This window comes from Nocardioides sp. NPDC000445, from assembly GCF_040300245.1.
In the GTDB taxonomy this organism is placed as follows: Bacteria; Actinomycetota; Actinomycetes; order Propionibacteriales; family Nocardioidaceae; genus Nocardioides.
Genome location: NZ_JBEPDH010000016.1, coordinates 109,203 through 166,873, shown reverse-complemented (window position 1 = coordinate 166,873; position 57,671 = coordinate 109,203). Strand labels below are relative to the sequence as shown.

Here is a 57,671-nt window from a genome sequence, read left to right as displayed (position 1 = left end):
CAGCGACGTCGACCAGGTCAGCCAGTTCATCGTCTTCGGCGGTCTGCTCTTCATCGTCAGCATCGGTCAGATGCTGATCGCCACCGTCGTGATGGTGATCTACTCCTGGCAGCTCGCGATCCTGGTGTGGCTCTGCTTCGGCCCGCTCTTCCTGAGCCTGCGGTTCTTCCAGCGCAAGCTGTCCGCGGCCTACACGCTCTCCCGCCGCCAGGTCGCCAAGATGCTCTCCGCGGTCTCCGAGCCGGTCGTCGGCGCGGCCGTGGTGAAGGCGTACGCCGTCGAGGACCGCACCCAGGAGCGCATCGACCGCGAGATCGATGCCACCAGCGCCGCCCAGATCAAGGCGCAGGCCTACACCTCGATCTTCTTCAGCCTCGGTGGCCTCTCCGGCGGCCTCGCCAACGCCGGTGTGATCGTCGGCGGCGTGCTGCTGGCGCTCGCCTACCAGGGCACCGGCGGCGCGCTGACCGTCGGCGAGATCCTGGCCTTCGCGTTCCTGGTGACGCTGTTCGTGGGCCCGGTGCAGATGGGCACCCAGATCCTCACCGACGCGCAGAACGCGATCGCCTCCTGGCGGCGCACGATCGGCATCCTGGACACGCCCGCCGACCTCGTCGACCCGGGCCCGGCCGGGACCGTCCTACCCCGCGGCCCGCTCTCGATCGAGTTCGACGCGGTCACCTTCGCCTACCCCGGCGGACGTCCGGTGCTGCACGACATCTCCTTCGAGATCGCGCCCGGCAGCCGGGTCGCCGTGGTCGGCGAGACCGGGTCGGGGAAGTCGACGATCGCGAAGCTGCTCACCCGGGTTATGGACGTGACCGACGGCCGGGTCCGGCTCGACGGTGTCGACGTACGCGAGATCGGCAACGCCTCGCTGCGCACCAGCGTCGTGCTCGTCCCGCAGGAGGGCTTCCTCTTCGACTCCACCCTGGCCGAGAACGTCCGCTATGGGCGGCTCGACGCGACCGACGAGGAGATCGAGGAGGCCGCCCGGATCCTCGGCCTGGGGGACTGGCTGGCCGGTCTCCCCGCCGGCGTTCGCACCCGTGTCGGGCAGCGCGGCGAGTCGCTCTCGGCCGGCGAGCGCCAGCTCGTGGCACTCCTACGCGCCCAGCTGGCCGATCCCGACCTGCTCGTCCTCGACGAGGCCACCTCCGCGGTCGACCCGCGGCTGGAGATGCGGATCAACCGGGCCCTGGAGCGCCTGATGAGCGGCCGTACGTCGGTCACCATCGCCCACCGGCTCTCCACCGCCGAGGCGGCCGACGAGGTGATCGTCGTCGATGCCGGACACCTCGCCCAGCGCGGCCCGCACAGCGACCTGGTGGCGCAGGCCGGCTCGACGTACGCACGCCTGCACGCCTCCTGGGTCGCCCAGCAGGGCAGCTGATCAGGCCGCCAGCACGGTGAACGGGGCCCAGGGGAGGTTGCGGACGACCGTGAAGGCGACGGTCAGTGCCAGCCAGGTGTAGACCGCGGTGCGCGACCGGGCCCAGCCGGGCGCGGGAGGGCCGCCGACGCGGCCACGGAGCCAGAAGAACCAGAGCAGCGCGAGCAGCGGCAGCCCGAGCAGGAACATCAGCGCGTTGTGTCCGATCGCACCGGAGACGTCACCCGACAGCAGTGACATCGTGCCGCGCGTCATCCCGCAGCCGGGGCAGTCGATGCCGGTGAGGGCGTGGATCGGGCACGGGGGAACATAGGCGACGAGCCCGGGAGAGGTGGCGAAGACGGCCGCGAGGCCCGCCCCGCCGGCCACGAGGGCCAGTGGGACGAGCCCCGCGCGCACCCGTGAGGGTGTGGTCACATGGTCCCCGACTGGGCGGCCATGCCGACGCCGAGGACGACCGAGGCGATGATGTAGAGGACGATCACGACGACGCCGGTGATGGCACCGATGATGCCCCACTTCTTGGCGCCCTCGGCGTCACCCTGGACGGCCTTGACGATCGAGACGATGCCGAAGGGCAGGCAGCAGAAGAGCGTGACCAGGATGCCGATCACGAGGGCGCTGGTGTCGGTCTGCTTCGCCGGTGCCGGCTGCGGGGTGGGGTTAGCCATGGTGCGGTGTTCTCCAGTTTGAATAGTCGACTCGTTGAGTCGGCTGACAGGGCCGTACCGAGACCGGCCCAGATGACCGGGAGAGTCTGGCAGCCCGGCGCTCCAAGCGCCCCCGATGACGGCCGCGACATGCCGGTTGTGTCCGTACTGTTGCCCAGCGGGATACTGGAGGCGTGACTGGACCCACGAGCGAGGGACTGGACCCCGCCATCGCCGACCGCCTCAAGCGCAACCCCGACGGGCTGGTGCCCGCGGTGGCACAGCAGCATGACACCGGTGAGGTGCTGATGCTCGGCTACATGGACGACGAGGCCCTGGCGCGCACGCTCGCGACCGGCCGGGCGACCTACTGGTCCCGCAGCCGGCAGGAGTACTGGGTCAAGGGGGAGACCTCCGGCCACCGGCAGTACGTCAAGGAGGTCCGCCTGGACTGTGACGGCGACACGATCCTGCTCAAGGTCGACCAGGAGGGCCCCGCCTGCCACACCGGCGACCACACCTGCTTCGACGCCGGCCTGATCTCATGAGGGGCGCCTTCGGCCCCACCGTCACCGCCGGGCTCGCCGGCGCGGCGCTCGCCGCGTGGGCGGGCTCCAACGAGTGGGTGAAGGTGACCGCCCCGGCCCAGATGCCGGCCGACCTCAACGACTCCCCGGCCACCACCGGCCTGGCCCTGGTCGCCCTCGCCGCCTGGGGCGTGGTCCTGGTCACCCGGGGTCTCGTACGCCGCCTGGTGGCCGCCCTCGCCGGCCTGGCCGGGATCGGCGTGATCGCCACCTTCTTCGGCCATGCCGGGATCGACGCGCTCGGCCGGGCGATCGACTCCGAGGTGGTCTGGGGCGAGACCGAGCACACCACCACCCCCTGGCCCTACCTCGCGCTCCTCGGCGCGGTCGTGACCGTCGCGGCGGCCGTCGCGGCCGTACGCCTGGCTCCTTCGTGGCCCGAGATGGGCCGCAGGTATGACGCCCCGGCCGCCGCCGAACCGGAGCAGAAGCCGTTGGAGGAGCAGTCCACGATCGATGTCTGGAAGTCGTTGGACGAGGGTCGGGACCCGACAACCGGGGATCAATGAATACACTGCAGCCAAGCCCACCTGGATCGCTTCGGGCTTCGCTTCAGCAAGAGAACTCGTAGAGGAGTCATCGCATGTCCGCCAGCCACGGCAACACCCCGGCAGCCTGGATCGCAGTCGCGGTCGGCCTCCTCGGCTTCCTCATCGGAAGCGTCGCCATGATGCTCGACCCGATCAGCTGGCTCGTCTTCTGGGTCGGCGTCGCCGTCACCGTCGTGGGCGGCCTGCTCTTCATCGTGCTCTCCAAGCTCGGCTTCAACGTCGAGTCACACTGAGCCTGTGAGACAGCGAGGCCCCCGGCGGATCCGCCGGGGGCCTCGCTGATTCCAAAGAGCCGAGCTCACATGGGGTGAGCTCAGTACGTGGTGGTGGTGCTGAAGTCGAGAGCACCGGACAGGTTCAGGATGAGCCCGATGACGAACAGGACGATGGCGACGATGCCGAGGATGAAGCCGGCGGTGGCCATGCCACGCCCGCCCTGCGCGCCGCCGGAGGCGTCGATCTCGTTCTGGGCCATCTTGCCGAGGATGATCGCCGGGATACCGGTGAAGATTCCGCAGCAGATGCAGCCGAGGATGCCGAGGACAAGTGCCCAGATCGCCTTCTTGTTGTTGCCCGCAGGCTGACCGGGCTGCCCGGGTGCCGGCGAACCGTACGGGGGCGGCGGCGGAGGAGTTCCGTAGCTCATGTGTGTCTGACCTCCAAAGTCAGGCGAGTTGGGTAGAGATGGAAGAAACTTAACGTTTCCCGCCCGCACTGTGGCGCCAAATCGGGCGTGTCACGGTTCGGGTGAGAGGCTTTGCACGTGGGTCATACCCGGAAACGAGAGGTTTAAACATGTCGGTGCTCGAAAAGATCATCGACGGCGTACGTCTGGACCTGGTGCAGCGCCAGGCGACGGTGTCCGAGGCGGATCTGCGGGCCCGGCTGGCCGACGTCGACGCGCCCCGCGACCCGATGCCGCACTTCCGTGCGGCGGGCAGCAGCGTGATCGCCGAGGTGAAGCGGAAGAGCCCCTCCAAGGGCGCCCTGGCCGACATCCCGGACCCGGCCGAGCTGGCCCGGAAGTACGCCGCCGGCGGTGCCGCCGCGATCTCGGTGCTGACCGAGGAACGCCGCTTCGGCGGGTCCCTCGCCGACCTGCGCGCGGTCCGCGCGGCCGTCGACACCCCGATCCTGCGCAAGGACTTCATCGTCGAGCCCTACCAGCTGCTGGAGGCCCGGGCAGCCGGAGCCGACCTCGCGCTGCTGATCGTGGCCGCGCTGGACGACGACACGCTGCGCAGCCTCTACGACCAGGCGCGTGAGCTCGGGCTGACCGTGCTGGTCGAGACCCACGACGAGGCCGAGGTCGCCCGGGCGGTAGACCTCGGCGCCGAGCTGATCGGCGTCAACGCCCGCAACCTGAAGACCCTGGAGATCGACCAGGACGTCTTCGGCCGGCTCGCGCCGCTCATCCCCGAGGACCGGGTGAAGGTCGCCGAGTCGGGCATCTTCACCGCCACCGACGTCAAGCGCCACGTCTCCGAAGGGGCCCGTGCGGTCCTGGTCGGCGAGGCGCTGGTCAAGCATGGCGACCCGCAAGGCACGGTCGCCGAGTTCACCGGAATCCAAGGCTAGGACCAGCCATGACAACTCACATCCACGAAACGACGAGCTACGACGCCGACGAGTTCGGCTGGTTCGGTGGCGAGGCCGAGGGATTCGGCGGCCGCTTCATGCCCGAGGCGCTGATGAAGGCGCTCATCGAGCTCGACGACGCCTGGCAGAAGGCGAAGGCCGACCCGGCGTTCGTGGCCGAGTTCGACGCGATCCTGCGCGACTACGCCAATCTGCCGAGCCCGCTCTACCACGCGACCCGGCTCTCCGAGCAGCTCGGCGTACGCGTCCTCCTCAAGCGTGAGGACCTCAACCACACCGGCGCCCACAAGATCCGCAACGTGCTCGGCCAGGCGCTGCTGACCAAGCGGATGGGCAAGACCCGGGTCATCGCCGAGACCGGCGCCGGCCAGCACGGGGTGGCCTCCGCGACCGCCGCCGCCTACTTCGGTCTCGACTGCACCGTCTACATGGGCAAGGTCGACACCGACCGCCAGGCGCTCAACGTGGCCCGGATGCGGCTGCTCGGGGCGGAGGTCGTCCCGGTGCCCTCCGGCAGCGGCACCCTCAAGGACGCGATCAACGAGGCGCTGCGCGACTGGGTCGCCAGCGTCGACCACACCGCCTACCTGTTCGGCACCGCCGCCGGGCCGCACCCGTTCCCGACGCTGGTCAGGGACATCGTGCGCGGCATCGGCGACGAGGCCCGGGCCCAGTCCCTCGAGCAGTTCGGTGGCCTCCCGAACGCCGTCCTCGCCGCGGTCGGCGGTGGCTCCAACGCGATCGGCCTCTTCACCGCGTTCCTGGACGACGAGGACGTCGAGATCCACGGCTTCGAGGCCGGGGGAGACGGGTTCGAGACCGGCCGCCACGCCGCCACCATCCAGGCCAACGACCCCGGCGTGCTCCACGGCGCCCGCACCTACGTGCTCCAGGACGAGGACGGCCAGACCATCGAGTCCCACTCGATCTCCGCCGGTCTCGACTACCCCGGCGTCGGGCCGCAGCACGCCTGGCTGGCCAAGTCCGGCCGGGCGAGCTACACGAGCATCACCGACAAGGAGGCGATGGACGCCTTCGCGCTGCTCTCGCGCTCCGAGGGCATCATCCCCGCGATCGAGTCGGCTCACGCGATCGCGGGCGCCATCAAGATCGCCCCGGAGATCAAGGAGCGCCACGGCGAGGGCGCCACGATCCTGATCAACCTGTCCGGTCGCGGCGACAAGGACATGGGCACGGCCATCGAGTACTTCGGTTTGGGAGACACGCAGTGAGTACGTCCGTAGCGTTCGCAAAGGCGAAGGCCGAAGACCGCGCCGCCCTGGTCGGCTACCTCCCCGCGGGCTTCCCCACGGTGGAAGGCTCGATCGAGGCGCTGACCACGATGGTCGAGGCCGGCTGCGACATCATCGAGATCGGCCTGCCCTACTCCGACCCGGTCATGGACGGCCCCACCATCCAGGACGCCGTGCAGCAGGCGCTCGACGGCGGCGTACGTGTCGACGACGTGTTCCGCGTCGTCGAGGCCGTGGCCGCGACCGGGGTGCCGACCCTGGTGATGACCAGTTGGAACCCGATCGAGCGTCGTGGCGTGGACCGCTTCGCCCAGCAGCTGCAGGACGCTGGCGGCGCGGGCCTGATCACGCCTGACATCACCCCCGACTTCGCGCCGGAGTGGGTCGAGGCCGCCGACGCCCGTGACCTCGACAAGGTCTTCCTGGTCGCGCCGAGCAGCACCGACGAGCGGATCGCGATGACCACGGCCCAGTGCCGAGGCTTCGTCTACGCCACCGCGGTCATGGGCGTCACCGGCGCCCGCGCCAAGACCTCCGACCTGGCCGCCCCGCTGGTCGCCCGGACCAAGAAGACCACTGACCTGCCGGTCGGCGTCGGTCTCGGGGTCAGCAACGGTGCCCAGGCGGCCGATATGGCTGCGTACGCCGACGGGGTCATCGTCGGCTCCGCCTTCGTGCGTACGCTGCTGGACAACCGCTCCGACGAGCAGGCGGCGCTCAAGGCGCTGGCGAGCCTGACCGAGGACCTGGCCGCGGGAGTCCGCGCACGTTGAGGTTCCTCGCTCTTCCCGTCCTGCTCGTCCTCATCGGCGTGCTCACCGGTTGCGGCGCTCCCGGCACCGGCCAGGCGCCGGCCTCGGCGATGACCGGGCAGGAGCACACGCCCTACCAGCTCTCCGACACCGCGCTGACCGACACCGAGGGCGAGCCGTTCTCGCTGGCCACCGATGCCGACAAGCCGCTGACGCTGGTCTTCTACGGCTACACCAGCTGCCCCGACGAGTGCCCGCTGGTGATGTCGAGCCTGACCGCGGCACTGACCCGCCTCGACGACGCGGACCGGGAGAAGGTCGAGGTGGTGTTCGTGACCACCGACCCCGCACGCGACTCCGAGCAGGTCCTGCGCAAGTACCTGGACCGCTACGACGAGGAATTCATCGGCCTCACCGGCGACCTGAAGGACATCGTCACCCTGGCCGAGTCGATGCGGCTCTACATAGGGGAGGCCGACCGGCTACCCAGTGGGGGCTACGATCTCGGGGTCCACGACACCCACGTCTCGGCCGTCTCCCAGGGACGGGCCAGCGTGGTGTGGTCGATGAACACCTCTCCCAAGCAGTTCGCCGACGACATCCACCGCCTTCTCACTCAGAAGTAGCCAAGAAGGGCCCCGCATGATCCTCCCGATGTCCATCCCCAGCCCGGCCGAAGGTGTGCTCTGGCTCGGGCCGGTCCCGTTGCGCGGCTACGCCTTCGCGATCATCCTCGGCATCATCGTCGCCGTCTGGGTCTCCGAGCGGCGCTGGCAGGCCCGCGGCGGCCGGGCCGGCGACATCCAGGACATCGCGCTGTGGGCGGTTCCGTTCGGTCTGGTCGGCGGCCGGATCTACCACGTCATGACGGACTGGCAGCTCTACTTCGGTGACGGGGCCAACCCGATCGAGGCGCTCTACATCTGGCGCGGCGGGCTCGGGGTGTGGGGCGCGATCGCGCTCGGCGCCGTGGGCGCGATCATCGGCGCCAAGCAGAAGGGCATCAAGATCGTCCCGCTGCTGGACACGATCGCCCCGACCTGCCTGCTGGCGATGGGCATCGGCCGCTGGGGCAACTGGTTCAACCAGGAGCTCTACGGCAGGCCCACCGACCTGCCCTGGGGCCTGGAGATCGACCCGTCGCGCTACCCCGACGGACCCAGCCAGTTCCCGGTCGGCACCACGTTCCACCCGACGTTCCTCTACGAGTTCTGCTGGGACATCCTCGCCTTCTTCGTGATCGTCTACCTGCAGAAGAAGCTGCGTCTGGGCGGCGGCCGAGTGGTCGCCCTCTACGTGATGGCCTACTGCCTCGGCCGCGGCATGATCGAGACCCTGCGCATCGACAACGTGCAGCTGGTCAACGTGCTCGGCCTGCGCTGGAGCGAGTGGATGTCGATCATCCTGTTCGTGCTCGCGGCCGCGTGGTGGGCGTACGCGACCTTCACCGGCCGGGGTACCCTCGAGGAGGAGGTCTACAGCGATCCTGCCAAGGCCCCGGCGAACGACGTCGACGACGACACCGAGAACGAACCCGCGAGCGAGACTGACGGCAACGCCGCCGACAACGGGACCGACGACGAGGAATCCTCGACAAAGGCCTGATCAGACGCAGATATTAGGCGCAACGCAGCGCCTCGCGGGAGGGTGTCCGCCGATGGACCCTCGTTCGCAACCTACGCGTGACACAGTGGTAACCTAGCCGCACTCGCGCGGGCCAACGCTGTCCCCTGCAGATTGCCAGTTTCATCCCCGCAAGGGCGCGCGCACCTGTCGCAGACATCCCCCGCTCCGGACTCGACTCGAAGCAGAGTCAGAGAACCGGGGCTATTGGGCTGCGTCGGTCGGTGCGTGCCTGAGCCCGGACAGACGGGAGATCCCGGTGCCGTACGAGCACTCGTATCCATCCCCCCAGGGCCTCTACGACCCTCGGTTCGAGAAGGACGCCTGCGGCGTCGCCATGGTTGCGACGCTGACCGGCGTGGCCAGCCACGACATCGTGAAGCAGGGCATCCGTGCCCTGGTGAATCTCGACCACCGCGGCGCCGCCGGCGCCGAGACCAACTCTGGCGACGGCGCCGGGATCCTGCTGCAGGTCCCCGACGCCTTCCTGCGTGAGGTCGTCGACTTCGACCTTCCGGCCGAGCGTGCCTACGCCGTCGGCACCGCCTTCATCCCCGGTGACGCCGACCAGGTCGAGCGCACGGTGAAGATGGTCGAGGAGATCGCGACCGAGGAGGGCCTCGAGGTCCTCGGGTGGCGTGACGTACCGGTCAACCCCGACTCCCTCGGCGCCACCGCCAAGGCGGTCATGCCGACCTTCCGCCAGCTCTTCGTGGCCGGTGCCAAGCAGCGCGTCACGGGGCTGGCCCTGGAGCGGCTCTCCTTCTGCCTGCGCAAGCGCGCGGAGAAGGAGACCGACGTCTACTTCCCGTCGCTGTCGAGCCGCACCATCGTCTACAAGGGCATGCTCACCACGCCCCAGCTGGCCGAGGTGTTCCCCGACCTGGTCGACGAGCGGGTCGCCTCCGCGATCGCCGTCGTCCACAGCCGGTTCTCGACCAACACCTTCCCGAGCTGGCCGCTGAGCCACCCGTTCCGGTTCATCGCCCACAACGGCGAGATCAACACCGTCATGGGCAACCGCAACTGGATGAAGGCGCGCGAGTCGCTGCTCGAGTCCGAGCTGATCCCCGGCGACCTCGAGCGGCTCTTCCCGATCTGCACCGAGGGCGCCTCCGACTCGGCCTCCTTCGACGAGGTCCTCGAGCTGCTCCACCTGGCCGGCCGCAGCCTGCCGCACGCCATGCTGATGATGATCCCGGAGGCGTGGGAGAAGCACGAGGAGATGGACCCCGCCCGCAAGGCGTTCTACGAGTTCCACTCCTCGCTGATGGAGCCCTGGGACGGCCCCGCGTCGGTGGTCTTCACCGACGGAACCCAGATCGGCGCGGTCCTCGACCGCAACGGCCTGCGTCCCTCCCGCTACTGGGTCACCGAGGACGGACTCGTCGTTCTCGGCTCCGAGGCCGGTGTGCTCGACGACATCGACCCCGCCACCGTCGTCCGCAAGGGCCGCGTCCAGCCGGGCAAGATGTTCCTCGTCGACACCGCGGAGCACCGCATCATCGAGGACGACGAGATCAAGTCCGAGCTCGCCGCCGAGCACCCCTACGACGAGTGGCTCCACGCCGGTCTCGTACGCCTCGACGACATCCCCGAGCGTGAGCACATCGTCCACACCCACGCGAGCGTCACCCGCCGTCAGCAGGTCTTCGGCTACACCGAGGAGGAGCTTCGGATCCTGCTCGCGCCGATGGCCAACACCGGCGCCGAGCCGATCGGCTCGATGGGCACCGACAGCCCGATCGCGGCGCTGAGCGACAAGCCGCGGATGCTGTTCGACTACTTCGCCCAGCTCTTCGCGCAGGTCACCAACCCGCCGCTGGACGCGATCCGCGAGGAGCTCGTCACCAGCCTCAACGGCACCATCGGCGCCGAGTCCAACCTGCTCAACCCGGGCCCGGCCTCGTGTCGCCAGATCGTGCTGCCGTTCCCGGTCATCTCCAACGACGACCTGGCCAAGATCCGTCACATCAACCGTGACGGCGACATGCCGGGCTTCGCGGTCCACATCGTCCGCGGCCTCTACGAGGTCGACGGCGGCGCGGAGGCGCTCCGCACCCGCCTGGACGAGATCGCGGCCGAGGTGTCCCAGGCGATCGAGGACGGCGCGCGGATCATCGTCCTCTCCGACCGCCACTCCACCCAGGAGATGGCGCCGATCCCGTCGCTGCTCCTGACCGGTGCCGTCCACCACCACCTGGTCCGCGAGCGCACCCGCTCGCAGGTCGGCCTGCTGATCGAGGCCGGAGACGTACGCGAGGTCCACCACGTGGCCCTGCTGATCGGCTACGGCGCCGCCGCGGTCAACCCCTACCTCGCGGTCGAGTCCGTCGAGGACCTCGCCTACGAGGGCTACTACGTGAAGGCCGACGCCGAGAAGGCGATGGCCAACACGATCAAGGCGCTCGGCAAGGGTGTCCTCAAGGTGATGTCGAAGATCGGCGTCTCCACCGTCGCCTCCTACACCGGCGCGCAGATCTTCGAGGCCGTCGGCCTGTCGAAGGAGGTCGTGGACCGTTACTTCACCGGCACCACCTCCAAGCTCGGCGGCATCGGCCTCGACGTGATCGCCGAGGAGGTCGCGAAGCGGCACGCCACCGCCTACCCGCGCGACGGCGTCGCCAATGCCCACCGCGCGCTGCCCATCGGCGGCGAGTACCAGTGGCGCCGCGAGGGCGAGCCGCACCTGTTCGACCCGGAGACCGTCTTCCGGCTCCAGCACGCCACCCGCAGCGGCCGCTACGACGTCTTCAAGCAGTACACCGACCGCGTCAACGAGCAGTCCGAGCGGCTGATGACGCTGCGCGGGCTCTTCAAGCTCAAGAGCGCCGAGGAGCTGGGTCGCCAGAAGATCTCGATCGACGAGGTCGAGCCCGTCGAGGCGATCGTCAAGCGCTTCTCGACCGGCGCGATGTCGTACGGATCGATCTCCCAGGAGGCTCACGAGACGCTCGCCGTCGCGATGAACATCCTCGGCGGCAAGTCCAACACCGGTGAGGGCGGCGAGGACCCGGATCGTCTCTACGACCCCAAGCGCCGCTCGTCGATCAAGCAGGTCGCCTCGGGACGCTTCGGCGTCACCAGCGAATACCTGACCAACGCCGACGACATCCAGATCAAGATGGCCCAGGGCGCCAAGCCCGGTGAGGGCGGCCAGCTGCCCGGCCACAAGGTCTACCCGTGGGTGGCCAAGACGCGTCACTCGACGCCGGGCGTGGGCCTCATCTCCCCGCCGCCGCACCACGACATCTACTCCATCGAGGACCTGGCTCAGCTGATCCACGACCTCAAGAACGCCAACCCGAGCGCTCGCGTCCACGTGAAGCTCGTGGCCGAGGTCGGTGTCGGCACCGTCGCCGCGGGTGTCTCCAAGGCCCACGCGGACGTCGTGCTGATCTCCGGTCACGACGGCGGCACCGGCGCGTCCCCGCTGACGAGCCTCAAGCACGCCGGCGGTCCCTGGGAGCTCGGCCTCGCCGAGGCGCAGCAGACGCTGCTCCTCAACGGCCTGCGCGACCGGATCGTGGTGCAGACCGACGGTCAGCTCAAGACCGGCCGCGACGTGGTCATCGCCGCGTTGCTCGGTGCCGAGGAGTTCGGCTTCGCCACCGCGCCGCTGGTCGTCTCCGGCTGCGTGATGATGCGGGTCTGCCACCTCGACACCTGCCCGGTCGGCGTCGCCACCCAGAACCCGGTCCTGCGGGAGCGGTTCACCGGCAAGGCGGAGTACGTCGTCAACTTCATGCGCTACATCGCCGAGGAGGTCCGTGAGCTCCTCGCCGAGCTCGGCTTCCGGAGCATCGACGAGGCCGTCGGACACGCCGAGGCGCTCGACGCCCGCGACGCGATCGACCACTGGAAGGCCTCCGGGCTCGACCTGTCGCCGATCTTCACCCGCGTGGAGTCGCCGCAGCAGTTCTCCGACCAGGCCCTCTACAACACCAAGGGCCAGGACCACGGCCTGGAGAAGTCGCTCGACGTCAACGAGCTGCTGCCTCTCGCGGCACCGGCGCTCGAGCGCGGCGAGCCCGTACGCGCCCAGCTGCCGATCCGCAACGTCAACCGCACCGTCGGCACGATCCTCGGTCACGAGATCACCAAGCGCTACCGCGGTGAGGGCCTGCCCGAGGGCACGATCGACATCACCTTCACCGGCTCGGCGGGCCAGTCCTTCGGCGCGTTCATCCCCAAGGGACTGACGCTGCGCCTGGAGGGCGACGCCAACGACTACGTCGGCAAGGGCCTCTCCGGCGGCCGGGTGGTCATCCGCCCGGAGCGTACGGCCGGGTTCCGCGCCGAGGAGCACATCATCGCCGGCAACACGCTGGCCTACGGCGCCACCAGCGGGCGGATCCACATCCGTGGAGGCGTGGGGGAGCGGGCCGCGGTCCGCAACTCGGGCGCCAGCATCGTGACCGAGGGTGTCGGCGACCACGGCTGCGAGTACATGACCGGTGGTCGTGTCGTCGTGCTCGGCCCGACCGGGCGCAACTTCGCGGCCGGCATGTCCGGCGGCATCGCCTGGGTCCTCGACTTCCAGCAGCAGCGGCTCAACGGCGAGCTGGTCGAGGCCACCGGCGTGGAGGAGAAGTACGCCGCCGAGCTCGAGCAGCTGGTCCGCGACCACCTCGAGGAGACCGGCTCGGCCGTCGCCGAGGCGCTCCTGGCCGACTGGCCGAACTCATCGACCCGCTTCACGCAGGTCATGCCCAGTGACTACAAGCGCGTGCTCGAAGCCCAGGAGGAGGCCCTCGAGGAGGGTCTCGACGAGGACGAGGCCGCAGCTCGGATTATGGAGGTCCTCCATGGCTGACCCGAAGGGTTTTCTGAAGAACGGTCGTGAGGTCGCGACCCGGCGTCCTGTCGAGGAGCGGGTCAAGGACTGGCACGAGGTCTACCCGGGCAAGATCGGCAAGACCCTGCTGCCGATCATCAACACCCAGGCCTCGCGCTGCATGGACTGCGGCATCCCGTTCTGCCACCAGGGCTGCCCGCTCGGCAACATCATCCCCGAGTGGAACGACCTGGTCTGGCGCAACGACTGGGAGGGCGCCTCGGAGCGTCTGCACGCGACCAACAACTTCCCCGAGTTCACCGGTCGTCTGTGCCCGGCTCCGTGCGAGGCCGCCTGCGTGCTGGGCATCAACCAGCCCGCGGTGACCATCAAGAACATCGAGGTCGCGATCATCGACAAGGCCTGGGACGCGGGCCACGTCAAGCCGCAGCCGCCCGAGTGGCTCTCCGGCAAGGCGGTCGCCGTCATCGGCTCCGGTCCCGCGGGCCTGGCCGCCGCCCAGCAGCTCACCCGCTCGGGCCACACCGTGGCCGTCTACGAGCGCGCGGACAAGATCGGTGGGCTGCTGCGCTACGGCATCCCCGAGTTCAAGATGGAGAAGTCGCAGGTCGACCAGCGCCTGGCGCAGATGCGTCGCGAGGGCACGGTCTTCCGTCCGGGCGTCGACGTCGGCACCGACATCACCGGTGCGCAGCTCCGGGACCGCTACGACGCCATCGTGCTGGCCAACGGCTCGACCGTCGGTCGCGACCTGCCGGTCCCCGGGCGCGAGCTCGACGGGATCCACCAGGCGATGGAGTACCTGCCCCAGTCCAACCGGGCCTCGCTCGGTGAGGCAGTCCCCGACCAGATCCTGGCCGAGGGCAAGCACGTGGTCATCATCGGTGGCGGTGACACCGGCGCCGACTGCCTCGGCACCGCGATCCGCCAGGGCGCGGAGTCGATCACCCAGCTGGAGATCATGCCGCGTCCGCCGGAGGAGCGCCCCGAGGGCCAGCCGTGGCCGACCTACCCGATGACCTACCGGGTCGCGTCCGCGCACGAGGAGGGCGGCGAGCGGGTCTACGCCGTCTCCACCAAGGAGTTCCTCGGCACCGAGGACGGCCGCGTACGCGCTCTGAAGCTCGTCGAGGTCGAGTTCATCGACGGCAAGCTCACCGAGAAGGAGGGGACCGAGAAGGAGATCCCCGCCGACCTCGTGCTGCTGGCCATGGGCTTCACCGGCCCGGAGAAGGACGGCCTCCTCACCCAGCTGGGTGTGGAGTACGACGCTCGCGGCAACGTCGCCCGCGACGACTCCTTCGCCACCTCGGTCCCCGGCGTATACGTCGCCGGCGACGCGGGTCGCGGACAGTCGCTGATCGTGTGGGCGATCGCCGAGGGCCGTGCCGCCGCGGCCGCTGTCGACACCTTCCTCACCGGCTCGACCAACCTGCCCGCGCCGATCCGCCCGACGGACCGGCAGCTGATGGTCTGAGACCCCAGGCTGAGGCACAACGGCGTGCCGACCACTGGCCCGGCACCTCCATCTCGGAGGTGTCGGGCCAGTCGGGTCTCAGCCATCGGATCGGAGGATCCGACAGCGTTCGTACACACTTGTGGCGCCGAGTTTGTGGCACACCTCCATTGCCCGCGCCTGCGTGGAGGGGCTAGCCGATGGCGACCTCACGCCGGGCCCAGCGTGGAGCGACCACGTCTGACCCGGGCCACGGCGTAAACCTTGGATGAACGGCCTGATCAGGACGAGGTCCGGGTGCTGGTTTGAACGTTCCAGAGGGGTAGTCTGGGCTCCCGTGAGAAGAGCGAAGATCGTCTGCACCCTGGGACCCGCCGTCGGGACGGAGCGTCGCATCCGCGAGCTCGTCTACGCAGGCATGGACGTCGCCCGGATGAACATGAGCCACGGGTCCCACGACGACCACTCCGGCAACTACGCGCTGGTGCGGGAGGCGGCCGCCGCGAGCGGACACAGCGTCGGCATCTTCGCCGACCTGCAGGGGCCCAAGATCCGGCTGGAGCGGTTCAAGGAGGGCTCCGCGACCCTGCGCCGCGGCCAGGCTTGGACGATCACCACGCGCGACGTGCAGGGTGACGACGAGATCTGCGGGACGACGTACAAGGGCCTTCCCGGTGACGTGAAGGTCGGCGACCCGATCCTGATCGACGACGGCAAGCTGCGCCTGCGGGTCACCGCGGTCGACGACACCGAGGTCCACACCGAGGTGCTGGTCGGCGGGCCGGTCTCGAACAACAAGGGCATCAACCTGCCCGGCGTCGCCGTCTCCGTGCCGGCCCTGTCCGAGAAGGACGAGGAGGACCTCCGGTTCGCGCTCAAGCTCGGCGTCGACATGGTCGCGCTCAGCTTCGTCCGCAACGCCAGGGACTACGAGGACGTCCGCAAGATCATGGACGAGGAGGGGCGCGTCGTCCCGGTCATCGCCAAGATCGAGAAGCCGCAGGCGATCGACAACCTCGACGAGGTCATCGCCGCGTTCGACATGTTCATGGTGGCCCGTGGCGACCTCGGCGTGGAGTGCCCGCTCGAGGAGGTCCCGTTCCTGCAGAAGCGGATCATCGAGCTCGCCCGCCTCAACGCCAAGCCGGTCATCGTCGCCACCCAGATGCTCGACTCGATGATCTCCAACCCGGCGCCCACCCGCGCCGAGGCCAACGACGTCGCCAACGCCGTCCTCGACGGTGCCGACGCGGTGATGCTCTCCGCCGAGACGAGCGTGGGGGACTATCCGATCCACACCGTCGAGACGATGGCCCGCATCATCGCCGCCACCGAGCGCCACGCGCTCTCCTCGGAAGGCAGCCGCGCCGCCGAGCTCAGCCCCATCGACTGGGACCCGCACACCCGCTCCGGTGTCATCGCCAAGGCCGCGGCCGAGGTCGCCGACCGGGTCGGCGCGAAGTACCTGGTCGCCTTCACCACCTCCGGTGACTCCGCCCGCCGCCTCTCCCGGCTGCGCGGCGCGATCCCGTTGCTCGCCTTCACCCCCTCCGATGCCGTACGCAGCCAGCTCGCGCTCAGCTGGGGCACCGAGACCTTCCGCACCGACGAGGTCGAGCACACCGACGAGATGGTCCGCCAGGTCGACGAGAACCTGCTCAAGCTCGGCCGTGTCGAGGAGGGCGAGCTCGTCGTCATCATCGCCGGCTCGCCTCCCGGCATCCCCGGCTCCACCAACGCGCTGCGCATCCACCGCATCGGCGACGCGATCAACGAGGTCGCGCCCGCCTACGAGCGCAAGGGCTAGGTCTTCGGGCCGATGAGGCGGTCGAGCTCGGCGACCGCCTCGCGGCGCGAGACGCTGATCGTCTTCCAGTTGGACTGACGCCATGGGATCCCGACCAGGTCGAGCGCCCAGGTGCAGAGGTCGCGGATGTCGTCGGACACGTTGGTGAACTGCCATCGTGGATAGGCGTACGTCCGCGGGCCGCTCTCGAAACGGCGCACGATAGTGTTCGTACTGCGGGAGCCGTCGCTGTGGAACAGACCCCGCAAGAAGGCGGCTGGGCGGCGCTCGACGATCTCCCGCTGCCAAGGCTCGAGGACGATCCGCCTGGTGTGCTTGCGCCCGGGGCCGTGCTGTGGAAACAAGCACGGCCAGTGCCGCCAGCTCAGCTGGATGTCCACGCAGCCGGTCCGGGGCACGTGAAAGACCCGGCCACCGGGTCTTACTCGATGAAACAGGTCGACGACGTCGTCGATGATCCCCGGATAGGCCAGATCGCAGCTGATGCGCAAGAAGTAGTAGCGCGCGGCCGTCGCGATGTAGCCGTCGCCGAGATAGAAGCCGAGAAGTGCGGAGTACGCCTCCTCGTCGAGCGGCAGCTCGTCACACCGCGGGCAGTTGGCGGGTCTGTCGGACGGCTTGCGGTCCCGCCAGTCCCGGAGGGTCGACCGGGCGACTCCCGTGGCGCGCGCGACCGCCGACAGCGACTCGCCCTGATGGAGGAGCGCGAGCGCCTTGGCGCGGACGGGAGCGGCGTACATGCTCGTATTCTGCGTTCGACCACCGACAGTTCGGCGAGACGTAACGAGCGGATTCTGTGCCCCGAGTCGGATTCGAACCGACACTATACGGTGTTTGAGACCGCCCTCTCTGCCGTTGGAGTACCGGGGCATTTCGGCCCACGTTCGGGCCTGGCACGGACCAAACTTACCGGACCGTGGGCGGAATCACTGCACCGGGACGTGCCCCTGATGGCCTAGTCTGTGCTCGTGACGCAGAGCAACCCCAGCAGCACCCCGGAGAGCCAGACGCGGCGTACGGTCGTCATCGCGGAGGACGAGGTCCTGATCAGGATGGACCTCAAGGAGATGCTCACCGAGGAGGGTTACGACGTCGTCGGTGAGGCGGGCGACGGCAAGGCCGCGATCGAGCTCGCCACCGAGCACAGACCCGACCTGGTGATCCTCGACGTCAAGATGCCGGTGCTCGACGGGATCGCGGCGGCGGAGGCGATCGCGCGCGACCGGATCGCGCCGGTCGTCATGCTGACCGCGTTCTCCCAGCGCGACCTGGTGGAGCGGGCCCGCGACGCGGGCGCGATGGCGTACCTCGTCAAGCCGTTCAACATCTCCGACCTGGTGCCGGCGATCGAGCTGGCGGTGAGCCGTTTCCAGGAGCTCGCCCAGCTCGAGCGGGAGGTCGCCGGTCTGACCGACCGGCTGGAGACCCGCAAGGCGGTCGACCGGGCGAAGGGGATCCTGCAGGAGGGTCTGACGCTGAGCGAGCCCGACGCTTTCCGGTGGATCCAGAAGACCGCGATGGACCTGCGGCTGTCGATGCGCCAGGTCGCAGAGGGCGTCATCGAGCACGGCGTGAGCGGGCCACGTACCTGAATCCGTGTAAACGGCACGTCACAGATCGGTTGCGGTCTCAGATGAGGGTCAACCTGTGGCTTGTTCGTGGGTGATCTCGGCCTAGACTGCCCGCGCGGATCCGGCCGACCAGCGTATTCAGCTGGTGTCAGGGTCCGTCTTTAGGACACACAGGCAGGAGTACCCACGTGCGCAAGCGGCTCTACAGAGTCTTCGTCGCGCTCATCGGTGCGCTGATGGTGCTGTTGGTTGGGAGCCCGGGTGCCGCACAGGCAACCGAGACCCCACCGCCGGACGCCACCGCGATCCAGGTGACGCTTCAGGACGAGGCCAACAAGGATGCCCAAGGCAATCCGAAACCGATCCCGGGAGTGACCCTCGAGGTCAGCAAGGACGGCGAGAAGGCCGGTGAGGGCGTCACCGACGACAAGGGTGTGGCGATCATCGTCGTCGAGGAGCTCGGGAAGTACACCGTGACCCTCGACGAGAAGACCCTCCCGGAAGGCACGGTCCTCGACGAGGACACCAAGGGCGAGGCGACCGTCCAGGTACGTTTCCAGGGGCCCAACAACCGTGCGATCTTCCCGATCGGGGTCACCGCCGGTGAGGAGTCGAACTTCGGCAAGGACCTCGCCCAGAACCTGCGCGCGGGCATCGTGTTCGCCCTGGTCCTGTGCCTGGCCGCCCTCGGGTTCTCGCTGATCTTCGGCACGACCGGCCTGTCCAACTTCGCCCACGGTGAGATGCTCACCTTCGGTGCGCTGATGGCCTGGACCTTCGACCAGGTCTTCAAGACCGGCGCCCTGGCCTCGGTCTCGGTGCTGCTCGCCGGCATCATCGCGGTCCTCCTCGGTGGCCTGGGCGGCTTCGCACAGGAGAAGATCCTGTGGGGCCCGCTGCGCCGACGCGGCACCGGCCTGATCGCGATGATGATCGTCTCGATCGGCCTGGCGATCTTCCTGCGCTACCTGTTCCAGTACTTCTACGGCTCCTCGACCCGGTCGCTGTCGCAGTACAACGGCCAGCAGCGTGAGCAGCACTGGTACTACCTCGGTCTCTCGCTCGCCGACCGCGAGGTCGTCATCGTGCTCGTCGCGATCATCACGATCACCGCGGTCTGCCTGTGGCTGGCCAAGAGCCGGATGGGCAAGGCGATGCGCGCGGTCTCGGACAACCCGGCTCTGGCCGCGTCCTCCGGCCTGCGGGTCGACGGCGTCATCACCAACGCGTGGGTGATCGGTGGCGCGCTGACCGCGCTGTCCGGTGTGCTCTACGCGATGCAGCTGCAGGTGAACAGCTTCATGGGCATGCGGATCCTGCTGGTCATCCTCGCCGCGGTCACCCTCGGTGGTCTCGGCACGATCTGGGGCGCTCTCGTCGGCTCGCTGGTGATCGGGCTCGTCTACGAGCTCGGACCGCTGTTCGGCGTACCCGCCTCGATCAAGGAGATCGGCCCGCTGCTGATCATGATCGTGATCCTGCTGGTGCGGCCCCAGGGCATCCTGGGTCGTAAAGAGCGGCTCGGGTAGGAGAGACAATGGACATTCTCGACATTCTCCGGGCAGCGTTGCAGCAGGCACTCGGCCCGCAGGCAATCGTCTTCGCCCTGGCCGCCATCGGCCTCAACATCCACTTCGGCTACACCGGGCTGCTCAACTTCGGCCAGGCCGGGTTCGTCGCGGTGGGTGCCTATGGTCTGGCCGTCTCCGTGGTCACCTACGGGGCGCCGTTCTGGCTCGGAATCGTCATGGCGATCGTGGCCCCGCTGCTGCTCGCCGTGGTCCTGGGTGTGCCGACGCTGCGTCTGCGCGCCGACTATCTGGCGATCGTGACCATCGCCGCAGCCGAAGTGCTGCGGTTCGTCTTCGGCTCGGTGGAGATGAAGGACACCTTCGGTGGCTCCAACGGGCTCAACGGATACGCCAGGCCGTTCCAGGAGGCCAACCCCTACACCAGCGGCCTCGACCTGGGGTTCATCTCCTTCGGGCGCAACGACCTGTGGTCGCTGACCGTCGGCTGGATCCTGGTCGCGCTGTGCTGCCTGTTGGTGTGGGCGCTGATGCGCAGCCCGTGGGGCCGTGTGCTCCGTTCGATCCGTGAGGACGAGGACGCGGTCCGCTCGCTCGGCAAGAACGTCTTCGCGTACAAGATGCAGGCCCTCGCCCTCGGTGGTGTCATCGGTGGTCTGGGCGGCATGTTCCTGGCCCTCAAGCAGGCCTCGGTCGTGCCGAGCGACTACTCCACGCTGCTGACCTTCTACGCCTTCGCCGCGCTGCTCCTCGGTGGCGCGGGCCGCGTGATGGGCCCGGTCATCGGCTCCGTCCTGTTCTGGTTCCTGATTGCGGGGCTAGGCTCGTTCTTCAGCCAGTCGGCGGGTAAGGGCGGATGGATCCCGACGGTGATCATGACCGACACCCAGGCCAGTGTGATCCGCTACATCATGCTGGGGCTGGCCATCATGCTGCTGATGATCTTCCGTCCCCAGGGGATCATCGGCGACCGTAGGGAGATCGCGATCGATGGACGCTGACATGACTGACCAGACGAGCACCGAGACGAGCGACGTGGCGAGCAAGACCGGGCCCGCGGGCCTGGTCGGGGCGAGCACGGAGCCGGGCAGCAAGAAGTCCGACCCGATCATCGTCGCCGACAACATCACGCGTACGTTCGGAGGACTCACCGCCGTCGACGTCGACCACGTCGAGATCCAGCGCGGTGCGATCACCGCGCTGATCGGCCCCAACGGAGCCGGGAAGACGACGTTCTTCAACCTGCTGACCGGCTTCGACCAGCCCAACACCGGCTCGTGGAGCCTGGAGGGCAAGTCGCTCAAGGGCGTGGCTCCCTACAAGGTCGCCCGCCTCGGGATGGTGCGCACCTTCCAGCTCACCAAGGTGCTGGCCAAGCTCACCGTGATCGAGAACATGCGCCTGGGCGCCACGGGACAGAAGGGTGAGCGGTTCTGGGCCGCGCCGTTCAAGTTCCTGTGGGGCAAGCAGGAGGACGCGGTCACCGCGAAGGCCGACGACCTGCTGGCCCGGTTCCTGCTGGACAAGAAGCGCGAGGACTTCGCCGGATCGCTCTCCGGCGGTCAGCGCAAGCTGCTCGAGATGGCCCGCGCGCTCATGGTCGACCCCGAGGTCGTCATGCTCGACGAGCCGATGGCGGGTGTGAACCCGGCCCTGAAGCAGTCGCTGCTCGGCCACGTGAAGTCGCTGCGCGACGAGGGCCGCACGGTCCTCTTCGTGGAGCACGACATGGACATGGTCCGCGACATCTCCGACTGGGTCATCGTGATGGCCCAGGGCAAGATCGTCGCTGAGGGCACTCCTGAGTCGGTCATGGCCGACCAGCGTGTCATCGACGCCTATCTCGGGGCCCACCACGACACCGACCTGAGCGAGCTCGACGAAGAGGTCCTCGAGGCCGAGGTCGAGGCGGAGCTCGAGGGCGACATCGCCCAAGAGGAGGACTCGAAGTGACTTCCACCGAAGCGGAGGAGTTCCGCGAGAAGCATCTGAGCGAGGCCGAGGGTGCGGTGCTCCGCGCCGACGGGCTCATCGCCGGCTACCTTCCCGGGGTCAACATCCTCAACGACACCGATCTCTACTGCCAGCCCGGTGAGCTGGTCGGCATCATCGGCCCCAACGGCGCCGGCAAGTCGACTCTGCTCAAGGCGCTGTTCGGCCTGGTGAAGATCCACGAGGGCACGGTCAAGCTGAACGGTGAGGACATCACCGGAAAGCGTGCTGACGAGCTGGTCTCGCGGGGTATCGGGTTCGTCCCGCAGAACAACAACGTCTTCCCGAGCCTGACCATCGAGGAGAACCTCGAGATGGGCTGCTACCAGGCCCCGAAGAAGTTCGCGGAGCGGTTCGAGTTCGTCACCGGGATCTTCCCGGCCCTCGGTGAGCGCCGCAAGCAGCGTGCCGGTGGCCTCTCCGGCGGTGAGCGTCAGATGGTCGCGATGGGCCGGGCGCTGATGATGGAGCCGTCGGTCCTGCTGCTCGACGAGCCCTCCGCGGGGCTCTCGCCGGTCATGCAGGACGAGGTCTTCGTGCAGACCCGCAAGATCAACCAGGCGGGTGTCTCGGTCGTGATGGTCGAGCAGAACGCCCGCCGCTGCCTGCAGATCTGCGACCGCGGCTACGTGCTCGACCAGGGCCGCAACGCCTACACGGGGGCGGGGCGCGAGCTCGCCGACGACCCCAAGGTGATCGAGCTCTACCTCGGCACTCTTGGTGCCAAGGAGGACTGAGGGCGTACGTCCTGAAACGGCCGGGCCCCGGAGCAGCATGCTCCGGGGCCCGGCCGTTTCGCGCTCAGGCGACGGTGTGCGAGCGTCGCTGGGAGCGCCGGGCGGCGAGCAGCTCGCCGACGGCGCTGGACTGCTTCGGGCCGCGCTGCAGGCGGGCGTGGTGGGGCAGGGCCCGGCCCAGGACGGTGAGCCGGGAGCGTACGACCGCGGTCGGGGCCACCCGCATCACGGCCTGGGCGCCGAGGCCGATCCGGGCGAGGAACCGGTTGCCGTCACGGCCACCTGCGGACGCCGCGGCCGCGATCGTCCTGATCCCGCGTTCCTCGGCGAAGGAGACGGCTGACTCCATCAGCATCCGGCCCACGCCACGGCGGCGGAAGCTGGGGACGACGTGGGGCGCGAAGATCTGCACCGTCGGCTCCAGGTTGAGCGGGCCGAAGGTGGTCGCACGCACGTAGACCGCCCCGACGGGCTCGCTGCCGCACTCGGCGACCAGGAGGCGCTGGTCGGGGGAGGCTTCGGCGTCACGGATGATCTTCTCCAGGTCGCTCAGCTGCTCCTGGGCGTCCGCCATCCGCAGCGAGTCCTGCCAGATGCCGAGAAGGAAGAGCGCGTCGTCGGCTCGTGCCTCTCGCATCGTCACCGGCACCCTCATCGAGTTCGTCCTCCGAGAGTGCCGTGCGTACAGATGATCACAATTCCTCCACGATCGTGGCTGTTCCTGGGCGGAATCGGGTTTCCCGAGTGATTATGGGTCACCACGGCGCCGATAGTACGGAGCCGATGATGGCGGCAACCCAGGCAATGATGCCATGGGGGAGATGTAACGGATTGGTGAAAAGACAGGTCCCTCGGGTGATTCGCCCTCCATGCGTCTCTAATGTGTCTCCGCAAGGTCCGGCGTGAGCCGGGCCAGCCCATACGAAAGAGGGACTAAGCAGTGAACTCATCATCCTCTACCTGGATGAAGCTGACCGCAGGCGCCGGCGCCTTGGCGCTCAGCTTCACCCTCGCCGCCTGCGGCGGCGAGACCGCTTCCGAGGAGCCGGAGAAGAAGGCCGCCGCCAAGGGCGACGGCACTCTCACCATCGGGCAGCTTCTCCCGCAGACCGGTAGCCTCGCGTTCCTCGGCCCGCCCGAGTTCGCCGGTTCCGACCTGGCGATCCAGGACATCAACGCCGCCGGTGGTGTGCTCGGCAAGGACGTCGTCCCTGTCGTAGCGGACTCCGGTGACACCACCTCCGCGATCGCCCCCACCGAGGCAGACAAGCTCATCGACGCCAAGTCCGACGTCATCGTCGGCACCGCGTCCTCGGGCGTGTCGATGACCGTGATCGACAAGATCATGTCGTCGGGCACCGTGATGTTCTCCCCGGCGAACACCTCGACCGAGTTCGACGAGGGCGACTTCGCCAAGCCGGACCTCTACTTCCGCACGGCTCCGTCCGACATCCTGCAGGGCGCCGTCATGGCCAACCTGCTGCTCGAGGACAAGCGCACCAACGTGGCGATCCTGGCCCGCCAGGACGCGTACGGCGAGACGCTTGCCGAGGAGATCAAGGCCAACCTCGAGGGTGCCGGCTCCAAGGTCGCCACCACGGCGTTCTACTCCGAGGACGCCACCTCGTTCGACGCCCAGATCAACGAGGTCGCCGGCTCGGGTGCCGACGCGGTCGTCGTGGTCGCCTTCGAGGAGACCAAGAAGCTCATCCCGCAGCTCATCGCCGCGGGTGCCGGTCCGGCCAAGCTGCCGACGTACTTCGTCGACGGCAACCTGTCGGACTACTCCAAGGACTTCACCAAGGGTGAGCTCAAGGGTGTCAAGGGCACCCTCCCGGGCGCCGAGACCACCGGTGACTTCAAGGAGCAGCTGCTGAAGGTCGACCCGAAGCTGGCCGACTACTCCTACGCCGCCGAGTCCTACGACGCCACCATCGTCTCCGCGCTGGCGGCTGTGAAGGCTGACAGCGACGCCGGCGAGGCCATCGCCGAGGAGATCGTCGACATCACCACCGGTGGTGAGAAGTGCGAGACGTACGCCGACTGCGTCAAGCTCATCGAGGACGGCAAGGACATCGACTACGACGGCAAGTCCGGTCCGATCGAGCTCGGCGAGACCGGTAGCCCGACGGCCGCGTCCATCGGTATCTACCAGTACAACGACAAGGCGACCTACGCCCCCGTCAAGTACATCGCTGGCGAGGTCTGAGCCTGTGACCCTGCGACGAAGTCGCAGGGTCACAACGCGAAGAGATCGAGCGAGCGCAGCGGGTGAGCTTGCGAACCCGCGAAGCGGGTCGAGATCCAGTCGCTGAGCGAAACTGATTGACGAAGGGCCCCGGAGCGACATGCTCCGGGGCCCTTCGGCGTTCGTTCCTACATCGAGATCCGGTCGGCGTCGATGAGCGAGCAGGTGATCCGCGAGGTGCAGACCCGCTTGCCGCGCTCGTCGGTGATCACGACCTCGTAGGCCGCCGAGCTGCGGCCGAGGTGTATGGCGGTCGCGGTGCCGGTGACGATGCCGGAGGTCGCCGACCGGTGGTGGGTGGCGTTGATGTCGACGCCGACGGCGATCTTGCCCAGGGACGCGGCGTGCATGCCGGAGCCGGTGGACCCGAGCGTCTCGGCGAGCGCGACCGAGGCGCCACCGTGCAGCAGCCCGTACGGCTGGGTGTTGCCCTCGACCGGCATGGTGCCGACGACCTTCTCGGCCGAGATCTCCAGGATCTTGACGCCCATCTTGTCGTTGAGGCCGCCCATGCCGTGGGGGAGCGAGGCGAAGAACGTCTCGCCCGCGGTCTTGTCGGTCGGCGAGACGGTCTGGTCGGTGGTCGATGCATCGGTCATGGATGCATCGTCGCATGTGCCGCACGGGGTCGGGGAGCGGGGGACGCGCGGGTCTCGACCCGCGGTCGCGCCGTTGTCGGTGGTCGTGGATAGAGTCGGACCGTGGCTGACGTGACGCGTGACCGACTGCTCCTTCTCGATGGGCACTCGCTGGCCTACCGGGCCTTCTTCGCCCTGCCGGTGGAGAACTTCTCGACCGTCACGGGGCAGAACACCAATGCCGTCTACGGCTTCACCTCGATGCTGGTCAACGTGCTGCGCGACGAGACCCCGACCCATGTCGCGGTCGCCTTCGACCTGTCGCGCCAGACGTTCCGGCTGGAGGAATACTCCGAGTACAAGGCGAAGCGCAACAAGACCCCCGACGAGTTCAAGTCCCAGCTGCCGCTGATCCAGCGACTGCTCGACGCGCTGCACATCCGCCACCTCTCCCTCGCGGGCTACGAGGCCGACGACATCATCGCGACCCTGGTGACCCAGGGGCTGGAGGCGGGGATGGAGGTGCTCATCCTGACCGGCGACCGCGACTCGCTGCAGCTGGTCACCGAGTCCTCGACCGTGCTCTACCCGATGCGTGGTGTCTCCGACCTGGCGCGGATGACGCCGGAGGCCGTCGAGGCGAAGTACGGGGTCCCGCCGCACCGCTATCCCGAGATCGCCGCGCTGGTGGGGGAGGACTCCGACAACCTGCCCGGCATCCCCGGCGTCGGTCCGAAGACCGCGGCGAAGTGGATCAACACCTACGACGGCCTCGACAACCTGATCACCCACGCCGACCAGATCAAGGGCAAGGCCGGCGACAACCTGCGCGCCCACCTCGGCGACGTGATGCGCAACCGGCGCCTCAACGCGCTGGTGCGAGACCTGTCCCTGGAGGTCGGCCCGGCGGACCTCGGGCGGGTCGAGTGGGACCGGGCAGCGGCGCTGGAGCTCCTCGACGAGCTCGAGTTCCGCGGCGAGATCCGCACTCGGATCACCGACGTGCTCGCCCCGGAGGACGACGTCCCGGTCGACGAGAGCGGGTTCGCGCTCGAGGGCGAGACGCTGGCTCCCGGCGCCGTCGCGACATTCCTCGAGGAGCTCGGGGCCACTCCGGTCGGCGTGCATGTGCGCGGCACCTGGGGTTCCGGCACCGGCCGCGTGGACGGGTTCGGCTTCGCGACGCAGGAGCGGGCTGCGTACGTGGGGGTGGAGGAGCTCACCCCTGAGGACGAGGCCGCGCTGGCGGGCTGGCTCGCGGACGCCTCGAAGCCGAAGATCATGCACGACACCAAGGGGCCCGAGCTGGCGATCGACGCCCACGGCTGGTCCTTGGGCGGGCTGGTCACCGACACCGCGCTGTCGGCCTACATCGTCGCGCCCGACCAGCGCTCCTACGATCTTGCCGATCTGACGCTGCGCTACCTCAAGCGTGAGCTCAAGCAGGAGGACGACGGCGGCCAGGAGTCGCTCTTCGGCGACGACGAGGTCGGCGGCGACGGCGTGGCCAGGACCTCGATGCTCTACGCCCGGGCAGTGATCGACCTCGCCGTCGAGCTCGACTCGGCGGTCGAGGCCGCCGGTGGGCACCGGCTCCTGTCCGAGGTGGAGCTTCCGCTGCTGCACCTGCTGGCGCGGATGGAGAAGACCGGCATCGCGGTCGACACCGAGCACCTCGACGCCCTGGAGCGACACTTCGCCGGCCAGATGAAGCAGGCGGCCGACGAGGCCTACGGCGTGATCGGGAAGGAGATCAACCTCGGTTCGCCCAAGCAGCTGCAGGTGGTCCTCTTCGACGAGCTCGACATGCCGAAGACGAAGCGCACCAAGACCGGCTGGACCACCGACGCCGACGCGCTGCAGCAGCTCTACGTGAAGACCGAGCACCCCTTCCTCCTCGCGCTGCTGCGCCACCGCGACGTCACCCGGCTGCGGGTCACCATCGAGGGCCTGCTGAAGACCGTGCAGGACGATGGCCGCATCCACACCACCTTCAACCAGACCATCGCGGCCACCGGGCGACTCTCCTCGACCGAGCCCAACCTGCAGAACATCCCGGTGCGCACCGAGGAGGGTCGCGGGATCCGCAAGGGCTTCGTCGTGGGAGACGGCTTCGAGTCGTTGATGACCGCCGACTACAGCCAGATCGAGATGCGGATCATGGCGCATCTGTCCGAGGACGAGCTGCTCATCGAGGCGTTCCGCTCCGGACGCGACTTCCACTCGATCACCGCCGCTCGGGTCTTCGGTGTCGACCCCGACGCGGTCTCCAGCGAGCAGCGGGCGAAGATCAAGGCGATGAACTACGGCCTCGCCTACGGCCTGTCCGCCTTCGGCCTCTCCCAGCAGCTCGGGATCGAGCCGAGCGAGGCGCGTGGGCTGATGGAGGAATACTTCGAGACCTTCGGCGGCATCCGCGACTACCTGCGCAGCCTGGTCGAGGAGGCGCGGCGCACCGGTTACACCGAGACCATCATGGGCCGCCGCCGCTACCTTCCCGACCTGCTCTCCGACAACCGTCAGCGGCGCGAGACCGCCGAGCGGATGGCCCTCAACGCCCCCATCCAGGGCTCGGCCGCCGACCTGATCAAGGTCGCCATGCTGCGGGTCCAAGCCGCCATCGACGAGGCCGGCCTCTCCTCCCGGATGCTCCTCCAGGTCCACGACGAGCTCGTCTTCGAGGTCGCGTCCGGGGAGCGGGAGGCGTTGGAGGCGCTCGTACGCGAGCAGATGGGCTCCGCCGCCGACCTCAACGTCCCCCTCGACGTCTCCGTCGGCACGGGCTTGTCCTGGCACGAAGCCGCCCACTGATCGCCGAGGCGTCGCCCCGGTCGGCCGAGACGTCACCCGCGTCGGCGGAGGCGTCAGCTGTGGCGTACGAGATGGCAGTTGTGGGCGACGAGACTCTACTTTCGTCGTCCACAACCGCATTCTCTTCCGTCGCGGCTGAAGCCCGCCGAGGCGTCACGTACGTCGGTCGAGAGGTCACCCGCGTCGGCCGAGGCGGCAGTTGAGGCGTACGAGATGGCACTTCTTGCGGGCCGAATCGGTAGTTGTGGGCGACGAAAGTCTACCTTCGTTGTCCCTAACTGCCGTCTCGGCCGCACTAACTGCCGTCTCGGCCGACGCAAGTGACGCCTCAGCACGCCAGAAGTGCATTCTCGGCCGACGCGGCTGACGTTTCGGACGACGTTAGTGGCGTTTCGGCCGGCGCAGCTGACGCCTCGGCGGGTCAGGGGCGGTGAGGGGTCTGGCTGAGGCGCCAGAAGGTGGTCGCGAGCAGGACGGCGGCGAGGACGGCGTCGACGCTGAGGACGGCCCAGACGAGGCCTTCGACGGTGGTCTGCATCGCGCCGAGGGCGAGGGCGGCGGCGACGGCCATCCAGAGAAGGTACGCCGAGAGCCGGCTGCGCCGGGCCAGGACCGAGTAGACGAGCAGCTGGAGCACGGACAGCACCATGCCGAGGATCGCGAAGACCCAGAGCAGCCCCTCGATCTCGGCGTAGTCGGGGCCGCCGATGAAGATCATCGCGAGCCACGACAACAGCCACGAGCCGGCGATCGCGCACGCGCCGAGACCGCCGACGAGCGCGAGCGACTTGATCAGCGCGGAGCGCCGGCTGGCTTCGGCCGACATCGACGGAAAGGCGATGATCACCACGAACTGCGGTAGGAACAGCACCGCCTTGGTGAGGATCAGGCCACCCGCGTACAGGCCGGAGACGTGGTCGGTGAGCACGTTGCGCGCGATCAGGATGTCGACGTTGGAGAGCGCGAAGAAGCCCAGCAGCGCGAACGAGCCATGGAGCATCTCGACGACGACGGGCTTCACCGGCCCGGGCCTCGCGTCGGTGTCGGCGCGACGTCGCAGCACCCACCATCCGACGATCGCCGGTGCGAACTGGGCCAGCGCTACGCCGGCCATGGCGGCGCCCTCGGTGGGGCGGATCCACATCGCGGCGGTGGTGACGATGACGCGGGGGATCCCCAGAGCCAGGTAGACCATCGCCAGGGCGAGCCAACGGCGCTCGCCCTGCAGCACCCCGGCCTGACCACCCATGATGGTCAGCGGTACGGCACACACCGCGACCAGCATCGCGGGATAGATCGAGTCGAGCCGCAGCACCCGCCACACCAGCGGTGAGGCGGCGAGCATGACGATCCCGACGACGATGGCCGCGCGGTAGGTCGCGCGAAGCACCGTCTGCTCGATCACCCGCTCCTGGCCGGGCGTCTCGGTCACCCGTCGCGACGCCGTCGCCTGCATGCCGAGCTGGACCACGCCGACCACGAGGAGCAGGGACATCATCGATGCGACGCCGCCGTACTGTCCCGGGCCGAGGATCCGGGCGGCGATGATCTGGAAACCGTAGGTCGCGACATTGGTGACCATGATGCAGACGGCGAGGAAGCCGCTGCTGCGGATGAGCGCGGACAGCCTGCGCCGGCGGGCGCTGGTCGGGCTGTCGGTCATCGTGGGCACTTGGAAAGCCTATGGTGCCGTACGCCACATGCCGGCACCGGCATCCGCCCAGGACCGGAACTCGATCGCCACAACTGACGTCTCGCCCGACCTAACTGACGTTTCGTCCGCCACAACTGACGTCTCGCCCGGCGTAGCTGACGTGTCGCGCGACCGGGGTGACTTCTCGGCGTGGGGCTTAGGGTGGCCGCGTGATCGAACGGGCGGCCCCGACCGTGTGGGCGGGTGTGCTGGCGGTGCTGATGCTGGGGCCGGCGCTGGGGGCTGGGTTCGTGCTCAGCTACGACATGGTGTGGGTGCCGGATCTCGCGCTGACCCGGGATGTGCTCGGTCTGGGGTCGGGACTGCCGCGGGCGGTGCCCTCGGACGCCGTGGTCGCGGTGCTGGACGAGGTCGTTCCGGGGCTCGTGCTGCAGAAGCTCGTGCTGATCGGGGCGCTCGTGCTCGCCGGGGCGGGTTCCGCCGAGCTGGTGCGGGAGCGCTCGCTCGCCGCGCGGCTGGTGGTGGTGAGCCTGACCGTGTGGAGCCCGTACGTCGCCGAGCGGCTGTGGATGGGTCACTGGCCGATGCTGCTGGCCTATGCCGCGGTGCCCTGGCTGGTGCTGGCCGGCCGCCGTTGGACCGCGACTGAAGCCGGCCCGGCCGAGCGCGGCCCGGTGTGGCTGCTCCCGGTCCTGCTCGCCGGGAGCCTGAGCGCCAGCGCGGGGATCGTATCGGCCGCCATACTGCTCGCGACCGGTCTGCGCCGGGGCCGGCGACCGGCGCTGCTGCTCGCGATGGTGGCCGCGGTCAACGTGCCCTGGGTGATCGCCGGCCTGACCCACGCGGCGGAGGCGGCGTCGGCGACCGGGTTCGAGGTCTTCGCGCTGCGCGGCGACGCCCTGCCCGCCCCGCTGGCAGCCCTGACCCTCGGCGGGATCTGGAACACCTCGGTCGTCCCCTCGAGCCGCGAGAGCTGGCCTGCGTGGGTGGCCCTGGCGCTCCTGGTGGCGCTGATCGGTGCCGGATTCCGGCGGTGGTGGACCGCCGACAGCCAACGGACCGCGATCCTGGGACTGTGGGTGGCCGGGATGGCGATCGCCGTCGCCGGCTGGGCGGCGCCCGGGGCCCTCGACGACCTCGCCCAGCACATCCCCGGCCTTGCGCTGATGCGGGACAGCGGCCGCCTGCTTCCGCTGTGCCTGCCGCTGATCGTCCTGACCGCCGCGGCCGGGGTCGACGCGCTGCGCGATCGGCTTCCCGGGACCGCACCCCGATGGGCCGCCGCCGTCGCCCTGGCCCTCGCCCCGATCGCCGTGCTTCCCGACGCCGCCTGGGGTCTCGCCGGCGGCATCGGCACGGCCGACTACCCGACGTCCTGGCAGCGGGCCGGCGCGACGCTCGCCGAGGAGACGGCACCGGGTGACGTACTGGTCCTGCCCTGGTCCGCCTACCGGGCGCCGGCGTGGAACGAGCGTCGTCCCGTCCTCGACCCGCTGCCGAGGATGCTGCCCAGGGCGAGCGTGACCAACGGCGATCTCGTCATCAGCAGGACCGAGATCGCGGGGGAGGACCCGCGCGCGACGGCCGCCGCCGAGGCCCTCGCCGCACCGGACCCCGAGGCACGGGCGAGCGAGCTGAGCCGCCTCGGGATCGGGTACGTCATCACCGACCGCACCGCGGGCGAGGCGCCGCAGGTGGCCGGCGAGACCGTCCACGACAGCGGCGGCCTGCTCCTGCAGCGGCTGCCGGGGGAGGCGACCCGGCCGGCCGCCTACACCATCGGCCCGGTGGCACTGACGGCGGTGATCGTCGCGTGGGTGGCGTACGGCCTGGCCTGGCTCGGAGCCACAACATCAACAGTTCTGCTACTGATCAGTATTGTTCGCCGGCCGGCTGCTAAAGTTCGCCGCTAGGAGAGGGAGGTCACATATCCATGGGCAACATCATTGCCATCGTCGCCAGCATTCTTGTCGGCGGCGGAGTCGCCGCAGCGACCATCGTCGGAGTCGTCACCAGCAGCACGGACAACACCGTCGAGAATCCTCCGAGCGTCTCTGAGTCGACGGTTCAGTACGGCACCAACGACTGAGCTCGACGTAGCGAAAGAGGCCCGGCGGTGATCCGCCGGGCCTCTTCTCAGTCTCTACGACAGTCCAGGGCAGTCAGTCCGCGCTGACCACGTGCCCCTGGAGCGCGGAGGCGAGCACGGCGTTGAAGTTGAGCTGGCTCTGCTCCCAGGTGTGCTTGCGCGCGTGCCACCGGGCGCCCTCGGCCAGCTCCTTGCGGCGGATCTCGTCGCCGAGCAGATGGTCGAGCGCGGCCACGAAGCCGGGCTGGTCGTCGACCAGCACCCCGGACTCGCCGTCGTCGATCGACTCGGTCGTCCCGCCCGCGTCGCGGAAGGCGACGGTCGGGGTGCCGTGCTGGGCGGCCTCGGTGACGACCAGACCCCAGCCCTCCTTCAGCGACGGCAGCGCCATCAGCCAGGACCGCTCGTAGACCGCCTCCTTGGTCTCCTCGTCGACATGCCCCAGCATCTCGACGAAGTCGCCGGCCCCCACCCGGGAGACGTACGCAGCCAGCTCGTCGGCCCACCAGCCACCGCCCACGATGCTCAGCCTCAGGTCCGGGTAGGAGGCCCGCAGCGCCACCGCCGCGTCGACGGCGAGCTCGACCCGCTTGTGCGGCACGAGCCGCCCGACGACGCAGATGGAGGGATGCTCGGTCTTCGCCGGCCGGTCGCTCAGCGCCGGCGCGGCGCCGTTGTGCACGACCGCGACCCGGGCGGGGTCGACGCCGAGCGTGGCCAGCTCGGCCCGGGTGGCACGGGAGACCGCGACGTACTGCTTGTGGCGGTAGAGCCGCGGCGCCAGCCACGACTCGACCCACCAGCCGATCCGTCCGGACAGCCCGGGATAGACCACCGGCCACTGCTCGCGGTGGACGTGGTGGACGAGCACCGTGACCGGCGCCCTGGTGCCGAGCGGGCAGAAGAACGGCAGCCCGTTCTGCACGTCGATGACCGCGTCGACGCGGCCGATCGGGCCCAGCCGGCCCAGCGCGAGCAGCAGCACACCCCACAGGTAGATGCTGAGCTTGCCGCCGCGGCGTACGTAGCGGATGCCGTCGCGCTCCTCCCGGGCACGCGCTCCTGGATAGGTGGCGGTGAACACGGTGACCCGTGCTCCCGCGCCCACCAGTCCGGCGGTGATCTGGTGGAGGTAGTGCTCGGCTCCACCGGCTTCGGGATTGTCCGTGTCGCGCCAGCTGAAGACCGCCACATGGCGACCATCCAGCTGCGCTCCCTCGTTGGCGCGCAAAACTCAGTTCTCCCCTGACTCGCAGTTTCCCCGCACTGAGCGCTCCCTCCCCAGGGGTCACGCAGTTACCGGAGAGTAGGACACTTCGTGACCAAATGCACACCCGTTGGGGTAATTCGGTTAGGGTTCCCGCCGTGCCGAACCTCCTCGACCCCCGGAGCGGGGACCAGATGGACGCCCCGGTCGGCAACGACTGGCGGGCGACGCTGCGGCGCTCCGTACGCCTCTTCAGCGACTTCCGCGTGGAGCAGACCGACCCCGCGCGCTTCTACACCGCGCTGGCTGCGGACTCGGTCGGCCAGCTCGCGCACTACACCGACGGAGAGACCCTTCAGGGCACCGTCCTGCTCGACGTCGGCGGCGGCCCGGGCTACTTCCGCGACGCCTTCATGAACGCCGGCGCGACCTACCTCGCGCTCGACGCCGACGCCGGTGAGATGCAGGGCGCCGGGATCGTCGCCGAGGGCAGCATGCTCGGCGACGGGATGCGGCTTCCCGTCCGCACCGGAAGCGTCGACGCCTGCTACTCCTCCAACGTGCTCGAGCACGTCCCGACCCCGACCGCCATGCTCGACGAGATGCTCCGGGTCACCAGGCCCGGCGGCGTGGTCTTCTGCTCCTACACCCTGTGGTGGGGCCCCTGGGGCGGCCACGAGACCAGCCCCTGGCACCTGCTCGGCGGCCGCTTCGCGCGCCGGCGCTACCTGCGCAAGCACGGCCACGAGCCCAAGAACAAGTTCGGCGAGTCGATGTACGCAGCGACCGCCTCCGCCGGGCTGCGCTGGGCGCGCGCCCAGCGCCGGGCGGGCAACGCCGAGATCCTGGCCGCGGTTCCGCGCTACCACCCGGCGTGGGCGGCGTGGCTGATGCGGGTCCCGGTGGTGAGGGAGGTGCTCTCATGGAACCTCCTGCTCGTGCTGCGCAAGACGTGACCCCGGACCCGCCGAGCCCTACCTCACGACTGAGGATCGCGGCGTACGTCGCGATCCTGACCGCGATCACCTTCACCCAGGCCCCGGGCCGGATCGTCGCGGACACCAAGTTCGACCTGAGCGCCGACCCGTGGGCCTTCCTGGCCCGGGCGCTGAACATGTGGGACGCGCAGGGCGCCTTCGGCCAGGTGCAGAACCAGGCGATCGGCTACCTGTGGCCGATGGGACCCTTCTACGGTCTGGGCCAGCTGGCCCAGCTGCCGGAGTGGGTGATCCAGCGGCTGTGGTGGGCGCTGCTGCTCAACCTGGCCTTCCTGGGAGTCCTGATGGTCGCCCGCGAGCTGCAGCTGGGGCGGCCGTGGGCGCAGGTCGCGGGTGCCGCGGCGTACGTCCTGACGCCACGCGTGATGACCATCCTCGGCGCCAACTCGGCCGAGCTGTGGCCGACCGCGGTCGCGCCCTGGGTGCTGCTCGCGGTCATCCGCGCCAGCGGCACCACCACGACGAAGGACCTGGTGCGCTGGTGCGCGGTGGCGGCGCTCGCGGTCGCCTGCGCGGGCGGGGTCAACGCGACCGCGGTCTCGGCGGTGATCGTCCCGGGCGTGGTCTTCCTGCTGACCAGGACCGGTGCCCGGCGGTTCGCCGCACTGGCGCTGTGGGGCGTGTTCACCATCCTCGCCACCCTGTGGTGGACGATCCCGCTGGTGCTCCAGGGCCGCTACATCCCGCCCTTCCTCGACTACATCGAGACCGCCGCGGTCACCTCCTCGACCACCGGCCTGCTGCCGACGCTGCTCGGCACCTCCGACTGGGTGGCGTACGCCGACCCGCTCTACTACCCGGCCGGGCAGAGCCTGCACGCCACGCCCTACCTGGTCCTCGACGCGGCCGCCGTCGTCGCGATCGGGCTCGCCGGGCTGGCCGGGGTCGGCCGCGCGCGACGCCACCCCGAGACCCGGTTCCTGATCGGCTGCGTGCTGGCCGGCGCCGTCCTCGTCGGGATCGGCTACACCGGTGCGCTGGCCGGCTGGGGAGCCGAGGCCCGTCAGGACCTCGTCGACGGCGCCCTGGCCGCGGTGCGCAACAGCCACAAGTACGACGCGGTGCTCCGCCTCGGGCTCGCCGCCGGCGTCGTGCTCACCGTCGAGACCATCCTCTTCCGCGCCGAGCTGGCGCGAGCATCCGGGACGGCCACGAAGGCCGCACAGTGGCTCAGGAGGGTGTTCGTCATCGCCGTGGTGGCCGCGCTGGCCGGCCTGGCGGTGCCCTGGGTGCGCGGCCAGGTGCCGCCACCCGGGTCGATCGAGAACGTCCCGACCTTCTGGACCGACGCCGCCGACTATCTCTCCGAGAACGACGACGGCGGTGTGACGCTCGTGGTCCCGGCCGCCCGGTTCGGCGACTACCTGTGGGGCAGCACCCACGACGAGGTCCTGCAGCCCTACGCCGACTCCCGCTGGGCCGTACGCGGCGTGGTGCCGCTGGCCGAGCCCGGAAACGTCGTCTGGCTCGACCGAGTCACCGAGGAGATCGAGCGCGGCACCTCCAGCGCCGACCTCGCCCCGATGCTGGCCAAGGCCGGGGTGACCCGGCTGCTGGTACGCAACGATCTGCACTGGGGCACCACCGGTGCCCCGCCGCCGTCGCTGGTGCACGCCACCCTCGCCCAGTCGCCGGGGCTGACCCGGGAGGCGAGCTTCGGCACCGAGTTCGGCAACACCACCTACCACCGCGAGAAGGGCACCCGTGTCCTCGTCGACGGGGGACTGGCGGGGGAGTACCCGCCGATCGAGATCTACGAGGTCGACGACGCCACCTCCGACGGGACCCTCATCCCGGCGAAGACGACCGTGATGGGCGACCCGGGCGAGCCCGCCAGCGGGGCGCCGGCGGTGCTGACCGCCGACGACACCCGGTCGGCCGCCGACGGCTCCGGGGAGAGGGCCGATGTCATCCTGACCGACGGCCAGCGGCGGCGTACGACCCTCTTCTCCGGTGTCCGAGCCAACTCCTCCGCGACCCGGACGGCCGAGGAGGGCGTCGACTCCGACCAGCCCGAGAGCTTCCACCGCTACCTGGAGGACCAGGAGCGGTGGCAGAGCACGGTGGTCTGGCGCGGGGTCGAGGCCGTGGAGGCCTCCAGCTCGGCGGCGACCCCGGAGGAGGTCCCGGTCGACCGCGGCCGGGCACCCTCGGCGGCCCTGGACGGCGATCCCGACACCGCGTGGCGCACCGAGACCGGATGGGACCACGATCCCGAGGGCTCCTGGCTCCGGGTTCGGTTCGAGGACGAGACCGACCTCGGCAAGGTCACCATCACCATCCCCGAGAACGTCGTCGGGGTCGAACGGCTCGAGCTCGTCGCCGGCGCCCAGATGCGCAAGGTCTACGCCCCGCAGCCGGGGGAGGAGGCGACGTACGACCTCACCGGGTTCAGCGCGCGCAACCTCACCATCACCGCCCGCGGAGCCACCGCCTACGGCCCGTGGGGGATCAGCGAGCTCGACATCGAGGGCGTGGACGCCCAGCGCCTGGTCGCGCTCCCCGAGCCGCCGGAGGACACCACGATCCGCAAGATCCGGCTCGGTCGCGACGCCGACCGCAGCGGCTGCATCGACCAGGGTGGCGTGCTCTACTGTGAGCCGTTCCTGGCCGCCACCGGCGACGACGGCGACGATCTGGACCGGCTGATCACCCTCACCCGCGGGCAGTCGTTCGACGTCACCGGGACCGTGTCGCTGCGCCGCGACCACGCCTATGCCGCGGCGGCAGCCGCCCTCGCCGGTGGCGACATCACCGCGCCCAGCCGCGGAGACATCGCCCAGTCGGCGCTCGCGATGGCCGACGGCGACGAGGGCACCTCCTGGCGGGCGCCGTCGACCGGCCCGGCGACGGTGACCGTCGGCTTGCCCGAGCGGCAGCGGATCAGGGCGTTGCGGCTCATGGTCAACAAGGCGGCCCCGGTCAGCATCCCCACCGAGGTCGAGATCACCGACCTGCGCCGACCCAAGCGCACGGTCACCCGCGAGGTCGACTCGGACGGTGACATCGAGGTGCCGAGCGGCTGGCGCACCGACCGGCTCCGGATCCGGATCACCGAGACCGACGCCGCCTACGACCAGCCCTCCAGCATGGCCGACGCGTCCGAGCTGCCCGCCGGCATCTCGGAGGTGGAGGTCAACGGCCGTCCGCTCGGCGACGGCACGCTCCGGGCGGGCTGCGCCGACGGTCCCCGCATCCGCGTGGGCGAGCGGGTGCTGCGTACGGCGGTCAACGGGTCGCTCTCCGCGCTGCTGCGCGGTGGCGAGCTGCCGCTGAGGGTCTGCGGTACGGCCCCGATCAACCTCGCCGCCGGCGAGAACACCCTGCTCGCCGACCCGGTGGACGCGCTCCGTGTCGACAGCCTCGAGCTCAGCGCGGAGGTGATCGCGGACGCGGAGTCGCCGGAGGCGGTCGAGGTGGAGCGCGACGAGCGCGACGCCGCGGTCTCGGCGACCGTCTCCGCCGAGGCGTACGACCGGGTCCTCGTGCTCCCGCAGAACATCAACACCGGTGCCACCGCGACCTTGGACGGCAAGGTCCTGCGCGCCCAGCGGGTCGACGGCTGGCAGCAGGGCTGGATCGTGCCTGCCGGCGCCGGGGGAGAGGTACGTTTCGGCTTCGCGCCCGAGGGCACCTACCGTGCCGGGCTGGTCGCCGGTGCGGGCGGCGCGGCGCTGGTCCTGGCGCTGGCACTGGTGACCTCATGGCGCCGCCGCGGCACCCCGCCCAGTCTGGAGGTGTTCCCCGTGGCCGCGCCGTGGCGGTGGTACGACGCCGGGCTGCTGGTCCTCGTGGCCGGTCTGCTCGCCGGCTGGTGGGGCGCCCTGGCCGCCGTGGTCGCCTGGCTGCTGCCGCGCCTGACCGGCCGCCGGCCGGCTCTCGTACGTCTCCTGGCCGCCGGGTCGGGGGCGGCGCTGCTCGCCGGCGCCCTGGCCGTCGAGATCCTCCCGACCGCCTGGGACCTGCCCTGGGACCCGCCCGCCTGGACGGCTCAGGCGCTGTCGCTGGTCGCGATCGTGCTGGTCGCCGCGGCCGCCTCGGTCTCACCGGGCTCTGACGCAGGCTCGGGCTCGGACCGCCGCTTCGGCCGGCGCCCGGAGGGACGCCAGCCACGCAGCCGCATCACCCTGCGCTCGAAGAGGATGTAGGACAGCGCCGCGACCGGGATGGTGACGGCGAGCGTCATCCCCAGGACGGTCCAGAAGCGGTCGTTGAAGGTGCCGAACCCGAGCAGCTCCATGCCCATCAGCAGCACGAACATGTGGATCGAGAAGATGCCGTAGGAGATCTCGCCCAGCGCGCTGGGCACCGGACCGGCCAGCCAGCGGCGTACCGGACCCTCGAGCTCGGGCCCGAAGACGAGCGGGAAGATCACGCACACCGCGACCGCGCCGTAGAGCACGCACTTGAGCGCGGACTCGGCCGGCGTCGGCGCATCCACCAGCCCGATCGGGCCGGTGATGGGGGTGCAGGCCGCGACGAAGAGCCCCAGCGCCAGCAGCCACCAGCCGGCCAGGTCGCGCGCGGCGGCGTCCAGCCGCGCGCGCATGCCCGGGTCGACCGAGCAGGCAGCGAGCGCCGTGCCGGCCAGGAACCACGGCAGGTACGCCGGCAGCCACTCGGCAGCGAACGGCTGGTCGAACCAGGTCCGGGCGCCCGCGGCGAAGGCCACGCCGCCGATCGAGAGCAGCAGGCAGACGACCAGCACACGGCGTACGTCCAGGCGGTCTCGCGGCGTCAGCAGCCGCACCACCAGCGGCAGCGCGAGGTAGAAGGCGACCTCGGTGCACAGGCTCCACATGTGCGCCAGGCCGTAGGCGTGCGTGTCCTGGGTGTAGATCTGGGTCAGGGTCAGGTTGGCGATCCAGCCGCCGACGCCGACGTCGGAGTTCGCCGGCGCGGCGATCAGGCAGACCGCCACGACGACCCAGTAGAGCGGCAGGATCCGCAGCGCGCGCTTCCACAGGTAGCGTCCGGTGCTCGGCGGCGGCGCTCCGGCGGCGCTGGCCGCGAACCACGGTCTGGCCAGCAGGAACCCGGAGACCACGAAGAAGAGCGCCACGCCGAGGTCGAAGTGGGCGAGCATCGCCCCGGTCCAGCCCTGCGGGTAGCGGCCGGTGTGGAACCCGACGTGGGTCAGCACCACCATCAGCGCGCCGACGGCGCGCAGCGCGTCGAGCGTGAGGAATCGGCGGTCCATCAGCCGTCCTCCTCAGGCCCTGAGATCGGATCACCGAACGGCACCACGCTGCCGACCTCGATGCCACCCAGGCAGGGCTTCGATCCCGGAGTCAGGCTCTGGAGGCTGATGGTGTCGAAGCGTCCCTCGCCCGTACGCAGGTAGAGGCTGCGGAACCCGGGCTCGACGTCCACGTCGTAGGAGTGGTCGCCTGCGGTCACGCGCATCCGGCCGGCGTCCTTTTCGGCAGCCACGTAGGCGACCCGGATCCACCACCCGGCGCCGTCGACGCCACCGTCCAGGCCGACCTCGAGGGGTGTCTGCCGCACCCGCAGCTTGCACTTGTCCGGGCTCGGTGTCGGGTCGACGGCGCCGACCGAGCGTCGCTCGGGCTCGACCAGCGCCGGCCGGATGTGACCGTCCTTGTCGACCAGGTAGAGATTGTCGGTGCTGGCCCGGGGGAACGCCATCTTGTCCGACAGCGGCCGGAGCACCCGGCTCACCTGGTTGTAGGGGTATGACGCGCCCCAGACCATCCACTCGGGCACCGGCCCGTCCGCCATCGGCAGCGGCTCCTCGACCTCGGCCAGGTCGGCGCGGACGGTATCGATGTAGCGACGGGTGTTGTCGTCGTCGTGCCAGCCCTGGACGTAGGAGTAGGACGAGAAGAGCCCCAGCGCGGCGACGACCGCGGTCGCCACCGCGACCCGTCGTGGGTTGTCCAGGAAGGGTGACGTACGCGTCGGGGTGAGCGTCTCCACCGCCCCGCGCAACGGCAGCGTGGCCAGCGCGAGCGCCATCGCGGTGACCGCGATCGTGTCGGTGAGGTAGCGGTAGGCGAGCGCGATGTCGGCGCCGACCCCGCCGGCCCGGATGGCGGTGATCAGGGCGATGTCGATGACGAGGATCCCGCCGACCAGCCACCAGGCCCGCAGCGCGATCGAGCGGGTGCGGGCGAGCTCGAAGGTCAGCAGCGCCAGCACGCCGACGGCGAGCACCGAGACCACCGCGCCGGGCTCGGCCCAGCCGGCGGAGTTGCCCTCGATCCACTTCCACCGCAGCGGCCCACCGACCGCGCCGGGCGCCCACGACTCCAGCAGGAACCGCTGCGCGACCAGCGCGAACCCGTTGGCGTCGGAGCTGCCCGACGCCTTCGACGATCCCGCGCCGAGGGTGAGGTAGGCGATCACGGAGCCGATCGAGACGACCCCGTAGAGGAGCACACCGGGCAGATAGCGGCCCAGGATCGTCCGCAGCCGGGTCAGGATGTCACCGGTGGCGAACCAGCCCAGCGCCAGCACGGCGTACGGCCAGAACAGCAGCATCGCCTTCTCGCCGAAGGCGATGGCGGCCAGGGTGATGAGGATCGTCAGCAGAGCCCAGCGGAACCGCCGCGTACGCAGGTAGTTGAGGTGTGCCCAGGATCCCCAGAAGATCGCGGCGAGGAACGGCAGCTGGGTGATCCCGGGACCCCAGGACAGGAACGCCGGCAGGCTGATCGAGCTGAACAGGAACAGCGCCAGGGGCGGCAGGATGCCGCGCCGCTTCCCGAACGCGGAGCAGAGGAAGACCAGCGCGCCCAGGTTGGCGATCGCCTGCAGGACGAGGAGCTCGACGGCCGGATAGGCCCAGGCGTAGGGGTCGAGGCCGAAGTTGTAGGCCGTCAGCGCGAACGCGCCCGGCATCAGGTGCCCGGCGAACCCGTGGAAGAGCAGGTCGGCCGAGAGGCCGTCGGACATCAGCTTCGACATGAAGTTGGCGTCGTCGAAGCGGTACCACGAGCCGCTCAGCGCCCAGGCGCGGAAGGCGAGCTGGGCCACGATCAGGGCGAGCGCGGTCGCCACGACACTCCGGGGAGTCGCGAGCAGGCCGTCGGCAGCGGGCGCGTCAGTAGGCCCGCCGGTGTGCCCGGCAGCGGTGGTGGTGGAGTGGGGGGAGGACACGAAGAGGAAGTGTCGCACAGCGGTTTGTGACCCGTTGCACACCGGACCGGGTATTGCTGCTACGGTTCGCGGATCGAGGGGGGAACTGAGGCCTTGGGAGGGGCAAAAACATGCGAAGAGTGATTGGTTACATCTTCTTGCTGGTCGGCGCGTTCGCGCTGGTCGCTGCCGCGGTAGCGGGCTTCTGGGGCCGGGACGCCGCGGCGACCGTGCCGCTCAACGTCAACACCACGACGGTCCTGGACGGCACCGCCAGCGGCGCGCTGGCCAAGTCGGATACCCCAGTTCCGGTGAAGTACACCCGGACCACCGAGGCGGCTCCGAAGGAGTCGACCGACGACGTCGTCGTCTTCGTCGAGGCCGGCTGCATCATGATCCAGGAGGGCGACACGCCCCCGTGCGCCCGCGCCGAGGACGACGATCGAGTGGTGATCACGACCGAGCGTGCCTACGCCATGGACCGCAAGAGCTCCGAGGTCGTCGAGGACCAGGCCAAGTACGTCGGTGAGGACCGGGCCGTCGACGGCATGACCGGCCTGGCCGGCAAGTTCCCGTTCGAGACCGAGCGCCACGACTACGAGTACTGGGACGACACGCTCGGCACCACCGTCATCGCCACCTACGTCGACGACGCCGACGTCAAGGGCGTGAAGACCTACCAGTTCGAGGTCTCCGCCTCCGAGGACGACGTGTCGCTCTCGGCAGGAGAGGACGAGGTGAAGGACACCGAGGACGACATCCGGGGCACCTACGAGGCCACCCAGACGATCTTCGTCGAGCCGACCACCGGCTCCTACATCGACCAGAGCGCGACCCAGAAGATGGTCACCAGCGATGGCACCGTGCTGATCGACGCTGACATGAGCTACTCCGACGAGACCGTCTCCAACAACGCTCAGGACGCCAAGGACAACATCGCCCAGCTCAACCTGATCGGCACCTGGATCCCCGTCGGCGGCGTCGTCGCCGGCCTGATCTTCCTGCTGATCGGCCTGTGGCTGGCGCTGCGCGGCCGCAAGCCCAACGGTGGCGCCCACGCCGCCGCGGACGACCGCACCCTGGTCGACGCCTGAGGCTCAGCACGCACCAGCATCGACGTTCGCGGGCCCGGGAGCTTCCAGCTCCCGGGCCCGCGCTCGGCTTTTGTGAGCGGGTCTAGCCGCCCGCCAGGTCGGCACCGAAGATCGCGGTCCCGGGGGTCAGCAGACCGCGGGTGCGCGACCAGCCGCCCCAGACCCGCTCGTGGTCCTCGGGCCACTCGGGCTCGACCAGGTCGGTGATCCGGAACCCGGCGCCGGCCAGCAACGAGACCCAGTCCCCGAGCGTGCGGTGGTGCTCGACGTACGACACCTTGCCGGTCTCGTCGTCGACCTCGACGTAGGGGGTGCGGTCCCAGTAGGACTGCGCCGCGATCAGGCCCTCGGGACCTGGGTCGTCGGGGAACATCCACCGCGTCGGGTGGGTGATCGAGAACGCGAATCGGCCGCCGGGGCGTAGGACGCGGGAGGTCTCCGCGAGCGCGTGGGCGATGTCGCTGACGAACTGCAGCGCTCCGAAGGAGCAGAAGACCACGTCGAAGGCGTCGTGCGCGAAGGGCAGGTCGGTCGCGGTGGCCTGCACGGCGGGCACGACCACGCCGGTCTGCTCGTCGAGGCGCCGGGAGTGCTGGAGCTGGCGGCCCGAGAGGTCCAGGCCGATCGCGCGCCCGCCCTGGGTGTTCACCCACCGGGAGCACTGACAGGCGCCGGAGCCGAGCTCGAGCACGTCCTTGCCGCTGATGTCACCGAGGATGCCGAGATCGGCCTCGGTCAGGCCCTCCGGACCCCAGACGAACCCGGCCTCACCGAGGAACGGTCCGTGCGTGGCCTGGTACTCGTCGGCGTAACGGTCCCAGTCGGGCCCGTTCGCGCGGCGCGACTCGGCTTCCCCGACCGTACGCCGCTCGGCTCTGACCACAGGGCCGGTCGTTCCGATGGTTTCGATCGCGCCGAAGGGATCGATGGGCGCCTCCGGTCGAACGACCGGGCTGATGGCTTGGTCCACGGCTACAGGGTATGCCCAGCGCGGTGACGTCGACAGTTGGACGGGGCCTGTGGCTGGAGCGTAGGCTAAGAAACTGCGTCTGAAGTCTGCCCGGGTCCCAGACCTAGTGGACCTTGGCTTGCTACCTCGACCGCCGGTTAACGCCGGGCGACGAAGCCTGTTTGTGCTGGTGCCGGCGAGGGGTGGCCGACCCGAGACTTGAGCCGTGTGTGACCCGACGATATCTGTCCACCCAAGGAAACCACCTCCCTTATGACGAGCACGCTCAACATTCCTCTTCCCGACTACGACGCGCCTCAGGTCGCGATCAACGACATCGGGTCGGAAGAGGACTTCCTCGCCGCGATCGACGAGACCATCAAGTACTTCAACGACGGCGACATCGTGGACGGTGTCATCGTCAAGGTCGACCGGGACGAGGTCCTGCTCGACATCGGTTACAAGACCGAAGGTGTCATCCCGTCGCGCGAGCTCTCGATCAAGCACGACGTCGACCCGTCCGAGGTTGTCGAGGTCGGCGACAAGGTCGAGGCCCTGGTGCTCCAGAAGGAGGACAAGGAAGGCCGCCTGATCCTGTCCAAGAAGCGCGCGCAGTACGAGCGCGCCTGGGGCACGATCGAGCAGGTCAAGGAGGAGGACGGCGTCGTCGAGGGCGCGGTCATCGAGGTCGTCAAGGGTGGTCTCATCCTGGACATCGGCCTGCGTGGCTTCCTCCCGGCCTCCCTCGTCGAGATGCGTCGCGTCCGCGACCTGCAGCCGTACGTGGGTCAGACCCTCGAGGCCAAGATCATCGAGCTCGACAAGAACCGCAACAACGTGGTCCTGTCGCGCCGTGCCTGGCTCGAGCAGACCCAGTCCGAGGTTCGCCACGGCTTCCTGACCCAGCTCCAGAAGGGTCAGATCCGCAAGGGTGTCGTCTCCTCGATCGTCAACTTCGGTGCGTTCGTGGACCTCGGCGGCGTCGACGGTCTCGTCCACGTCTCGGAGCTGTCCTGGAAGCACATCGACCACCCGTCCGAGGTCGTCACCGTCGGTGACGAGGTCACCGTCGAGGTTCTCGACGTGGACATGGACCGCGAGCGTGTCTCCCTGTCGCTGAAGGCGACCCAGGAGGACCCGTGGCAGCACTTCGCCCGCACCCACCAGATCGGCCAGATCGTCCCGGGTAAGGTCACCAAGCTGGTGCCGTTCGGTTCGTTCGTCCGCGTCGAGGAGGGCATCGAGGGCCTGGTGCACATCTCCGAGCTGGCCGAGCGCCACGTGGAGATCCCCGAGCAGGTCGTCCAGGTCAACGACGACGTCATGGTCAAGATCATCGACATCGACCTCGAGCGCCGTCGCATCTCGCTCTCGCTCAAGCAGGCCAACGAGACGGTCACCTCGACCGACGTCGAGGAGTTCGACCCGACGCTCTACGGCATGCCGGCGACCTACGACGACCAGGGCAACTACATCTACCCCGAGGGCTTCGACCCGGAGACGGGCGAGTGGCTCGAGGGCTACGACGAGCAGCGCGCGAAGTGGGAGGAGCAGTACGCTCAGGCCCACGCTCGCTGGGAGGCCCACATCAAGCAGCAGCAGGAGGCCGCCGAGAAGGCTGCCGAGGCCGGCGAGGCCACCTCCTACTCCTCGGGTGGCTCGGTCGACGAGACCGTCTCCGAGGACGAGGGCGGCTCCCTCGCCTCCGACGAGGCGCTGCAGGCTCTCCGCGAGAAGCTGACCGGCGGTCAGTGATCATCGCGAGCTGATGCTCTGAGAACGCACGAATGCCCGGCCCCTGAGGGGCCGGGCATTCGGCGTTTTAGGGCCACCTGACGCCTGGCAGGCTGCTCTGCGGCTCGAAGGCCGGGTCGGTGGCGTGCGACCGGGGCGCGGTCTTGGGGCGGTCGCTGCGGACGGAGGCGAAGGTGGCGTACGCGGCGACGGCGAGCAGGGCGATGAGGACGATGAGTACTGTGTTCATGGCAGTAATTCTTCGCTACCAGGTATTCCTGCCACATTGGCAGAAATGCCTAAGTTGCGCGATTTCCTGCCAACTGGCACCCTTCTGAGGTGCTTAGGAACGTCGCTGCGGTGATCTGGGACGGTGTCGCCCCCTTCGAGTTCGGTGCGGTCTGTGAGGCCTTCGCCATCGACCGGCGCGATGACGGGGTGCCGTTCCTCGACTTCGGAGTGTGTGCGCCGACGGCGGGCATGGTGCGCACCAACCTCGGCTTCATGCTCGAGGCGCCGCACGGTCTGGAGCGGTTCGAGGAGGCCGACCTGATCGCCATCCCCGCGTTCGGCGGCCCGGACGGGTCGCTGCCTGAGGAGGTGCGGCAGGCCCTGTTGCGCGCTCACGCGCGCGGTGCCCGATTCCTGACCGCCTGCTCAGGCGCCTTCGCGCTGGGGGAGGCGGGCCTTCTCGACGGGATCGAGTGCACCACCCACTGGAAGTACGCCACCGAGCTGCAGCGGAGGTTCCCGGAGTCGAGGGTCGTCCCCGAGGTCCTCTACGTCGACACCGGCCAGATCGTCACCAGCGCCGGCACCGCCTCCGTGCTCGACGCCGCGCTGCACATCTGGCGCCAGGAGTACGGTGCCGCCGTCGCCTCGGCGGTGGCCCGGCGCATGGTCGTCCCGCCGCAGCGCGACGGGGGACAGGCGCAGTTCATCTCCCACCCCGTGCCCGACCCCGACGCGGAGACCCTGGGCCCGCTGCTGGCCTGGATCACGGCCCATCTCCACGAGGAGCTCGACGTGGACTCGCTGGCCCGGCAGGTGCTGATGTCGCCGCGTACGTTCGCCCGCAGGTTCCGTGCCGAGACCGGGGCGACGCCCTATGCCTGGATCACCGCCCAGCGGGTGCGCCGGGCCGAGGAGCTGCTGGAGCGCACCGACCGGTCGGTGGAATGGATCGCGGGCGAGGTCGGCTTCGGCAACGCCGCGGCACTGCGCCACCACTTCACGCGCGTGCGAGGGCTCTCCCCGCAGGCCTACCGGCGCCGGTTCGCCTGCAGCGACAGCCTCGACTCGGCCATGCCGGCCTAGGCGGCGTGAGGCGCCGACGGCGGTCCCATTAGGTTGGGGCCATGCGCGTAGGACTCACCGGCGGGATCGCCTCGGGGAAGAGCACGGTGTCGGAGCTGCTGGCCGGGTTCGGGGCGGTGATCGTGGACTCGGACAAGATCGCCCGGGAGGTCGTCGAGCCGGGCACACCGGGGCTCGCCCAGGTCGTGGCGGAGTTCGGGCCGTCGGTGCTGACCGAGTCCGGTGCGCTCGACCGGGCCAAGGTGGGGGAGATCGTCTTCGCCGACCAGGGTGCCCGCGAGCGGCTCAACGCGATCGTGCACCCGTTGGTCGGGGCACGCTCCGCGGAGCTCGAGGAGGCCGGCCGAACGGCCGGGAAGCTGGTCGTCAACGACATCCCGCTACTGGTCGAGGTCGGCTACGCCCCCTTCTTCGACGAGGTGATCGTCGTCGACGTACCGGTCGAGACCCAGGTCGAGCGGGCGATCGCGCGCGGCATGACCGAGATCGACGCCCGGGCCCGGATCGCCGCGCAGGCCAGTCGCGAGGATCGGCTCGCCGCGGCGACGTACGTCATCGACAACACCGGCACCCTCGACGACCTGCGGAAGCGGGTGCAGGAGATCTACGACGCACTCGCCGGTTCGTGAGATGGGTGGGGGTTGCTGACATACTCGGCCGCGTGACTGGGGGCAAGCACACCGATTCAGAGGATCAGCGGCGTCGGCCGAGGCGTTGGATGCGACCGGTGATCGCAGGTGCCGTGCTGGCCCTGGCGGCCGGTGCGGGCGCGGCAGCGGTGACCGTCGGCATGCCGACGAGGGTCGAGGACGAGCCGAACAGGCCGGCCAATGCCACCACGAGGACCGACCCGACGAAGGACACCACGCCGCTGGCCTGGGGACCCACGCGCGGAGAGCTGGCGACCGCCCGCGAGCTGGTGTCGGGCTGGGACGAGGAGCAGCTCGCCGGACAGGTGATCGTCGGCCGCTACCACGGCACCGACCCGGCCAAGGCCGCCAAGATGGTGCGCAAGCTCCACCTCGCCGGCGTCAGCGTGACCGGCGAGAACGTCGTCGACGAGGCCCAGGTGCGCGAGACGACCGCCGCGGTCTCGCGTGCGGTGGCGGCTGACGGCCGCTCGTTCCCCGCGGTGATCGGCGTCGACCAGGAGGGTGGCGTCGTCTCCCACCTGCGCGGCGTGGCCACCGAGTTCCCCGAGTTCGCGCGCACCGGCGATGCCATCGAGGCGAAGCCGGGCAAGGGAGTCACGGTGACGACCGAGGCGGCGCGGACGACGGCGCTCGAGCTGCGCGACCTGGGCTTCACCTGGGCGTTCGCGCCGGTCGCCGACGTGACCGTCGGCGCGGCCGATCCGACGATCGGCTCGCGTTCCCCGAGCGAGGACCCGAAGATCGCCGCGACGGCGGTCTCCGCGGCCGTGCAGGGCTACAACGCCGCCGGTCTGGTCTCCACCACCAAGCACTTCCCGGGCCACGGCGCGGTCACCGGTGACACCCACCTCGGGCTCCAGGAGCTCGACTTCGGGAAGAAGAAGCTCAAGCGCCGCGACCTGGTACCGTTCGACGCCGCCGTGGATGCCGGCGCACCGGCCGTCATGATCAGCCACGTCGACGTCAAGGCCGTGGCCCCCGGGAAGCCGGCCAGCATGGCGGCGCCCATCTACGACCTGCTCCGCAAGGACCTCGGCTTCGACGGCATCGCCGTCACCGACTCCTTGGGCATGGGCGCGGTCACGACCACCACCAAGAAGCCCTCGGTGGCCGCCCTCGAGGCCGGCGCCGACCTCCTGCTGATGCCGGCCAACTCCAAGGCCGCCCACCGCAGCGTCGTCAAGGCGCTGCGCTCCGGTCGCCTCGAGCGCTCGCTCGTCGAGGATGCCGCCGCGAAGGTCGTCGCCATGCAGCTGTGGCAGCAGCGCACCGCCGGTGCGGTGCCGGTTCCCGGTGACGTACGCCAGCAGGCGGAGCGGGCCTCCGCGGCTCTCTCCGAGGCCGCCTCGCAGGGCTGACGCCTCGCTGCGGCGTTTCGTGGCACCATCGACGCATGACGTTGGTGCTGCACGTCGACCTGGACCAGTTCATCGCGGCGGTGGAGGTGCTACGCCGGCCCGAGCTGGCCGGCCAGCCGGTGATCGTGGGTGGGCGCGGGGACCCGACCGAGCGGGCGGTGGTCTCGACGGCCTCCTATGAGGCTCGGGCGCACGGGGTGGGCTCCGGGATGCCGCTGCGGCTGGCGGTGCGGAAGTGCCCCGACGCGGTGCTGCTGCCGGTCGACCACGTGGCCTACGACGAGGCCTCCGCGGGCGTCATGGACACGCTGCGATCGCTGGAGTGGGGCGGCGTACCTGTCCTGGTCGAGGTCCTCGGCTGGGACGAGGCGTTCCTCGGGCCCGGCCCCGACCACGGCGACCTCGGCGATCCGGTGGCCTTCGCCCAGGACGTACGCGACCGGGTGCTCGAGCGCACCCGGCTGCGCAGCGGCGTCGGAGTCGGCGACAACAAGCTGCAGGCGAAGCTCGCCACGGGGTTCGCCAAGCAGCGGGTCGACGGTGCCCTCGCGCGTGAGGCCGGTGCGGGCGGTCACGAGCCCGGGCCGGGCGGGCAGCTGCGGGGGACCGGCGTCTACCGGATCACCCACCAGACCTGGGACGCCGAGATGGGGCACCGTCCGACCGACGCGCTGTGGGGGATCGGGGCGAAGACCGCGAAGCGGCTCGCCGGGCTCGGGATCGAGACGGTCGCCGACCTGGGAGCGGCCTCGGCGGAGCGTCTGGCCGCCGAGATCGGCCCCACGACCGGCCCCTGGCTGCGCCGTCTGGGCCGTGGCGCCGACTCCAGCCCCGTGGACCCCTCGCCGTGGGTCGCGCGCGGCCACGGCCACGAGGAGACCTTCCAGCAGGATCTCGTCGAGTGGCCCGACATCGTCGCCGCGACCCGCCGCCTGTGCGGCGAGTGCCTCGCGGACGTGGTGAAGGAGGGTCGCCCGGTGACCAGGGTCGAGATCAAGGTGCGCCTCAAGCCGTTCTTCACCGTCACCCGCGGCCACAAGCTCCCGGAGCCCACCCTCGACCCCGACCGTCTCGCCGAGGAGGCGGAGGCGCTCCTGGAGCGGGTCGAGAAGGACCGCCCGATCCGCCTGATCGGCGTACGTCTGGAGATGGCCCCGCCGCCCGGCGGCTACTGACCGCCGAGGCGTCGCTCGCGCAGGCCGAAGCGTCACATACGCAGATCGAGTTGGCACCGCAGTGCCAACTCGATCTGTTTAAGTGACGCCTCGGCTGTGGGTGGCTACGCCGCGAGGTCGGGGTCTGCGAAGCGGCGCAGCTTCTGCAGGGCCTCGCGCTCGAGCTGGCGTACGCGCTCGGCGGAGATGCCGTGCTTGACGCCGATGTCGGCGAGCTTGTGCTGACGGCCGTCCGTGAGCCCGTAGCGGGAGCGGACGATGTCGGCGGAACGCTCGTCGAGCTGGCCGACCAGCGAGTTGAGCCGCTCACGCGACTCGACGTCGATGACGTCCATGTCGGGCGACGGTGAGGACTCCTGAGCCATCAGGTCACCCAGCGAGGTGTCGCCGTCCTCGTCGATCGGCGTGTCGAGCGAGACGTGGTCACGACCCCAGGAGAGCAGGTCGAGGACGCGGTCGATGTCCATTCCGAGCTCGGCGGCGATCTCCTCCGGCTCCGGGTCACGGCCGAGCTGACGCTCCAGGGTGCGGCGGGCGCCGCCGACCTGGTTGAGCTCCTCGACGACGTGGACCGGGAGCCGGACCACACGCGCCTGCTGCGCGATGCCACGGGTGATCGCCTGACGCACCCACCACGTCGCGTACGTCGAGAACTTGTAGCCCTTGGTGTAGTCGAACTTCTCAACGGCCCGGATCAGGCCGGTATTTCCTTCCTGGATCAGGTCGAGCATCGGCATCTGCGCGCGGCCGTACTTGCGCGCGATGGACACCACCAGTCGCAGGTTGGCGTTGATGAACTGACGGGTGGCGCGGTGGCCTTCCTCGGCCAGCCACTCCAACTCGGCTCGGGTGGCTCCACCGGGTGCTTTCTTGCGGCCGACGCGGCCCTCGGCCAGCAGATGCTCGGCCATCAGGCCGGCCTCGATCGCCTTGGACAGCTCAACCTCTTTGGCAGCATCCAGGAGCTCGTTGCGGGCGATCTCGTCGAGATACAGCCCGACGCTGTCACGGCCCTCGATCTCTCGGGTGGCAGTGGCGGTGCGTGTCGCCATGGGAACCTCCTCACGGTGAGGTTTGTGGCCTCACGGTGGTTTCAACGCTTCGCCCCTCCCAGGTGTTCCCTGGTAGAGCGCCTGTCATCGAATCCGTCTTCGATCTCTTGTCCGGTTCGACGTACGCGGCGGGCGATAAGTTGCATCGCGAGGTGAATCTCAGGGGTTTCTCATGGAGTACCCCGAGATCACCACAGATATGCCCTACGAAGAGGTCACCTGGTCGATCATCCAGGCAAGGCTGAACGCTCGGTCCTCCCAGGCCTTGTAGCGCCCCGAGACTCCACCGTGCCCGGCCGCCATCTCCGTCTTCAGCAGTACGTCACCAGGATTCTCTGCCGTCGCGCGCAGCTTGGCGACCCATTTCGCGGGCTCCACGTAGAGCACGCGGGTGTCGTTGATGCTGGTCTCGGCCAGGATCGGCGGGTAGTGCTGCCGGGTGACGTTGGTGTAGGGGTCGTAGGAGGACATGTAGTCGTACGTCTCCTTGTCGGCCTCCGGGTTGCCCCACTCGTCGTACTCGGTGACGGTCAGCGGGAGCGTCGCGTCGAGCATCGTGGTCAGCGCGTCCACGAAAGGCACCGCGGCCACGATCGCGCCCACGGCGTCGGGCGCCTGGTTGGCGACCGCCCCCATCAGCAGTCCACCGGCGCTGCCGCCCTCGGCGATGATCTGGCTGGGCGTCGACCAGCCCGTCTCGGCGAGGTGGTGCGCGCAGGCGATGTAGTCGGAGAAGGTGTTCTGCTTCTTGAGCATCTTCCCGTCGTCGTACCAGGCCCGGCCCATCTCGCCGCCGCCGCGGATGTGGGCGATCGCGAACCCGATCCCGCGGTCCAGCAGGCTCAGCCGGGCGATGGAGAAGTAGGGGTCCATGCTGGCCTCGTAGGAGCCGTAGGCGTAGAGCAGCACCGGGATCGGCCCGGTCTCGTGGAGTCCCTTCTTCGCCACGATCGAGATCGGCACCCGTACGCCGTCCTCGGCCGTCGCCCAGAGCCGGTGCTCCTCGTAGTCGTCGCGGTCGTAGCCACCGAGCACCGGGGCCTGCTTGAGCAGGGTCAGCTCGCGGCTGCGTACGTCGTAGTCGTAGACCGAGGCCGGGGTGCGCATCGTGGTGTAGCCGAGCCGCACGACCGGGGACCCGAAGGTGGGGTTGGACCCGGAGCCGATCGTGTAGAGCTCGTCGTCGAACTTCACCAGGTAGTCGTCGGCGACACCGTTCTCACCGAGCTCCAGGATGCGGAGCTGGGTCAGGCCCTCGCTGCGCTGGTGCACGACCAGGTGGCCGGCGAAGGCGTCGACGTCCTCCAGACGTACGCCCTGGGTGTGGGGGACGAGCGGCTGCCACTCGGTCCGCGGGGTCGGGGCGATCGGCGCGGTGGCGATCTCGAAGTCCGGCCCCGAGGCGTTGTGGGTGACCAGGAAGACGTCCTCGCCGGCGATGGTGGCGTGCTCGATGGAGTATTCGACGCTCTCCTCGCGGGCGGCGAAGACCTGCCAGCCGGCGTCGGGGTCGTCGAGGTCGAGGAACCGGTATTCGGCGGTGATCTTCGCGGCGGTGCCGATGAACATGAACCGGTCGGACTTGGTCCGTCCCACGCCGACCCAGAACCGGTCGTCGGTCTCGTGGAAGACCAGCTCGTCCTCGTCCTGGCTGGTGCCGAGGCGGTGGCACCAGATCTTGTCGGCGCGCCAGGACTCGTCGGCGGTCGTGTAGTAGAGGTTGGCGGAGTCGCGGTCCCAGGTGGCGCCGCCGTGGACGTTGGTGAGCTCGTCGGTCAGCAGCTCGCCGGTGGTGAGGTCCTTGACGCGTACGGTGTAGCGCTCGTCGCCGGTCACGTCGGTCGCGTAGGCGAGCAGGGTGGTCGACGGACTGACGCTGGAGCCGCCGAGGCTGAAGAAGTCATGGCCCTCGGCGAGGGCGTCCAGGTCGAGGAGCACCTCCTCGCCGGGGAGGGCCGGCTGGTCGTGGGTGACGTCGGCCGGGGTCGGGGGAGTCCAGTCGTCTTCGTCGGCGACCTTCACCCGGCAGCTCGCGCCGTACTGCTTCCCCTCGAAGCTGCGGCCGTAGTACCAGTAGCCGCGCGACCGCGTCGGGACGCTCAGATCGGTCTCGAGCGTGCGCGCCTTGATCTCCTCGAAGATCTGGGTACGCAGGTCGGCGAGGTGGTCGGTCTGCTCCTTGGTGTAGGCGTTCTCGGCCTCGATGTAGGCGATGACCTCGGGGTTCTCCTTCTCCCGGAGCCACTCGTAGTCATCGGTCCGGGTCAGGCCGTGGAACTGCTTGGACGAGGGCTTCTTGGGGGCGATCGGCCAGGGGGTCGAGGAGAGGTCGGCAGACATGAACGAGACCCTATCCCCGCGACCCTCGAAGCCCCGAGCACGGCACCGACGCGCCGGTCGCATCGCATCGCGCTATCGCACATGTTGGTCGTCTGGCGCGATAGTGCACCCGCTCGCCGCGACGGCGAGATCGAGCCGGGGGAGCGGGCGTCAGGACTCGCTGAACGGCTGCAGGTCGGGGTCGTCGACGGCGTACGACCTCACCGGACCGGCGGGAGTCTCGGCGGTCTCGAAGCGCACGGTCACGACGCCGCGCCCCGAGCCCCAGACCCAGCCGCGGCCCATCTCGGCGTGGACGACGTCCATCCCGGCAGCCCAGGTCGGCCTCCGCACCGGCTCGGGCAGCGGGAGGTCGGGCTCGGCGTCCTCGTCGGTGTCGTCGCCGAAGAGGTCCTCCTGGATCCAGTCGGCGAGTCCGGAGACGCCGACCCCGAGAAGGCGTACGCCCCCGGCCGTCTCGCCGGCGGTGAAGAGCTCGCCGAGCAGGGTCCTGGCCAGGCGGGCGATGGTGCCGGGCTGGTCGGTCGGCGCCGGCAGGGTCGCGGAGCGGTTGATCGTGGTGAAGTCGTAGAGCCGGACCTTGATTGTGATCGTGCGGCCCGAGAGCCCGTTCTTCTTCAGCCGGGCGGCGACCTCGCCGGCCTGCCGGGTGAGGATCTGCTCCATGAGTGGCCGGTCGGTCAGGTCGGTGTCGTAGGTGCCCTCCACGCTGACCGACTTGGTCTCGCGCTCGGGCTCGACGCGGCGGTCGTCCTGGGCTCTGGCCAGCTTGTAGAGGTTGGTGCCGTGGGACTTGCCCACCAGGCGTACGAGCTCCTCGACGCTGACCTGCTCCAGATCGGCCACCGTGTGGATGCCCGCGCGGCGCAGGCGCTCGGCGGTGGCGGGGCCGACGCCGGGGATGACCTTGACGTTCATCGGGCGGAGCAGGTCGAGCTCGGTGCCGGGCGGCACCACGACCAGGCCGTCGGGCTTGTCGAGGTCGCTGGCGATCTTCGCGATGAACTTCGAGCTGGCCAGGCCGACGCTGGCGGTGAGGCCGCCGGTGACCTCTGCGACCTCCTCTCGGATCCTCGACGCGGTCGCGGTCACCGTCTCGACCTCGAGGTCGGGGAGCTCGGCGGCGGCGAGGTCGACGAAGGCCTCGTCGAGCGAGAGCGGCTCGACCAGCGGCGAGAGGTCGCGCAGGATCCCGAAGACCTGCTCGCTGACCTTCTTATAGGCATGGAAGCGCGGGTAGAGGAAGGCGGCGTGCCCGCACAACGCGCGGGCCTCGCGGGTCGACATCGCCGAGCGGACGCCGAAGGTCCTGGCCTCGTAGGAGGCGGTGCTGACCACGCCGCGCCCGCCGATGCCGCCCACGACCACCGGCTTGCCGCGCAGGGACGGCTTGTCGCGCTGCTCGACCGAGGCGAAGAACGCGTCGAGGTCGAGGTGCATCACCGACGCCTGCGCTCTCATGGTGGCAACCTATCTGGCAGCGGGGACAGTCCGGCTCGGGCCGCTGACCATCCACAGGCGAGGTTGGGGAGGTGGTTGTCCACAGGCGCGGTTATTGGCGCCGAAACTGTCGGTGGGTCGCGGGGAGTGTGGTCCGCATGACCACGAAACTCTCCATCGCCCGTCCCGAGGACGTTCTGGCGGCAGTCCCTGTCCTCCTCGGCTTCCAGCCCGAGAAGTCGATCGTCATGCTGACCTTCGGCGGTGAGCATCAGGTCCACGGCCGGATCGACCTACCTCCGCCGGACGAGGTCGAGGGCTGCCTGGACAGCCTGCTCCTGCCCGCCGTCCGCCACCAGGTGCGTGGTGTCCTGCTCGTCCTCTACGACAGTGGCCCGCGCTTCGGGGTGAAGATCGCCCGCCGTCTCGCCGAGCGGCTCGCCGAGTGCGAGATCGACCTGATCGGGTGCCTGCGGGTGCAGGACGGCCGATGGTTCGACCCGCTCGGATTCCATGGCGTTCCCGACGACGGCGTGCCCTTCGATGTCGGGGCGCATCCGTTCCGCGCCCAGGCGGTCTACGACGGACATCTGGTGCGCCGCTCGCGCACCGAGCTGGCCGCCTCGATCGCCGCGGTGCCCGAGGCCGTGGCCGAGACCGAGGCGGCGCTGGCGCAGGCGTCGTCGATGAAGATCTACGAGGTCGGCCGGCTGGTCGACGACGCGGTCGCCGGGACGGTCCTGTCTGCCGCCCAGATCGCCTCCCTGCTGCTCGCGCTGCGCGACCCGCAGCGGCGTGACGCCGCCTGGGGCGGGATGACCCGGGAGGAGGCCAGGGCCCACGTGCGTCTGTGGACCGATGTCGTACGCCGCAGCCCCGACGACCATGTCGCCCACCCGGCCGCCGTCCTGGCCTTCGCCGCCTGGCTGGGCGGTGACGGAGCGCTTGCCTGGTGTGCGCTCGACAGGTGCTTCGCGAGCGAGCGCCGCCACGGTCTCGGGGTGCTGGTCGCGCAGATGCTCGAGGGTGCCGTTCCTCCGACGGCCTGGGAGGAGGAGCTCCGGACCGGCCATCCGGCCTAGTCGTTGCGGTAGCGCAGCCGCTTCCACCGCCGACTGAGCCCCGAGCGCGGGTCGACCCACGCGTTGCGGGTCACCACGACGTACGTCAGGGGCGCCCCGATCTCCCGGAACGCAGCCCGGGCGGCGGCGAGCCAGCGGAGGTCGACGTCCTCGATCCCCAGGTCGCCGGCCCGAGTCAGCCACACGATCGGATCCGGCACGCCGACCCGGCGGCGCATGCTGTGGATGATGTCGGTGCGCAGCCAGTGGTCGGTGGGCTCGTCCTCGCGATGCGCGTGGGCGACCTCCTTGCCGCCCGGGATACCGAGGTGGACGAGCGCCAGGAAAGAGCGCCGGTGCTCGGTAGCGGTGTGGTCGAGCACAGCACGTCGCAACCGCTTCTCGAGCACAGGCGAGAGCGGCTCGTGCAGTCCTTCGACGGACGTCTCGGACAGAGTGGGCATGGTGGCCATGGGCCTAGCGTGCAACGGACGCCGGAATCCCGCGACCGTCTTTCCACAGGGCCCGGACCTCAGGCGCGGCGTGACGTCCCGAGTTCGCCCGCCGGCTCATAGCCCCGCTTCGATGATCCGGGCGGATGCTGCGGCACCGTCCGCTCCGGCGTACGCCTGCTGCACCTCCGAGGCGGCGGCGCGGATGCCCGGATCGGCGAGGACGCGGCGTACGGCGTCGACGAACCCGGGTGACCCGACGCGCTTCGGCGATACCGCGATCGCGTTGCCGCGCTGTTTCGCACATCCGCACGTGCCAGGTCTGCTCCGGCTGCAATCCCATACCGACGAAAGGGATACCGGTGGCACAAGCCGTCTGGACCGTGCCTTGTCCGCCGTGCAGCACAGCCGCGTCGACCAAGCCGCCGAGCCGGTGCGCGGGCAGCAGTCCGGTCACGTGAACATTCGGGGGAAGCGTCTCGCCAGCGCCCAGGTAGTGGGAGATCGGGGCGATCACGTTCACGGGAAGCGTGCCGAGCGCGTGGGCCGCGGCGACGGCGATCCGACGGCTCGCCGAGGATCCCAGGCCGAGGTAGACCAGCGGCCGCGATGCGGTCGCCAGCTCCTCGACGATCGACGGCATCGGCGCTTCGATGTGGGCGAAGATCGGGCCGACTCGCTCGAAGCCTTCCGGCAACGTGAAGCCTTCGAGCTCCCACGGCATCTCGGTGATCAAGTTGCGATCAGCGGTGAGGAGCGAGGAGATGGTCCGCATCGAGGCACGCCGTTCGCGACCGCCACGGTCGTGAACGAGCGTGGGGCCAGCGGGGCCTTGGTGTAGATCCAGCGAAACGCGGCGGTGGCCATCCGATCCATGAATCGCGCGGCGCGCCCCCTTCCCTCCACGAGGAACAGCTGCCGCGCCTGGCGCACCTGCGGCTCGGTCAGTGCGAACGGGACCGGATAGTAGAGAGGTACGCCTTCGGCGCGGGCGGAGATGTAGGACGTCAGGTTCGACCCGGTTGCGACGGCCGAGGCGACCTGCTCACGGATGACCTGCCGCTCGATCGACACGCGGTCGGCGACCACTCGCTCGGTGAAGGGGTTCTTCAACGTCTTGCCCTGATCGAACGCGATGAGCTGCTCGCGTTCCTGGCGCGTGAACGCGGGAGTCTGCGAGATGTAGGCGAAGCCTGCATCGCGGATGAGGTCGACGTAGTCGTCCTCATAGCCCATGAAGACGGTGCGGTGGCGCGGGCTCAACGCTCGAGCGACCTGGATCATTCGCGTGGTCTCGGCCAGGTTGAAGGTCACCGGACAGAACAGCACGGTCGCCATCGAAACGTCCCTCCTGGGCCCGGGTGGTCTCACGCCCGGTGTGCCGACTGCACGAAACCGTATCGCCTCACTGGCGGCTGCCTTCGGCTTCGACCGCGTGTTGCTTTCCTGGATGAGGCAGGATGTCCCTTATGCCTTCTCTCCACATCACCGGCGACGAGGCCGCCGACAAGCTGCTCTCCGAGGATCCGTTCGCGCTGTTGCTGGGTATGGCCCTGGATCAGCAGTATCGGATGGAGGATGCGTTCAAGGGAGGTCACAAGCTGGTGACCCGCCTCGGCCATCTGGATCCCGCCAAGATCGCCGAGATGGACCCCGAGGAGTTCAAGACGATCGCCTCGACGCCGCCCGCGATCCACCGGTTCCCCGGCTCGATGTCGGCGAAGGTGCAGGGGATCGCGACCATCGTCACCAACGAGTACGGCGGCGACGTCACTCGGCTCTGGACCGAGGCCACCAGCGGCAAGGACCTGCTCAAGCGGGTCCAGGCGCTCCCGGGCTTCGGGAAGCAGAAGGCGCAGATCTTCGTCTCCCTGCTGGCCAAGCAGCTGGGAGTGCGGCCCGATGGCTGGCAGGAGGCCGTCGGTGACTACGCACTCGATGGTTACCGTTCTGTGGCTGACGTCGTCGACGTAGCGTCGTTGCAGAAGGTGCGTGACTACAAACAGCAGAAGAAAGCCGCAGCCAAAGCAGCCGGATGAGTTGCTGGGGGACATAATGCCCC

Annotated in this window: 48 protein-coding genes, 1 tRNA gene and 1 pseudogene (1 of these 50 only partly in view); 31 read left to right on the top strand and 19 right to left on the bottom strand. The window is 69.6% G+C overall.

The features are described 5' to 3' along the window. Positions 1-1,393: the 3' portion of an ABC transporter ATP-binding protein gene (locus tag ABT304_RS21360; RefSeq protein WP_350718223.1), read on the top strand. The gene continues 425 nt to the left of window position 1, outside the view; 1,393 of the gene's 1,818 nt are visible here — the last part of the coding sequence; its start codon lies off the left edge, out of view; the stop codon is at positions 1,391-1,393. Here ABT304_RS21360 and ABT304_RS21355 read toward each other — a convergent pair whose 3' ends face one another. Further along, positions 1,394-1,810: a DUF2752 domain-containing protein gene (locus tag ABT304_RS21355; RefSeq protein ID WP_350718222.1), complete on the bottom strand. Its 417-nt coding sequence runs from the start codon at positions 1,808-1,810 to the stop codon at positions 1,394-1,396. It abuts the gene before it with no gap. Beyond that, complete coding sequence (locus tag ABT304_RS21350; protein ID WP_350661348.1) at positions 1,807-2,064, bottom strand: CD225/dispanin family protein; 258 nt, start codon at positions 2,062-2,064, stop codon at positions 1,807-1,809. Before ABT304_RS21350 ends, ABT304_RS21355 begins: the two co-directional genes overlap by 4 nt. A 173-nt stretch (positions 2,065-2,237) precedes the next feature. Here ABT304_RS21350 and hisI point away from each other — a divergent pair, with 173 nt between their 5' ends. The 3 genes from hisI (at position 2,238) to ABT304_RS21335 (ending at position 3,414) form a co-directional block, all read left to right on the top strand. Further along, positions 2,238-2,591: a phosphoribosyl-AMP cyclohydrolase gene (hisI, locus tag ABT304_RS21345; RefSeq protein ID WP_160024291.1), complete on the top strand. Its 354-nt coding sequence runs from the start codon at positions 2,238-2,240 to the stop codon at positions 2,589-2,591. After that, a complete protein-coding gene (locus ABT304_RS21340) occupies positions 2,588-3,139 on the top strand; it encodes a Trp biosynthesis-associated membrane protein (protein WP_350718221.1) in 552 nt (183 codons plus the stop codon). The genes hisI and ABT304_RS21340 overlap by 4 nt, the downstream gene beginning before the upstream one ends. A 74-nt stretch (positions 3,140-3,213) precedes the next feature. Next, a complete protein-coding gene (locus ABT304_RS21335) occupies positions 3,214-3,414 on the top strand; it encodes an HGxxPAAW family protein (RefSeq protein ID WP_350718220.1) in 201 nt (66 codons plus the stop codon). Positions 3,415-3,494: 80 nt separating this feature from the next. Here the strand turns inward: ABT304_RS21335 and ABT304_RS21330 are convergent, their stop codons facing one another. Next, positions 3,495-3,827: a DUF4190 domain-containing protein gene (locus ABT304_RS21330; RefSeq protein ID WP_160024288.1), complete on the bottom strand. Its 333-nt coding sequence runs from the start codon at positions 3,825-3,827 to the stop codon at positions 3,495-3,497. Between the two features lie 149 nt (positions 3,828-3,976). On the opposite strand from ABT304_RS21330, the gene trpC reads away from it, so the two are divergent. The 8 genes from trpC (at position 3,977) to pyk (ending at position 16,469) form a co-directional block, all read left to right on the top strand. Beyond that, positions 3,977-4,759: an indole-3-glycerol phosphate synthase TrpC gene (trpC, locus tag ABT304_RS21325; RefSeq protein WP_350718218.1), complete on the top strand. Its 783-nt coding sequence runs from the start codon at positions 3,977-3,979 to the stop codon at positions 4,757-4,759. A gap of 8 nt (positions 4,760-4,767) precedes the next feature. Next, positions 4,768-6,012 (top strand): tryptophan synthase subunit beta, encoded by a 1,245-nt coding sequence (trpB, locus tag ABT304_RS21320; protein WP_350718216.1) that lies wholly within the window; start codon positions 4,768-4,770, stop codon positions 6,010-6,012. Continuing rightward, positions 6,009-6,806, top strand: a complete 798-nt coding sequence (gene trpA, locus ABT304_RS21315) for a tryptophan synthase subunit alpha (RefSeq protein WP_350718214.1) — start codon at positions 6,009-6,011, stop codon at positions 6,804-6,806. The genes trpB and trpA overlap by 4 nt, the downstream gene beginning before the upstream one ends. Next, complete coding sequence (locus ABT304_RS21310; protein WP_350718213.1) at positions 6,803-7,411, top strand: SCO family protein; 609 nt, start codon at positions 6,803-6,805, stop codon at positions 7,409-7,411. The genes trpA and ABT304_RS21310 overlap by 4 nt, the downstream gene beginning before the upstream one ends. Before the next feature lie 28 nt (positions 7,412-7,439). After that, a complete protein-coding gene (lgt, locus tag ABT304_RS21305) occupies positions 7,440-8,390 on the top strand; it encodes a prolipoprotein diacylglyceryl transferase (RefSeq protein ID WP_350718211.1) in 951 nt (316 codons plus the stop codon). A 355-nt stretch (positions 8,391-8,745) separates the two neighbouring features. Next, entirely contained in the window at positions 8,746-13,224 is a 4,479-nt protein-coding gene (gene gltB, locus ABT304_RS21300; RefSeq protein ID WP_502890401.1) for a glutamate synthase large subunit, read from the top strand. Further along, the gene (locus ABT304_RS21295) at positions 13,217-14,683 is read left to right on the top strand and encodes a glutamate synthase subunit beta (RefSeq protein WP_350718207.1); all 1,467 of its coding nucleotides are present in this window, start codon (positions 13,217-13,219) and stop codon (positions 14,681-14,683) included. Before gltB ends, ABT304_RS21295 begins: the two co-directional genes overlap by 8 nt. A 316-nt stretch (positions 14,684-14,999) precedes the next feature. Beyond that, positions 15,000-16,469: a pyruvate kinase gene (gene pyk, locus ABT304_RS21290; protein WP_350718205.1), complete on the top strand. Its 1,470-nt coding sequence runs from the start codon at positions 15,000-15,002 to the stop codon at positions 16,467-16,469. Here pyk and ABT304_RS21285 read toward each other — a convergent pair. Both ABT304_RS21285 and ABT304_RS21280 read right to left on the bottom strand, forming a co-directional pair. Next, on the bottom strand, positions 16,466-17,209 hold the full coding sequence (locus tag ABT304_RS21285) for a helix-turn-helix domain-containing protein (protein WP_350718203.1): 744 nt from the start codon (positions 17,207-17,209) through the stop codon (positions 16,466-16,468). The genes pyk and ABT304_RS21285 overlap by 4 nt on opposite strands. A gap of 57 nt (positions 17,210-17,266) precedes the next feature. Then, positions 17,267-17,339 (bottom strand) — tRNA-Leu (locus ABT304_RS21280). A gap of 92 nt (positions 17,340-17,431) precedes the next feature. Between ABT304_RS21280 and ABT304_RS21275 the strand changes: the two genes are divergently transcribed. The 5 genes from ABT304_RS21275 to ABT304_RS21255 all read left to right on the top strand — a co-directional run bounded on the left by ABT304_RS21275 (position 17,432) and on the right by ABT304_RS21255 (position 22,298). After that, positions 17,432-18,061 carry an ANTAR domain-containing response regulator gene (locus tag ABT304_RS21275; protein ID WP_350718201.1) on the top strand — a complete coding sequence of 210 codons (630 nt, stop codon included), beginning with the start codon at positions 17,432-17,434 and terminating at the stop codon, positions 18,059-18,061. Between the two features lie 167 nt (positions 18,062-18,228). Then, entirely contained in the window at positions 18,229-19,569 is a 1,341-nt protein-coding gene (locus ABT304_RS21270) for an ABC transporter permease subunit (RefSeq protein WP_350718199.1), read from the top strand. 8 nt (positions 19,570-19,577) lie between these two features. Then, complete coding sequence (locus ABT304_RS21265; RefSeq protein ID WP_350718197.1) at positions 19,578-20,570, top strand: branched-chain amino acid ABC transporter permease; 993 nt, start codon at positions 19,578-19,580, stop codon at positions 20,568-20,570. Between the two features lies 1 nt (position 20,571). Beyond that, positions 20,572-21,522, top strand: a complete 951-nt coding sequence (locus ABT304_RS21260; RefSeq protein ID WP_350718195.1) for an ABC transporter ATP-binding protein — start codon at positions 20,572-20,574, stop codon at positions 21,520-21,522. Further along, the gene (locus ABT304_RS21255; RefSeq protein WP_160024274.1) at positions 21,519-22,298 is read left to right on the top strand and encodes an ABC transporter ATP-binding protein; all 780 of its coding nucleotides are present in this window, start codon (positions 21,519-21,521) and stop codon (positions 22,296-22,298) included. The genes ABT304_RS21260 and ABT304_RS21255 overlap by 4 nt, the downstream gene beginning before the upstream one ends. 64 nt (positions 22,299-22,362) lie before the next feature. Here ABT304_RS21255 and ABT304_RS21250 read toward each other — a convergent pair whose 3' ends face one another. Continuing rightward, positions 22,363-22,935: a GNAT family N-acetyltransferase gene (locus tag ABT304_RS21250; RefSeq protein ID WP_350718241.1), complete on the bottom strand. Its 573-nt coding sequence runs from the start codon at positions 22,933-22,935 to the stop codon at positions 22,363-22,365. 327 nt (positions 22,936-23,262) lie between these two features. Here ABT304_RS21250 and ABT304_RS21245 point away from each other — a divergent pair, with 327 nt between their 5' ends. Further along, positions 23,263-24,507 carry an ABC transporter substrate-binding protein gene (locus ABT304_RS21245; protein WP_350718194.1) on the top strand — a complete coding sequence of 415 codons (1,245 nt, stop codon included), beginning with the start codon at positions 23,263-23,265 and terminating at the stop codon, positions 24,505-24,507. A 167-nt stretch (positions 24,508-24,674) separates the two neighbouring features. Here the strand turns inward: ABT304_RS21245 and ABT304_RS21240 are convergent, their stop codons facing one another. Beyond that, positions 24,675-25,145, bottom strand: coding sequence for a hotdog fold thioesterase (locus ABT304_RS21240; protein WP_160024271.1), 471 nt, complete (start codon positions 25,143-25,145; stop codon positions 24,675-24,677). A 102-nt stretch (positions 25,146-25,247) separates the two neighbouring features. Between ABT304_RS21240 and polA the strand changes: the two genes are divergently transcribed. Continuing rightward, positions 25,248-27,935, top strand: a complete 2,688-nt coding sequence (gene polA / locus ABT304_RS21235; RefSeq protein ID WP_350718192.1) for a DNA polymerase I — start codon at positions 25,248-25,250, stop codon at positions 27,933-27,935. A 421-nt stretch (positions 27,936-28,356) separates the two neighbouring features. On the opposite strand, the gene ABT304_RS21230 is transcribed toward polA, so the two are convergent. After that, the gene (locus tag ABT304_RS21230; RefSeq protein ID WP_350718239.1) at positions 28,357-29,598 is read right to left on the bottom strand and encodes a lipopolysaccharide biosynthesis protein; all 1,242 of its coding nucleotides are present in this window, start codon (positions 29,596-29,598) and stop codon (positions 28,357-28,359) included. Between the two features lie 200 nt (positions 29,599-29,798). On the opposite strand from ABT304_RS21230, the gene ABT304_RS21225 reads away from it, so the two are divergent. Beyond that, on the top strand, positions 29,799-31,502 hold the full coding sequence (locus ABT304_RS21225) for an MmpA family trehalose lipid delivery protein (protein ID WP_350718190.1): 1,704 nt from the start codon (positions 29,799-29,801) through the stop codon (positions 31,500-31,502). Positions 31,503-31,522: 20 nt separating this feature from the next. After that, a complete protein-coding gene (locus ABT304_RS21220) occupies positions 31,523-31,678 on the top strand; it encodes a hypothetical protein (RefSeq protein WP_160024268.1) in 156 nt (51 codons plus the stop codon). Positions 31,679-31,751: 73 nt separating this feature from the next. Here ABT304_RS21220 and ABT304_RS21215 read toward each other — a convergent pair whose 3' ends face one another. After that, positions 31,752-32,870 (bottom strand): glycosyltransferase family 4 protein, encoded by a 1,119-nt coding sequence (locus ABT304_RS21215; RefSeq protein ID WP_350718188.1) that lies wholly within the window; start codon positions 32,868-32,870, stop codon positions 31,752-31,754. Positions 32,871-33,043: 173 nt separating this feature from the next. Here ABT304_RS21215 and ABT304_RS21210 point away from each other — a divergent pair, with 173 nt between their 5' ends. Both ABT304_RS21210 and ABT304_RS30865 read left to right on the top strand, forming a co-directional pair. After that, a complete protein-coding gene (locus tag ABT304_RS21210) occupies positions 33,044-33,841 on the top strand; it encodes a class I SAM-dependent methyltransferase (protein ID WP_350718187.1) in 798 nt (265 codons plus the stop codon). Continuing rightward, positions 33,808-37,017: pseudogene (locus ABT304_RS30865) on the top strand (alpha-(1->3)-arabinofuranosyltransferase domain-containing protein); the annotation flags it as partial. The gene ABT304_RS21210 and the pseudogene ABT304_RS30865, both read left to right, overlap by 34 nt. A gap of 857 nt (positions 37,018-37,874) precedes the next feature. Here ABT304_RS30865 and ABT304_RS21200 read toward each other — a convergent pair. After that, positions 37,875-39,083 carry an acyltransferase family protein gene (locus ABT304_RS21200; RefSeq protein WP_350718185.1) on the bottom strand — a complete coding sequence of 403 codons (1,209 nt, stop codon included), beginning with the start codon at positions 39,081-39,083 and terminating at the stop codon, positions 37,875-37,877. Continuing rightward, positions 39,083-41,005 (bottom strand): hypothetical protein, encoded by a 1,923-nt coding sequence (locus ABT304_RS21195; RefSeq protein ID WP_350718184.1) that lies wholly within the window; start codon positions 41,003-41,005, stop codon positions 39,083-39,085. Before ABT304_RS21195 ends, ABT304_RS21200 begins: the two co-directional genes overlap by 1 nt. 110 nt (positions 41,006-41,115) lie before the next feature. On the opposite strand from ABT304_RS21195, the gene pgfA reads away from it, so the two are divergent. After that, positions 41,116-42,078 carry a cell envelope lipid trafficking protein PgfA gene (pgfA, locus tag ABT304_RS21190; protein ID WP_350718182.1) on the top strand — a complete coding sequence of 321 codons (963 nt, stop codon included), beginning with the start codon at positions 41,116-41,118 and terminating at the stop codon, positions 42,076-42,078. 82 nt (positions 42,079-42,160) lie between these two features. Here the strand turns inward: pgfA and ABT304_RS21185 are convergent, their stop codons facing one another. Then, the gene (locus ABT304_RS21185) at positions 42,161-43,048 is read right to left on the bottom strand and encodes a class I SAM-dependent methyltransferase (RefSeq protein ID WP_350718181.1); all 888 of its coding nucleotides are present in this window, start codon (positions 43,046-43,048) and stop codon (positions 42,161-42,163) included. A gap of 252 nt (positions 43,049-43,300) precedes the next feature. Here ABT304_RS21185 and rpsA point away from each other — a divergent pair, with 252 nt between their 5' ends. Next, positions 43,301-44,782 carry a 30S ribosomal protein S1 gene (gene rpsA, locus ABT304_RS21180; RefSeq protein ID WP_008361841.1) on the top strand — a complete coding sequence of 494 codons (1,482 nt, stop codon included), beginning with the start codon at positions 43,301-43,303 and terminating at the stop codon, positions 44,780-44,782. A 67-nt stretch (positions 44,783-44,849) separates the two neighbouring features. Here rpsA and ABT304_RS21175 read toward each other — a convergent pair whose 3' ends face one another. Then, positions 44,850-45,011 (bottom strand): hypothetical protein, encoded by a 162-nt coding sequence (locus ABT304_RS21175; RefSeq protein ID WP_350718179.1) that lies wholly within the window; start codon positions 45,009-45,011, stop codon positions 44,850-44,852. 89 nt (positions 45,012-45,100) lie between these two features. Between ABT304_RS21175 and ABT304_RS21170 the strand changes: the two genes are divergently transcribed. The 4 genes from ABT304_RS21170 to ABT304_RS21155 all read left to right on the top strand — a co-directional run bounded on the left by ABT304_RS21170 (position 45,101) and on the right by ABT304_RS21155 (position 49,264). After that, positions 45,101-46,078, top strand: a complete 978-nt coding sequence (locus ABT304_RS21170; protein WP_350718177.1) for a helix-turn-helix domain-containing protein — start codon at positions 45,101-45,103, stop codon at positions 46,076-46,078. A gap of 41 nt (positions 46,079-46,119) precedes the next feature. Next, on the top strand, positions 46,120-46,707 hold the full coding sequence (coaE, locus tag ABT304_RS21165) for a dephospho-CoA kinase (RefSeq protein ID WP_160024260.1): 588 nt from the start codon (positions 46,120-46,122) through the stop codon (positions 46,705-46,707). A gap of 89 nt (positions 46,708-46,796) precedes the next feature. Continuing rightward, positions 46,797-48,089 (top strand): glycoside hydrolase family 3 N-terminal domain-containing protein, encoded by a 1,293-nt coding sequence (locus ABT304_RS21160; protein WP_350718175.1) that lies wholly within the window; start codon positions 46,797-46,799, stop codon positions 48,087-48,089. Between the two features lie 35 nt (positions 48,090-48,124). Next, on the top strand, positions 48,125-49,264 hold the full coding sequence (locus tag ABT304_RS21155; protein WP_350718173.1) for a DNA polymerase IV: 1,140 nt from the start codon (positions 48,125-48,127) through the stop codon (positions 49,262-49,264). 104 nt (positions 49,265-49,368) lie between these two features. Here ABT304_RS21155 and ABT304_RS21150 read toward each other — a convergent pair whose 3' ends face one another. The 3 genes from ABT304_RS21150 to ABT304_RS21140 form a co-directional block, all read right to left on the bottom strand. Then, positions 49,369-50,316 (bottom strand): sigma-70 family RNA polymerase sigma factor, encoded by a 948-nt coding sequence (locus ABT304_RS21150; RefSeq protein ID WP_160024257.1) that lies wholly within the window; start codon positions 50,314-50,316, stop codon positions 49,369-49,371. Between the two features lie 204 nt (positions 50,317-50,520). Further along, a complete protein-coding gene (locus ABT304_RS21145) occupies positions 50,521-52,656 on the bottom strand; it encodes a S9 family peptidase (RefSeq protein ID WP_350718171.1) in 2,136 nt (711 codons plus the stop codon). 150 nt (positions 52,657-52,806) lie between these two features. Then, a complete protein-coding gene (locus tag ABT304_RS21140) occupies positions 52,807-54,117 on the bottom strand; it encodes a DNA polymerase IV (RefSeq protein WP_350718169.1) in 1,311 nt (436 codons plus the stop codon). A gap of 137 nt (positions 54,118-54,254) precedes the next feature. Between ABT304_RS21140 and ABT304_RS21135 the strand changes: the two genes are divergently transcribed. Further along, positions 54,255-55,178 carry a DUF4192 domain-containing protein gene (locus tag ABT304_RS21135; protein WP_350718167.1) on the top strand — a complete coding sequence of 308 codons (924 nt, stop codon included), beginning with the start codon at positions 54,255-54,257 and terminating at the stop codon, positions 55,176-55,178. Here ABT304_RS21135 and ABT304_RS21130 read toward each other — a convergent pair. From ABT304_RS21130 to ABT304_RS21120, 3 genes are read right to left on the bottom strand one after another with little or no spacing between them, the layout of a single operon-like run. Further along, positions 55,175-55,630 (bottom strand): hypothetical protein, encoded by a 456-nt coding sequence (locus ABT304_RS21130; RefSeq protein WP_350718166.1) that lies wholly within the window; start codon positions 55,628-55,630, stop codon positions 55,175-55,177. The two genes, ABT304_RS21135 and ABT304_RS21130, sit on opposite strands and share 4 nt — an antisense overlap. Before the next feature lie 4 nt (positions 55,631-55,634). Then, the gene (locus ABT304_RS21125) at positions 55,635-56,384 is read right to left on the bottom strand and encodes a glycosyltransferase (RefSeq protein ID WP_350718164.1); all 750 of its coding nucleotides are present in this window, start codon (positions 56,382-56,384) and stop codon (positions 55,635-55,637) included. Then, positions 56,342-56,947, bottom strand: coding sequence for a hypothetical protein (locus tag ABT304_RS21120; RefSeq protein WP_350718162.1), 606 nt, complete (start codon positions 56,945-56,947; stop codon positions 56,342-56,344). Before ABT304_RS21120 ends, ABT304_RS21125 begins: the two co-directional genes overlap by 43 nt. A 122-nt stretch (positions 56,948-57,069) precedes the next feature. On the opposite strand from ABT304_RS21120, the gene ABT304_RS21115 reads away from it, so the two are divergent. After that, positions 57,070-57,648, top strand: coding sequence for an HhH-GPD-type base excision DNA repair protein (locus ABT304_RS21115; RefSeq protein ID WP_160024252.1), 579 nt, complete (start codon positions 57,070-57,072; stop codon positions 57,646-57,648). Positions 57,649-57,671 lie beyond the last annotated feature (23 nt).

Excerpts from the sequence above, each read along its gene's own strand:
- ABT304_RS21145 (WP_350718171.1), bottom strand. The coding sequence starts at position 52,656 with ATGTCTGCCGACCTCTCCTCGACCCCCTGGCCGATCGCCCCCAAGAAG.
- trpC (WP_350718218.1), top strand. The coding sequence starts at position 3,977 with ATGTCGGTGCTCGAAAAGATCATCGACGGCGTACGTCTGGACCTGGTG.
- lgt (WP_350718211.1), top strand. The coding sequence starts at position 7,440 with ATGTCCATCCCCAGCCCGGCCGAAGGTGTGCTCTGGCTCGGGCCGGTC.
- ABT304_RS21260 (WP_350718195.1), top strand. The coding sequence starts at position 20,572 with ATGACTGACCAGACGAGCACCGAGACGAGCGACGTGGCGAGCAAGACC.
- ABT304_RS21230 (WP_350718239.1), bottom strand. The coding sequence starts at position 29,598 with ATGACCGACAGCCCGACCAGCGCCCGCCGGCGCAGGCTGTCCGCGCTC.
- ABT304_RS21150 (WP_160024257.1), bottom strand. The coding sequence starts at position 50,316 with ATGGCGACACGCACCGCCACTGCCACCCGAGAGATCGAGGGCCGTGAC.
- ABT304_RS21160 (WP_350718175.1), top strand. The coding sequence starts at position 46,797 with ATGCGACCGGTGATCGCAGGTGCCGTGCTGGCCCTGGCGGCCGGTGCG.
- ABT304_RS21340 (WP_350718221.1), top strand. The coding sequence starts at position 2,588 with ATGAGGGGCGCCTTCGGCCCCACCGTCACCGCCGGGCTCGCCGGCGCG.
- rpsA (WP_008361841.1), top strand. The coding sequence starts at position 43,301 with ATGACGAGCACGCTCAACATTCCTCTTCCCGACTACGACGCGCCTCAG.
- ABT304_RS21200 (WP_350718185.1), bottom strand. The coding sequence starts at position 39,083 with ATGGACCGCCGATTCCTCACGCTCGACGCGCTGCGCGCCGTCGGCGCG.
- ABT304_RS21220 (WP_160024268.1), top strand. The coding sequence starts at position 31,523 with ATGGGCAACATCATTGCCATCGTCGCCAGCATTCTTGTCGGCGGCGGA.
- ABT304_RS21175 (WP_350718179.1), bottom strand. The coding sequence starts at position 45,011 with ATGAACACAGTACTCATCGTCCTCATCGCCCTGCTCGCCGTCGCCGCG.
- gltB (WP_502890401.1), top strand. The coding sequence starts at position 8,746 with ATGGTTGCGACGCTGACCGGCGTGGCCAGCCACGACATCGTGAAGCAG.
- ABT304_RS21135 (WP_350718167.1), top strand. The coding sequence starts at position 54,255 with ATGACCACGAAACTCTCCATCGCCCGTCCCGAGGACGTTCTGGCGGCA.
- coaE (WP_160024260.1), top strand. The coding sequence starts at position 46,120 with ATGCGCGTAGGACTCACCGGCGGGATCGCCTCGGGGAAGAGCACGGTG.
- ABT304_RS21330 (WP_160024288.1), bottom strand. The coding sequence starts at position 3,827 with ATGAGCTACGGAACTCCTCCGCCGCCGCCCCCGTACGGTTCGCCGGCA.
- trpB (WP_350718216.1), top strand. The coding sequence starts at position 4,768 with ATGACAACTCACATCCACGAAACGACGAGCTACGACGCCGACGAGTTC.
- ABT304_RS21295 (WP_350718207.1), top strand. The coding sequence starts at position 13,217 with ATGGCTGACCCGAAGGGTTTTCTGAAGAACGGTCGTGAGGTCGCGACC.
- ABT304_RS21140 (WP_350718169.1), bottom strand. The coding sequence starts at position 54,117 with ATGAGAGCGCAGGCGTCGGTGATGCACCTCGACCTCGACGCGTTCTTC.
- ABT304_RS21155 (WP_350718173.1), top strand. The coding sequence starts at position 48,125 with ATGACGTTGGTGCTGCACGTCGACCTGGACCAGTTCATCGCGGCGGTG.
- ABT304_RS21240 (WP_160024271.1), bottom strand. The coding sequence starts at position 25,145 with ATGACCGATGCATCGACCACCGACCAGACCGTCTCGCCGACCGACAAG.
- pgfA (WP_350718182.1), top strand. The coding sequence starts at position 41,116 with ATGCGAAGAGTGATTGGTTACATCTTCTTGCTGGTCGGCGCGTTCGCG.
- ABT304_RS21350 (WP_350661348.1), bottom strand. The coding sequence starts at position 2,064 with ATGGCTAACCCCACCCCGCAGCCGGCACCGGCGAAGCAGACCGACACC.
- ABT304_RS21265 (WP_350718197.1), top strand. The coding sequence starts at position 19,578 with ATGGACATTCTCGACATTCTCCGGGCAGCGTTGCAGCAGGCACTCGGC.
- ABT304_RS21245 (WP_350718194.1), top strand. The coding sequence starts at position 23,263 with ATGAAGCTGACCGCAGGCGCCGGCGCCTTGGCGCTCAGCTTCACCCTC.
- ABT304_RS21335 (WP_350718220.1), top strand. The coding sequence starts at position 3,214 with ATGTCCGCCAGCCACGGCAACACCCCGGCAGCCTGGATCGCAGTCGCG.
- ABT304_RS21285 (WP_350718203.1), bottom strand. The coding sequence starts at position 17,209 with ATGTACGCCGCTCCCGTCCGCGCCAAGGCGCTCGCGCTCCTCCATCAG.
- ABT304_RS21120 (WP_350718162.1), bottom strand. The coding sequence starts at position 56,947 with ATGGCGACCGTGCTGTTCTGTCCGGTGACCTTCAACCTGGCCGAGACC.
- ABT304_RS21250 (WP_350718241.1), bottom strand. The coding sequence starts at position 22,935 with ATGCGAGAGGCACGAGCCGACGACGCGCTCTTCCTTCTCGGCATCTGG.
- ABT304_RS21125 (WP_350718164.1), bottom strand. The coding sequence starts at position 56,384 with ATGCGGACCATCTCCTCGCTCCTCACCGCTGATCGCAACTTGATCACC.
- ABT304_RS21115 (WP_160024252.1), top strand. The coding sequence starts at position 57,070 with ATGTCCCTTATGCCTTCTCTCCACATCACCGGCGACGAGGCCGCCGAC.
- ABT304_RS21130 (WP_350718166.1), bottom strand. The coding sequence starts at position 55,630 with ATGGCCACCATGCCCACTCTGTCCGAGACGTCCGTCGAAGGACTGCAC.